Genomic DNA, 51,176 nt, shown 5'->3' with positions numbered 1-51,176 from the left:
CGCACGACCTGCTCAGGCGTGTGCCGCTTCCTCGTGTTCGTCATGATGAGACCAGTCTTCCTGCCCGCAGCAGCGAGCATCAAGACGACTCACACAACGACTGGACCTACATCCCGGGGTCAGCCCAGTTCGGTATTCCTTTTGGGGCGCTGATGGTTGGGAAGTCGTCGGCGAGGTTGTGCTCGGTGTATCTGTGGCGGCGTGCCCACTTATAGAAGACCGAGGCTGAGGACTTCGCGCTCCGTTTGGTCCACGGGGATGGGCCTATAGATTTCGACAACCAGGTAAGGATGTCTTTGAGCTCCAGAGAGAGGATGTGGCTGTTGCGGGCGGATGCCCACTGTGCGAGTCGCCGAACGTAGTAGGTTCGGGTCTCAACCGTGCCTGGGGAGAGGTAGGCTGCGATAGTGATTTCAAACTGTTCGATCAGATCGGCGTGATCGGGAAGCATGTGACCTCACTTTCATTGGAAGTGAAGATGGTTCTACATGCTTTAGGCATCGGCAACACGAATTGTCTCAATAGGTCAGACCCCTACGGCAGTGGAAGCTGGCCGCTACCAGTCAACGGGCACGACTGTTATCCCCCGACGTAGCAATCATCCCTATCGTCACAAGGGGACCAAAGATCGCCATTCCCCAGACGATGGCAGTCGCGTCGCCGCCGGAAAGGATGACGTACCAGCCCCAGACTGCGGCACCAGCGCTGACCAGGATCAGAAGCTCAGCAGCGATGCCGAATGCGACGAGGGCAAGAAACCCGACGATGATGAGGGCCACGATATCTGAGAAGTTCATGGCTTCCCCCTCCTTCGTTGTTCGTTCTAGTGTTCCAAGTCACTGTAGCTTGAGGCTCTGACACGAGTGGCGGATTACTGCGGGAAGTCGCCCCGTGAGAAGAAGTCTCGGTCCGGATATGGAGCGCATTCGAGGCCACGGTCGAATAGTGCTGTCCTGACAGGTCCACGTGCAGATTTCGGACCAGAGACTTCGATGTCTACTTTCTCGACGTACCTGCCCGCGTAGATCCCTGCGTCATGCTGGCCGGATCGGTCGTGTCGTGTGAAGGAGAGTCCGTCCGTGTCGACACCTGCGCGAGTGAGCATCGTTTTGAAGCTTCGAACGCTGAGATGCGTGGTCATCAGTCGACACCCCCGGAAGTCGTTTCCACGAGGCTGAGGACTGTTGCCAGCGCGAGAAGCTGCCCTCCGCCGATGCTCAGTTGATCAAGAACCAGTGAATCGCTTAACCCGGAGGTCGGAGGTTCAAATCCTCCCCCCGCCACCACAGTGGCAGAGGCCCCGTCCAGTTGATTTGGACGGGGCCTCTTCTCATCCCCGGACGCGCCCCGGCAATCGGGACGCGCGCTGTACGGTCGGGCCGGACCCGCGAGGCGCAGCCGGCCCGAACCACCAGGTGAGGTTAGACTCACCTTATGACCAGATTCTCTCAACTCCCCCGCCCTTCCCGTCTCCGCACGATGACCGCGACCGTGCTCGCCGTCGCTCTGCTCGCCTCCGGCTGTGCCGTCGAGTCCGAAGCGACATCCGGAGACAGCGCCGGGAACACCGATGTCGCCACCGGCGGCCGACTTTTCGACACCGCCGACGAAGAGACCGCGAAGCTCGGCAGCGATGCGGCACCCGGTGAGTTCCCCCGCACCGTCGAACACGCCAATGGGACGACGGAGATCGAGGCGAAGCCCGAACGCGTCGTCGTCCTCGACACCGGAGAACTCGACGATGTCATCGCCCTCGGCATCACACCGGTGGGCATGGTGACCACCAAGGGGGCGAACCCCGTTCCCTCCTACCTCGCCGAGAAGACTCAAGGTGTCGAGACCGTCGGGACGATCAGCGAACTCGACCTCGAGAAGATCGCCTCCCTCGAACCCGACCTCATCCTCGGCAGTCAGCTGCGTGCCGACAAGCTCTACGACCAGCTGTCGGCGATCGCTCCCACGGTCTTCTCGATCCGCCCCGGCTTCCCGTGGAAGGAGAACTTCCTCCTCGCCGGTGAGGCGCTCGGCACCGAGGAGGCGGCCACCGAGAAGCTCAACGAGTACGGACGGGCGGTGACCGAGCTCAAGGACAGCGTCGAGGGCGACCCGACGATCTCACTCGTGCGGTTCATGCCCGAGCGTCTGCGCCTCTACGGCAACCTGTCCCTCATCGGAGTCGTCCTCGCCGATGCCGGTCTGGCACGCCCGGAGATGCAGGACGTCGACGATCTCGCCGTGGAGATCTCTCCCGAGAAGCTCGACCAGGCCGACGGCGACTACCTCTTCTACACGAGCTACGGCGATCCCGGTGCCACCGGGGAGACCCGGGCGCTGTCGACGAGCCAGTGGACGGGACTCGAAGCGGTCAAGGACGGCCGGGCGCACCGCGTCGACGACGACGTGTGGTTCCTCGGCCTCGGCCCCGTCGGAGCGATGGAGATCGTCGAGGACCTCGACGGGTATCTGACGCAGTAATCACCGCTCCCCCGCCGAGGCGGCCCCATCCGGTCCGCCCTGCACGACGACGGCCCCCGGAGAAGTCCTCCGGGGGCCGTCGTCTTCGGCTCAGGCTGCGTTCGGCTCAGGCCGTCTTCGGCTCAGTTCCCGCCCTCATTGGGAGCAGGCGACTGGGTGCCGTCCTCGGCGATCGAGGGGTCGGCGGCCACGGCGTCCTCGAGGGCCTTCCGCAGGCGGTCCTGCGCCTTGCCGTACTCCTCGAAGTTGCCCTCCCTGAGCGCGGCGTCGGAGTCCTCCATCGCCTTGCGCGCCTCCTCGAGGGCATCGTTGAGGCTCTTGTTGGCGGGCTGATCGCCCTCACCCTCGCCTCCGGAGGTGCCTGCGGTTCCGCCACCGCCGGACTCCGTGCCCGCGTCGCCGGCCTCGGCGCCCGAATCACCGCCGAACACCTGGTCAAGCGCCTCGTCGAGGGTCGGGGCGAACCCGATGTTCTCACCGAAGGCGACGAGCACGTGCTGGAGCAGCGGGTACGAGGTCTCACCGGCCGAGCGGACGTAGACGGGCTGGACGTAGAGCAGTCCGCCGCCGAGCGGCAGGGTGAGCAGATTGCCGTTCTGGACCTGCGACTCACCCTGACGCAGCAGGTTGAGGCTGCGCTGGACCTCGGGCGCGGTGTTGAAGTTGTTCTGCGCCTGACCGGGGCCTGGAACGGTCGTGTTGCGCGGCAGCTGGAGGAGCCGGAGCTTGCCGTAGTTCTCCGAGATCTCGCCCTTCGTCGCCCCGGCGTCCGCATCGGCGGAGAGGAAGCCGGTGAGGTTGTTCCGCGACTGACCCTCCGAGGATCGGGCCGGGATGTAGGAGCTCGTGAGCGAGAACGAGGGCGCTTCCTGACCCGGCATCTGCAGGGTCATGTAGAACGGCGGCTGCGTGAGACCGCTGTTCGCCTGCTTCGTCGGATCGGTCGGCAGGGCCCAGAAGTCCTGCCCGGTGTAGAACTCGCTCGCCGTGGTCACGTGGTAGCGGGTGAGCAGCTCACGCTGGACCTTGAACATGTCCTCGGGGTAGCGGACGTGGCTCATGAGGTCACCGGACATCTCCGACGCGGGCTGGATGAGACCAGGGAAGATCTTCATCCACGTCTTGAGCACCGGGTCGTTCTCATCCCACTGGTACATGTCGACGGAGCCGTCGTAGGCGTCGACGGTGATCTTCACGGAGTTCCTGATGTAGTTGACCTCCTCATCCGGCAGGGTCGCGACCGTGCCGGGTGCGGTCGCCGTCGTCGAATCCTCCGTGGCCTCCTGGAGGGGCTGCGGTGTCGAGTACGGGTAGTCCTTGGCCGTCGTGTAGCCGTCGAGGATCCACTTGATCTTGCCGTCGACGACCGCCGGGTAGGGGTCGCCGTCGATCTTGAGGAACGGAGCGAGCTTCTCGACGCGCTGACGCGGATGGCGTTCGTAGAGGATCTGCGACTCCGAGTTCACCGCATCGGAGAGGAGGATCTGCTCGTCCTGGTACTTCAGCGCGTATGCGAGGCGGTTGAAGAGACTGCCCACGGATGGGCCGCCGTCGCCCTGGAAGGTGTTGTTGACCTGACCCGAACCGCCCTCTTCGTCCGAGGGGTAGTCGAGCTCGCGCGGTGTGGCCCCTTCGGGTCCGCCGACGATCGAGTACTCGGGAGAGCTCTCGCCGAAGTAGACGCGCGGCTCGTATTCGGGGAACTCGCCCTGCGGCGGGATGTCCGACTCCATGAACGTCGGTTCGCCGTCGGGATTGCGCTGGTTGCCGTTGGCGGCGACGACGCCGAATCCGTGCGTGTAGACGATCGCCCGGTTGTACCAGCTCTGGTTGTTCACCGAGGCGGGGCTGAGCTCGCGCACGGCGATGACCGTGTCGCGCATCTGCCCGTCGATGTTGTAGCGGTCGACGTCGAGCTGGGCGGGGAACGAGTAGTACGGCCGCACCTGCTGGAGTTGGCGGAAGGTGTCGGAGACGAGGTTGGGATCGAGGAGGCGGATCGATGCCGCGGTCTCGGCGTCCTCGCGCAGCGCTCCCTTCTCACCGCTCGTGCTCGGCTCGTACGGGGTGACCTCGATGTCGTCGAAGTCGAAGGCCTCCCTGGTCGCGTCGATGTTGCGCTGGATGTACTCGGATTCGAGGCTCTGCTGGGAGGGATTGACCTGGAACTGCTGGACGAGCGCAGGGTAGGCGATGATCGAGACCCCGCCGAGGACGAGGAGGGTGAGGGTGGCGATGATCGAGATCCGCCAGTTGCCCTTCCACGCGGTGTAGACGAAGAGGAGGGCGACGAGGACGGCGGCGATCGCGACGATCGCCATCGCCGGCAGCGCGGCCCGGTCGTCGACGTAGGTGACACCGGGGACGATGCCGCCGGTCGCGGTGAGCCGGTCATAGCGGCTTAGCCACAGGCGACCGGCCTGGACGAGGACGAGCACGGCGACGGTGATGCCGATCTGCCACTGCGCGGTCTTCGTCAGCACGATCCCCCGCTGCTCTCCTGGGCGGATGCCGCCGAAGAGGTAGTGCGCGACGAGGGCGGCGATGAGCGAGAGCACGAGCGCCATCCCCAGCGTGTCGCCGATGAGCCGCAGACCGGGAAGGACGAAGACGAAGAAGGACTTGTCGATGCCGAACTGCGGATCGGTCTCGCCGAACGGCGTCGCGTTGATCCACTGCAGGACCGTGCTCCACTGCGCGGAGGCGGTGATGCCGGAGAGGATGCCGACGACGGCGGGGATGGCCAGGGTCGCGACCCGGCGCAGGGGCTCGATGGCCTCGCGGTAGCGGTCGAGGTTCTCCTGGCGCGGGGTCGTCGGTGCGTACACCGGTCGGTTCCTATACGCCAGGTGCAGGCTCAGCCACACCGGGACGGCCATGACGACGAAGCCGGCGAGGAAGGTGATGCCGCGGGTGAACCACATCGTGCGGAACACGTCGCCGGCACCGATCTGACCGAACCACAGCACCTCGGTGTAGACCTGGGTGAACGCGATGAAGGCGACGAGGAGGATCGCCACCGTCACGAGGGTGAGCAGCAGGGGGGAACGCTTGGATCCAGATCCGGGCATTCTCGCGGAGGTGGGTGAGGACGAAGTGCTCACTGCTTCCCTTTCTCATTGGTGGAGTCGCCGGCCGGGCACGTCTTCAGTGCGGACGTGTCCCCGGCGGCGAAGCCCTCGACGGCGTTCTGCGCGTCGTCGAGGGTGTCGATGCGTGCAACGGTGATCTTCGACTGGTCGGCTGCGGCGATGACCTCGGCGCAGTTGCCGGCGGGCGAGAGGAAGAGCTTCGCTCCCGCCGCGGTCGCCGCCGCCACCTTCTGCCGGGCTCCGCCGATGGGGCCGACCTGTCCGGCGGGGGTGATCTCACCGGTGCCGGCGACGTGCTTGCCGCCGGTCATCGCCCCCGGAGTGAGCTCGTCGACGATCGCGAGGGCGAACATCGTGCCGGCGGACGGTCCGCCGATGCCGTCGACGTTGAAGGTGACGTCGACGGGGAACTCGAAATCCTGTTTCATCGTGATGCCGATGGCGTTGCGTCCCTGGATCGTCGCAGGCTCGAGGGTGAGCTCGACCTGTTCGCCGTCCCGGTCGACGACGAGATCGACGGAGTCCGAGTTCTGCACGGTCGTGCTCATCTTCACAGCCGCCTCGGGGTCGGATTCGAGGCCGGTGCCGTTGACGGAGAGGATCCGGTCTCCCGACTCCAGCCGACCGTCGGCCGGAGCACCCTGGGTCACCTCGTCGACGAGGAGGGAGACCGTGTACGGCTTGTCGAGCTGCTCCATCGCAGCGGCGACGGCGACGTCCTGGCTCGACGTCATCTCATACGAGTTCGATTCCGCGACCTGCTCGCGGGTCGTCTCGAGCGGATAGTAGGCCTCGGTCGGAACCACCGTCTCCTTGCCGCGGATGAGCGCCCCGAGCGCCTGCGAGGCATAGGTGTCGCGTCCGGGTCCACCGCTCACGGCGACGGTGAGCATGTCGATCTTCCCGTCGGTGGGGTAGGTCTGGGCGCCGGAGACGCTGATCATCGGCTTCCCCTGATAGTCACCGAGGGTGTTGAACACCGGCCCCGGCAGCTGGAGCATGTAGGGCACGGGCAGGAGCACGGCAAGGGCGATGAGGAGATAGGTCATGACGCCGGAGGACGTGGCGAAACGGGGTGAACGTCGGCGGGCTCGGCTCCGCTGGGACGGCGCCGTCACCGGCACGGCCCGGGGGGCATTCTCAGACATGTATTCCTTTCGCTGCACCGCGTGACCAGTCTAGTTGAAAGCAGGTCACGGAATTCTCAGACTCCTTTCGCCCGGTGCGAACATCGGGCGGGATTGGGAAGCTTCTGACAGGTACGGCGGTTACCGTGGTGATGACTACGATTCGTGAAGGCGCGTGAGATCATGAGCAACGACAACACCAACGACAACAGCAACGAGCAGAACCCCTTCGAGCAGATCTTCGGAATGCTCTTCGGCCAGGGTGGTCAGGGCGGCTCGGACGGCGCGCAGGGTGCCGGCGGTGCACAGGGCTTCTCGATCGACCCCGCAATGATGGCGACGATCATGAACCAGATGCAGGGGCTCTTCGGGCAGGGAGCCGACCCGACTGCGCAGGCGACCTCGATCGCCCTGCGCAGCGTCCCCTCCCCCGATCCCGCTGTCGGCGATGACGCGGTCCACGCGACCACGGATGCATTCCGCCTCTCCGAGCTGTGGCTCGCCGAGGCGACGGACCTCTCCGTGGCCAATCGGTCGACGTCGACGCTCACCCGCGCAGACTGGGTCAAACGGACGATGCCGGGCTGGCAGCGCTTCGTCGAGCCGATCAAGGACAACATGTCGACCGCGCTCACCGACACCCTGCAGACCCAGATGCCCGAAGAGATGAAGGGCATCCTCGCCGGTGCCTCGTCGATGTTCTCCTCGATGAGCGATTCGATGTTCTCGATGCAGATCGGTCAGGCCGTCGGGGCGCTGTCGGAGAGCGTGCTCACCGGCACCGAGGTGGGACTGCCTCTGCTCCCCCACGACCAGGCCGTCCTCGTCGAGTCGAACATCGCCGCGTTCGCCGAGGAGATCGGCGTCGACGTCTCCCAGGTCCGCATCTACCTCGCCGCCCAGGAGCTCGCGCACCTCGCACTCTTCGAGCGCGCTCCGTGGCTGAGCGCTCAGGTCGAGACCGCACTCACCCGATACGCTCAGGGCCTCAAGGTCGACACCTCGCAGATCGAGGAGATGGCTTCGTCGATCGATCCCTCGAACATCTCCGACCTCAGCGACAACATCCGCCAGGGCCTGTTCAACCCGCCGACGACGGACGAGCAGAAGCGGGCGCTGACGACCCTGGAGAACCTCCTTGCGGTCATCGCCGGCTGGGTCGACGTCGTCGTCTACGCCGCGTGCGAGAAGCTTCCGGCTCGCGAGCAGATCCGCGAGGCCCTGCGCCGTCGACGGGCGACCGCCGGCCCTGCGGAGAAGACCTTCTCCACCCTCGTCGGACTCCAGCTCAATCCTCGCCGGCTGCGCGACGCCGCCGCGCTCTTCGGGTACCTCGAGACGCAGGGCGGGGCGGAGGCCCGGGACAAGGTCTTCTCCCATCCCGACCTCCTGCCCACGACCGAGGACCTCGACGACCCGCTCGGCTACAGCGAACGCCGTCGCGCGGAATGGGAGGGCGGATCGACCCTCGACGAGGCGCTCAGCCGCATCCTCGCCGAAGGCACGGACGGCAGCGACGCCACGGCCACCGCGACCGACTCGTCTGCCGGTGCCGAGGATCCGGCGCAGGCGCGCGGCGACGCCGAGGACGGTTCGGCATCCGCGTCGCACGATGGCGACTCCTCCGCCGACGACTCCTCCACCGACGGTTCCCAGGCCGACAGCGCGCGGGGTGACAGCGCGCGGGGCGACAGGTCGACGGATGACGAGTCCGCGGCGACCGAGGACGAGTCGACCGCTGAGGGCCCTGACTCCACGGACCGCGACGAGAAGTGAGGTGATCGACCTCGACACCGCTCGCGCGGAGATCACGGGCATCGTCAACGCCGAGGCGTTCGCTGAGCTCTTCGAGCACAGCGGGGCCTCGGCGCTCGTGCGTGAGGGCACGTCCGAGCATGTCACGGCGAGCTGCCTCGTCATCGACCCCGCCGCCGAAGCGGTCCTCCTCAACCACCACCGGAAGGCCGGGGCCTGGATGCAGTTCGGGGGTCACCTCGAACCCGGTGATGCGAGCCTGCGGGAGGCGGCGAGACGCGAGGCGCTCGAGGAGAGCGGGATCGGCTCGCTCTCATGGGTCTCCCCTGCCCCCATCGACCTCGACATCCACGAGCTGGCCGGTGACTTCGGCACGTGCCGACGCCATTTCGACGTCGTCTACGGTGCCGTCGCCGAGACGGCGGATCTGCCGAGGGTCTCCGAGGAATCGATCGACGTGGCCTGGTTCCCCATCCGCAGACTTCCCGAGGACCTCATACCCGACCTCGTCGAGCGCCTTCCGCAGCTCTATCGGGCCACAGCCGAGGTGTTCGCACTAGGCGCCTGAACGGATCGATGAGCGGTCGGTCACGCGGCAGCCGAACGGACCCCGCGCACGGCCGCCTCAGGTGCCGCGGCCGAAGCGCTCCCCCGCGCTGAAGCCGTCGAGATAGAGCTTCGCCTCCGCCTGCCTCGGGTGACGGTCGGCAAGAGCGTGGAACTCCTTGGTGTGCGGGCCGATCTGCAGGTGCGCGAGTTCGTGGACGATGACGGTCTCGAGCACCCAGCGCGGCACGGACTGCAGCCGGTGGGAGATCCTGATGTCGCCGGTCGACGTCGTCGTCGACGCCCACCGGCTGAGGTTCTGGTTCGTCACCCACCGGATCGACGCCGGCCGCAGGCGTCCGGCGAAGTAGCGGTCGTTGAGTTCGTCGGCGAGGGCGACGAGGTCGGCAGCCGAGGAGTGGTCCCTCGCGGCGAGGCGGTTGAACAGATCGGTCAGCGACCGGATGTTCGACTCGACGCTGTAGCGGTCGGGAGCACTGAGCACATAGGTGTCGATCTCCTTCGACACCGCGATCGTCTTCTTCCGCCGTGCCGAACGCCGCACGACGATCTCTCCGCGGGCGATCGCCCGGAGCACACGCTCCTCCGTCCACCGAACCTGCTCTGCCATGCCCCAATGATAGGGAACGACAGTGACACGAGAGCGCGTGAGGGGCCGTGGTGGCTACTTGTGAGTTTCCTGAGTATCGTGATCCAGCGCCCTCACACCTCCGTCCACAGACCGATGGGAGCCGCCGACCGACCGCGCATCGGAAGTGACCTACGCATTCATCTGCCCCCGGCGCGTTTCGACTCGACGGGCGGCGAGTCGCTCCTCCACAGCCCGTCGGCAGGTGTCCACACGTTATCCACAGATCGGCGGACCGCGGCGGCCGGATGCGCCATTGACGGGGCCGCGAATGGGGCATAGGTTCTATGTTTGACCCCGGAAAACCCGGAGATGCGTGCGGAAGGGGAAGCCGCACGAGTCGCCGCGAGCGCCTGGGGCATCATGCGGTTGAGGGCATGTCGGGTTGACTTTCCGACCTGTCCTCTTCCGTTTTTCCACAAGGTTTTCCACAGTCTGGCATTCGCTCTGGTGCGCGGGCTGCGCATTCACTACCGTAGAGGCTCCCGAACCGAGAGCGAGGACTGTGATGCTGAGGATCTGTCCGAGTGTGCCGATCACGTGGCGCGGCCGCGGCTGCCTCCAGTTCGGGGTCGAGGATCCCGTCCTCATCGACGGTCTCCTCCCCGCGGAGGCCTCGCTCATCGAGGACCTGCGGATGGGGCTGGCCTCCGCGCAGTTCCACCACCGCGCTCAGGAGCTCGGTATCGACCTCGCTCGGGCGACCTCGCTCATCTCCCTCCTCGCCGAGGCCGATGTCCTCATCCCCTCGGACTCCGACACCTCGGCGATGGCGAAGGGGTCGAAGGCACTGTCCACGGCTCGGCTCTTCCGGCGGACCCCCGACGAGACCTCCGAGGTCCTCGCGGCACGCACCGTCGCAGTCCTCGGACCGCTTCGCTCTCCGGTGGCCCACCAGCTCTCACTGGCCGGGTTCGCGGTCTCGACGGCATCACGCGTCGACGAGAGCGAGGCCCTCGCCCATCCCATCGTCGTCACGACCTCGCACCTTGTACCCGATCTCCACTCGGCCACCTGGCTCGTCGATCGCGAGATCGACCACTGCCAGGTCGTCGCCGGGGAGTTCACGGTCACCCTCACCGGGCTGGTGCGACCGGGACGCACGCCGTGCACGCTCTGCGGGTGCCTGAGCCTCCGGGACGCCGATGCGGACTGGTTCGACCAGTACCCGCGGATCAGAGCACTGCAGGACCGGGACGAGCTCAGCGATCCTCTTGCGGCCGGAGTCGCCGCCACCCACATCGCCCTCGTCCTCCGGCGCGCGCTCCTCGAGGACGCAGCCGAACCGATGGTCCGCTCCGTCGACCTCCGCACGGGATTCGCCGACGAGGAGGAGCTGGCCTTCCATCCGCGCTGTCACTGCCGGGCGCCCGTCCCCCGCTTCGGTCGTCCCGAGGAGGCGGCGCAGTGACCGCTACCCGGCGATGAGGCGCAGCAGACTGGACCCGTAGAGTTCGAGCTTCGTCGCTCCCACCCCTGGGATGCGGGCCAGGGCTGTGAGGTCGCCCGGGCGCATCTCGGCGATCGCCGAGAGCGACGTGTCGGTGAGGACGAGGTAGGGAGGGAGGCCCTGTTCGAGTCCGACTCGGGCCCGCCACCGGCGCAGCCGATCGAGGAGTTCGAGATCGACCTCGGCGGGGCAGCCCGCGCACCTGCCCAGAGCTCGATCGGCCTGGGAGACGAGGACCCGCCCGCAGGCACGGCACCGGTTGGTCGTCACCGTCGTCCCCGGCCGCCGACCCCCGCCGGTGCTCTCCTCGACCCGTCCGAGTTCGGAGAGGAAGCGCGAGGGGCTGCGCGGCTTCTGCTTCGAGGCGTGACGGGCGAGCGACCAGCTCAGCGACAGGTCCGCACCGGCACGCGTCACGGCGACGTAGAAGAGCCGACGCTCCTCGGCGATCGCCCGGGGCGTCTGCGCGTAGCTGATCGGCAGCAGCCCCTCGCTCAGCCCGACAAGGTGGACGCTGTCCCATTCGAGGCCCTTCGCGGCGTGGAACGAGGCGAGCGTGACGCCCTCGATGTCGGGGGCGAACTGGTGCTCGGCGCGATCGGCGAGGTCGGCGAGGAAGGCGTCGAGGGGAACCGGCAGCTCCGAGGCCGCCTGGTGAGTCTCGGCGAGATCGACGAGGGCTTTGAGCGACTCCCACTTCTGCCTGCTCGCTCCGGCCGGGGGCGGGGTGCGGGTGTAGCCCGCCGAGGCGAGCACCTCGGCGACGAGCTCCGGCAGCGGACGCGCCCCCGCCGCCGCTCGGGCGGCCCTGAGCATGAGGATGCCCTCCTTGACCTCCTTGCGGGCGAAGAACCGCTCCCCGCCGCGGAGGACGTAGGGGATTCCCGCCGCCGTCAGCGCCTGTTCGAAGGCCGGACTCTGCCCGTTCGTGCGGAAGAGGACCGCGATGCCCCGGGGGCGACGCCCTGCCCTCACCTCGGCGGCGATCGCCTGGACGACTCCGACCGCCTCCGCCTCGTCGGTGGGATATTCGACCATCCGCGGGGACCGTCCCTCGGGATTGTCCGTGCGCAGGGTCAGCGCCGTGCGCGAGGTGTGGCGGAGCAGGCTGTTGGCGGTGGAGACGATCGCCTGCGACGAACGGTAGTTGCGGACGAGGCGGATCGTCGTCGAGGACGACAGGGACGAGGGCAGGGACTCGAGCAGGGACGCATCGGCACCGGCGAAGGAGTAGATGGTCTGTGCGGGGTCACCGACGACGCAGAGGTTCTCCCGCGGCCCCAGCCACCGGGTGAGCAGATCGAACTGGAGCGGTGAGACGTCCTGGAACTCGTCGACGACGAAGTGCCGGTACTGTTCACGGACTTCCGCGGCGATCGCCGGGTACTCGGCGAGGGCCCCGTCGAGGACGAGGAGGACGTCCTCGAAGTCGAGGAGTCTCCCCCGGGTCTTCGCCTCCGAATAGGCTTCGGCGATGCGCACCATGTCCTCGACGCCGAGGTCGCCGGGCAGCTCGCGCGACTGGGCCTTCATCGCGTAGTCCTCGATGCCGAGCAGGGAGGCCGCGGCGTATTCGATCTCCGCGGCGACGTCACGCGCGAGCTCACGGCTGACGTCGATGCCGAGGTCCTGCATGACGGAGCCGAGCACCCCGGCCTTGTTCTCGATGATGCGGGGGAAGTCACCGCCGGCGAAGCGGTCCCAGAAGAACCGTAGCTGGCGCAGGGCAGCGGAATGGAAGGTCCGCGCCTGGACTGCGGGGACGCCGAGGGAGCGCAGCCGCGCGCGCATCTCGCCGGCCGCCTTCGCGGTGAAGGTGAGGGCGAGGACGTGGTGGGGAGGGAAGACCTCGGTGGCGATGCCGTAGGCGATGCGGTGGGTCATCGCCCGGGTCTTGCCGGTTCCGGCACCGGCGAGGACGATGACCGGGGATGAGAAGTGGGTGGCGACCTCCCGCTGCTCGTCGTCGAGAGCCGCGAGGAGGTCGGCGGCGCGAGCGTTCACTCGTTCTCCAGCCACGCCCGCAGCAGCTGGCCGGCGATCGACACCGTTCCTGGGGCGCTCACCCGGCCGGCGGCGATCTCGGCGTTGAGCTCGGCCCTGGTGAACCACCGCAGCGAGGCGATCTCCGCTTCGTCGGCGGCGACGTCGAGGCTCTCCGCCTCGGCGGAGAATCCGAGCATGAGGGAGCAGGGGAAGGGCCACGGCTGGGAGCCGAGGTAGCGGGGATTGACGACTCTCAGATGCGCTTCCTCCCAGATCTCGCGGATGACCGCGTTCTCCAGCGTCTCGCCGGGCTCGACGAATCCGGCGAGGAGGGAGTAGCGTCCGGCGGGCCAGGCGGCGTTGTTGCCGAGCAGCACCCGTTCGACGCCCTCAGCATCCGTGTGGACGATGACGACGATGACCGCAGGGTCGGTGCGCGGGAAGTGCTCGCTGCCGGTCACCGGGTCCCGACGCACCCAGCCGCCGAGCACGGGTTCGGTGGGGGTCCCGGTGAGCGGGGAGAACGGGTGGGCCCGGTGCCAGTTGCCGAGGGCGACGATCTCACACGCGAGGGAGACGTCGACGTCGTCGAGCGCCTCGGCGAGCTCCCGCAGAGGCAGCCACACGGGTTCGGCGCTCTCGACACCGCCCCCGGGGGCGGTGAGGAGGTCGGTGGCGTCGCGGGCGCGGGCGGCGGCGAACTCGGTGTCGAGGGCGCTGCGGCCGGCATCGTCGAGGCTGACGCCGATGTAACGCTGACCCGCCTCGTCGCGGCCGAGGTAGATCTCCGTCTGCCCAGGCGGAACCTGAGCCCGATCGGCGCGGAGGAGCCCGCCGCGGGCGACGAGGAGGGAGCCGCGATGTTCGAAGACGGCGAGGGCTCCGGACTCCCACAGCTGCCCGAGATCGCCGTCGCCGCCGCGGGCCAGATGATCGCGGTCGATCCCCTGGCGAGCCAGGCTGACTGGGGCGATGGCGGGCAGTGGTTCCATGGCCTCCACGATAGCTCAGGCCCCTGACGCGCCTGACACGCTCGAGGCCCGAATCCCAGGGCTGGCGGGGAGGCAGACGGTACATTGGGGAAGGTGGATACGAAGGCGCTCAAGTTGGCAGCAGTCGCAGCGACGATGCTCGACGATTTCTCCCCGACGACATGGACATCCCTCCCGCCGCTCGATGCGGGAGTGAGGATTCTCATCTCCGACGGGGAGACCGACTACGTCGCCGCCGCGCACCTGCGCATCGACCGTTCCGCCGATGCGGGATCGACCGCCGAGGCGGCGCGCATCTACGAGACCGCCTACCCGCACGCCGACTTCACCTGGCCGCACCTGCGGGCGATCACCGAGGTCGAGGAGAAGGTGTTCGGCACCGACTCGCCGGTCACGGTGACCCTCTCCGATCCCCTGCCGGGAGCCCCGGTGGGTGATGAGCCGATCGCCGACGTGGCCCGAGCGAGCTCGCTGGCGCAGACGCTCGCGACCATCCACTCCGCCGCCCCCGAGCCGATCTCCGATGCGGGCTTCCCCGTCGAGGAGCCCTCGCGCTTCCAGTTCCAGATCCTCGAGCGCCTCGACCAGGCTGCGGCGACCGGGCGCGTGCCGGCGACGCTCCTCCAGCATTGGGAGGAGGAGTTCGAGAAGGTCGCCCTCTGGCATTTCCTCGCCACCCCGATCCACGGCGCCCTCGACGAGGCCAACGTCTACACCGACGAGGAACGCGTGCTCGCCCTCGCCGACATCGGTCGCATGAGGGTGGCCGATCCCGCGATCGACCTCGCAGCCGCCTCGGCGCTCATCGATCCCGCAGCGGTTCCGACGTTCTTCACCGAGTACCGCAGCTCACGGCCCCGCGCCGATGACCACATCGTCACCCGCGCCGAGCTGCTCGCCGAGTTCGCCGTGCTCGACTGGCTGCTCGAAGCCGTCGAGTCCGGTGACGACGAAGCGATCGCCGATGCCGCGGACCTGCTCACCTCCTTCGACCAGGTGCTGCTGCGTCCCGACGGCTCCCACGTGCCCACCGCGCCGGTGTCCTTCGACGACGTCGCCCAGGGGTCGAACGTCACCTCCGCCACCGAGGAGTCGGCTGACGATCACGGCACCTCCGACGGCGGCGTCCGACGTTCGTCGCCATCCGGTGCCGACCGTGGCTCAGCCGGTGCCGACCGTGGCTCAGCCGGTGCACGCGTGTCGGAGCACGCGTCGCCCGGCGGCTCCGGGCACGCGTCGCCCGGCGGCGGCACCTCCGGGCGCACATCGGCCGGGGACGGCGCGTCCGGAAGCCGATCGGCAGGCGCCGCCGAGAACGGCCCCGAGTCCTCGGGATCCCCGGAGCGCTGAACACCACGGCCGGCCCCGGCCCGACGTGGGTCGCCGCCGCCTTCGCTTCCCCTTGAGCCCGGCTCCTTCCGAAGCCGGCGACTTCTCCCGGCCGGGTGCCGCGGCTTCGACGACTGCAGATCAGTCGTGGGCCTCAAGCCATGCGATGACCTCCTCCTCTTCGGGCAGGTCGGTGAAGCTGACGACCTCGTCGCTGCCGACGAAGTAGAACGTCCCCGTCACCTCCGTGACCTCCGGATGCACCCGCTGGACGGCGAACCGGTAGAGCGCGAGCTGCCATTTCATCACCTCGAGCGCCTCTGCGTTCGGCTTCTTCGCCGTCTTCCAGTCGACGACCTCGGCGTGGTCGCCGGTGATGAACACGGCGTCGATCTTCCCGGGAACCCGGAACCGCCCGAGGACGAGTTCGAAGGACATCTCGATCTCCGCCGCCCGGCGGGACGCGAACGAGGACGCGAGGAACGTCTCCTGCAGCCGCTCGAGCACAGCGGTGTCCCGGGCGCGGCCGGAGTCGGTGTCATCGACCTCGATGCTCGCCTGCCCGAAGCGGCGTTCGATCCAGGCATGGAAGCTCGTCCCGATCTCGGCGGCCCGGCTCGGCGGCTCCGGAACCGGTCGCAGAGTGCTGGTGCGGAACGATTCGGGGTCCCTCCGCCACGAGACGAGGTCGGTCGCCGAGAGCCGATCGGGCAGCCTGCCGTCGGTCGCAGGGGCGCGATGGGCGAGGATCCGCTGGGCTCTGCGAGCGAGGACGGCGACCTGCGAATCACCGCGTGCGAGTGCAGCGAGGTCCGCTCCCGCCGCGCTCTCGACCCACTCCCCTGCCCGCTGCGCGACGGCGACGCGCTCATCACGAGGCACCGGCCAGATGCTCGTCTCGATCCGATCGACCGCCGACTCCTCAGCCGGCTCCGGGATCTCCGTGTCAAGGCCCGCCGCCTCGATGGCCTCGGTGAGGAACGGGGAGAGCTCGTCGGGGGTCGATCGGGAGCCCATGAGCTCGGCACCGAGCCACAGGTGGTGCTTCGCGCGGGTGAACGCGACGTAGGCCAGTCGCCGCTCCTCCTGCTCGTGGGCGTCGGCCACGGCCGGCCTGATGAACTCGTTCACCCATTCGTCGAGGGCCTTCTTCGTCTCGAACTCCGCGCCCCGCAGGTCGTAGTCGACGAGGTGGGCACGATCCCCGCGCAGCGGATAGGGCAGAGAGGTGCGGCCCATCCACCCCTCTCTGTCCCGGGGTTCGGTCGGGAAGTCCTTGACGACCAGTGAGGGAACGGCCACGGCATCGAACTCGAGACCCTTCGACGCATGGACGGTCATGACGTTGATCGCCCCAGGGGCGACCGTCGGTTCGGCCGCGCTCAGCGCGTCCTTGACCTCCATGAGGGAGAGCCACTGCAGGAACCCGGGCACCGATGGCCGCTCGACCGACGCCGAATACTGTGCTGCCGCGGAGAGGAACGCGTCGATCGCCTGCCGATGGACGCGTCGCAACGCGTCGCTCAGCCCCCAGATGTCGGAGTCGATGCCGGTCTCGCGCAGCGCGGTCCGCAGCACCGAGGTCACGGTCCCGGATCCCGAGCGCACCGTTCGCAGGGCGCGGGCGAAGCGGACGAGACGCTCGCGCGCCGGCTGGCTCAGGCCGGTCTCCCGGCCCGCGGGAACGTCGATGAGCTCGTCGAGTCCTTCGACGATCGTCGGCACGTCGATGGACTCGGGCACAGCCTCCGCGGTGCCCTCGCCGACACGTCCCGAGTCACCGGCCGCGGCCAGGGCGCCGTCGGCGTCGGCCGCACCCTCAGCGCCGGCCCGGGCTTCGCGCGCGTCGGCATCGTGGCGCCGCTGCGCCTGGCGGCGGGTGAAGGAGGACAGCGCGGCGATGTCGGAGGCCCCGAGACCGAGGAGGCGGCCGCTGAGGAGGCGCATGAGCTCGTCGCCGGCCATCGGGTCGACCGCAGCGGAGAGCACCGCCCGCAGGTCAGCGACGTACGGGTCGGTGAGCAGCCCCGAGGAGCCGTGGACGTGGACGGCGAACCCAGCCGCCTCGAGGGCGGCGCTCACCGGCGCGAAATGCGCGCGTTTGCGGCAGAGCACCGCCGTCGACGAGCCCGCCGGCAGTCCCGCGACCCATTCGGTGAGCGAGCGCATGCCGACGGTGAGGAACTCCTCGTCGTGGGCCCCGGAGGACACATCGACGACGACCTCGCCGGGACCGGCGCCGGGCCTGGTGGTCAGCGGAGTCTCCCGTGAGCCCGTGAGCCCGTCGGCGACCCGATTGGCCACGGTGAGGATGGTGCCGTCGTTGCGCCAACTCGTGCTCAGGGTCAGCGGCCGGACGTCGGTGAAGTCGGTCTCGAAGCGGATCATGTTGTCCGCGCTGGCCCCGCGCCACCCGTAGATCGCCTGCCGCGGGTCGCCGACCGCGGTCACCGCGCTGCGTTTGAACAGCGTCGAGAGCAGGGTGAGCTGGGCGACCGAGGTGTCCTGGAATTCGTCGAGGAGGATGATCTTCCAGCGTGCACGTTCGGCGGCCAGCGCCTGCGGAACCTCGTCGACGATCCGCTGGGCGAAGCGGACCTGATCGGAGAAGTCCATCGCCAGGTGCCGTCGCTTCGCGGCCATGTACTCTCCGGCGAGGCCGGCGATCCGCTTCTTCTCCTCGAGCTTCCGACGACGGCCGTTCGGGTCGACGGGTTTTCCCTTCGACGACATGAGGGCGGCCAGGCAGGCGTCGAGGTAGTCAGTGACCTCCTCGACATCGCGGCCGTGGTCGTTCATCGCTCCGGCGAAGGCGATGATGTCGGCGATCATCGTGTCCCTCGCGTAGCTGCCGGGAATCTCATCGGGAAGGGCCGCGTCGAGCACTTCTCCGGCGATCGTGTGCGCGGCCGCCTCGTCGAGGAGCACGGTCTCGGGTTCGATGCCGATGCTCGCCCCGTGTTCGGACACGATCGCAGCGGCGTACGAGTTGTACGTCGACACGGTCGGATAGTCGAGTCCCGGCAGGCTCGGTGTCGTCCCTTCGCCGAGGCTGTGCCGCAGGCGGGAGAGCAGCACCCGGATCCGGCTGCCGAGCTCCCCCACCGCCTTCCGGGTGAAGGTGAGTCCGAGGATCTCCTCGGGGGCGACGAAGCCGTTGGCCACGAGCCACACGACGCGCTGGGAGATCACGGTCGTCTTGCCCGATCCGGCACCCGCGGTGACCTTCATCGACAGTGCCGGATCGGCTTCGATGATCTCCCGCTGCTCAGGGCTCGGCCCGAAGGCCCGGGCGGGATCGGCGGCGGTGAGGCGGGCGAGGTCGTCGGCGCTGAATCTCATCAGTCGTCCTCCAGCATGTGCGGCCCGATCGCCGGGCACGAGGAGCGGACAGGGCAGGACTGGCACTTCGGCGGGTCGACTCGAGCCGGGAAGTGGGCGGCACGCATCCCCTCCGAGACCTCCCCGATGAGCGCCCGGGCCCACTGCGGATCCTCGTCGGCGCTCACCGCATCCTGGCGCCGTGCCGTCCCGGCGGTGCGGCGGAGGAAGACGAGTTCGGCACCCGCCGAGCGGGCATCGACACTCGATCCGTCGGGGAGTTCGAGGACTCCGGAGTCGACGGCCTCCTGATAGACGCCGAGCTGCGGGTGTCTGGGCATATCGGCGCCGGCGGGCACGGCCTTGCCGGTCTTGAAGTCGACGATCCGGACGCCGCCGGCGACCTCTTCGACACGGTCGAGTCGGCCTGTGACCTTCCATTCCTGTCCGCGGTCGTCGACACCGGTCGCATAGACGCGGGCTTCGACGCCGAGGACGTCGCCGGGTGAGTTCTCGATGTACTCGCCGAGGCGGTCGACCATGGCCATGGCCGTCGCGTGCTCACGTTCGCGCTCCCAGTCGGTGTCGAACTCGAGGGCCGCGAACTCACGGTCGACGAACTCTCGGATCTGCGACGTCGGCCCCTCGGGGTGGTGTTCGGCCGCGGCATGGAGGATGGTGCCGATGCTCTGTGCGGTCGTCGCCCCGCGGTCGCCTCCGTGGCGGGTGAGGAACCACCGCAGGGAGCAGTCGGAGAACGTCTCGACCTGCGAGGGCGAGATCGCCACGGTGTCCTCGGCGTCGAAGAGCGGGGTGAAGGAGGTGAGGTCCTCGGCCTCCCGCCATGCCTCGGGACCCAGCATCTGCGCATCGGCGCCCGCCAGTGCCGCCGCGAGCCGGGCCCACTCGATGGTCTCTGCATCAGGGTCGCCGTCGCTCTCCCGTGCGGCGGTGAGCAGGTGTGCCCGGGACAGGGCGGCGATCTCCTCGAGCCCGAGCGGGGGCAGTTCGTCCTCATCGGTGATCGCGTACCCGTCGCCGGCGGCCGTGCCCTGCCGGGTGGCTGCGGCGATGACGTCGAAGAACGCCGAGGGCGAGGACTCCGAATCCGACAGTGCGGTGACGATGACGCGGTGGGAGGCTCGGGTGAGCGCGGTGTAGAAGAGCTCGGCCTCCTCCCGGAGGTTCGTGCGCTTCGCGTAGGCGTGGTAGCCGGGGTCGACGGTGACCGGATCCTTGCCCGCGAGGACCGCGACGAGGTCGCTGAGACCGAGCATGCCGCCGCGCAGCTTCGGGTTCGGCCACACTCCTTCGTCGACCTCGGCGATGATGACGAGCGGAACGCGCACGTGCGCGAGGGAGGCAGGCGTCCCGACTCGGACGTGGTCGGCGAACCCCGCGGTCCTGGCCAGAGAGTCCTGGGCGATGTCCTGTTCGGCGACGATGCCGGCGAACGAGCGGGCGGTGAACCCGCCACGGTCGGAGATCTTCTCGGCGAGGGTGAAGAGGCGGAGCACGGAGTCGAGGTGTGCGCCCGCCTGGCCGTCGGGATCGCGCAGCGCCTCGGACTGCCAGCGTTCGGACACGCCCGCGGCCTCCCAGATCGCCCACAGCGCGGTGTGCGGATCCGCATCGGCATTCTCCCCAGCCGCCCTGAGCATCCGCGAGAGCGTGTCGAGGCCGGGGATCTCCGGGGCGAGTTCGTCGCTGCGCAGGGCCAAGGCGAGCGAGGCAGTGCTGTCGGCGGCGGGGAACCGGGTGCGGACGAGGCGCCGGAAGCGGCGGATCGCCACGGAGTCGAGGCGGACGTAGACGCTGCCGGCCAGTGTCAGCGCCGCCGTCGTCAGCGTCTCGTCGTCGCTGAGCCCCGGGGCGACGGTGAGCAGTTCGAGCAGGGGCGCGGTCGCCGGGTCGACGTTGAGCGGTTGGACGATCGTCGCCGTGGGAGTGCCCGCCGCCTGCAGCTCTCCGGCCATCACCCGCGCCGTCGAGGCGTTGCGGCAGATGACGGCGACGTCGGAGTGCGCGCTGCCGTCCGCGACGAACTCGGCGATGCGCCGGGCCAGGTAGCGGTGCTCGGACGCCGCGCTCGCGAACACGTGCGCTTCGACCGGCGGATCGGCCGGCACGCTCAAGCCCACACCGGCGGCGTCCCGAGCATCCGCACCCGCACCGACGCCGGACCCGTCCGCACCCGCCGGCCGCGGAGTCTCCCCCGGCCCGGGTTCCGGACCCGGCTCGGCAGTGGTGCCCGCAGCGTCACCGCTCGAGGCCGTGTCCGTGCCGGCACCCGGCCGGGGCATGTGCCCGAGCCCCCACCGGGTGGTGATGCGGGCGCCGAAATCGTCGCAGATCGCGGTCAGCGCCGCCTCGGCGCCGTACGGGTCCTCGAGCACGACCGTCGTGAAGTCGGCCGCGGCCGCCGCGCGGTCGAGGACCGATGCGTCGGCACCGTGGAAGCGGCCGGTGACGGTCTCGGGCGCGCCGAAGAGCGCGAGCGCGGACCCGCGCAGCCGCAGCTGCTCGAGCAGACCCCAGCTCGCGGCGGGGAAGTCCTGCACCCCGTCGGCGAGGACGATGGAGGGCACCCGGTCGGGAGCGAACGACCACGGCCTGCCCGCGGTCACCTCGGCGGGTTCGCGGAGGACTTCGAACGCCGAGCGGGCGAGCACGGTCGCCGAATCGATCCCCCCGTACCCGGGCATGCTCATGATCCCGAGGTACTCCTCGAGGATGCGGGAGAGCGCCGCCCAGCGGGGGTCGGGACGGACCGCGAGGACCCGGTCCAGGGCGCTCAGCCCGGCATCGAAGACGTACTCCCCGTCCCGGGTCGGTGCGGGGGTGCGCACACCGAAGTCGAACTCCATGACCCGGTTGAGGGCGTCGCGGATCTCGGTGCGGAAGGCGGAGGTGGCCCGCACCTCGGCGGTGATGTCGGTCGGCCATGCGGGCATCCGACCGCGGCCGGCCTCATGACCGGCGAGGAGGTCGGCGAGGAAGACGTCCTGGTCGGCACCGGAGACGAACTCGAGGTCCTCCCCCGTCCGCGTCGCATGGGCGGCGCGGACGATCCCATAGGCGAAGGAGGAGATGCTCCGGGCAGGCGCGGCGCGCAGGACGGCCTCCCGCGGGACGGGCAGGGTGTTGCGCAGGACGTCGGCGTGGTCGCGGTCAGGGCTGAGGACGAGGACCGAAGAGGGATCGATCGACGTGACGAGGCGTCCGTAGACGTCGGCGAGCAGCGACGTCTTGCCCGTCCCCGGCCTGCCGATGACGGCAAGGGACCCCTGTCTGAGCAGGGAGCCGGTGAGCGTCGAGGTGAGATCGTCCATATCCGTATTCCATCATGCGGGGCTGACACGACGATCCGACCCGGTCGGCGACGCGACTTCGCGTAGCATTGGAGAATGCCGAGTCCGCAGCAGAGAATGCCCCGTGAACAGCGACGCGACCAGTTGGTCGGAGTCGCGCGTGCGGTCTTCGCCGGCCGCGGCTACCGCACGACGTCGATGGACACGATCGCCGAGGAGGCCGGCGTGTCCAAACCCGTCCTCTACCAGCACTTCGCCTCGAAGCAGGACCTCTACCTTGCGCTCATCGACGATTCAGCCGGCCACCTCGCCGGTCGGGTCGAGCAGGCGCTCAACTCGACGACCGACCCGCACGAGCGGATCCGCGCGACCTACCGCGCCTACTTCGACTTCGCGATCTCCCACCGCGAGGAGTTCGTCATCCTCTTCAACTCCGACGTCTACGAGCCGGCAGCCCAGGAGCGGGTGCGGGCGATGCGCGAGGGCACCGTGGCCCGCATCGTCTCCGCCCTGCAGAGCTTCACCGACCTCGACGACGCCGAGGCGGACCTCCTCTGCCGCACCCTCATCGGCACCGCAGAGGTCGTCATCAAGCAGATCGAGTCGACCCAGGAGATCGACATCGCCGCCGCTGTCGACCTGCTCACCCAGATGAGCTGGGGCGGGCTGAGCTCATTCGCCACGACCGTCCGGTGAGACGGGCCCGACTCTCCCGCCCGCCGAGGCGGGTGGATCCGGGGGTGCCGTTCGCCGAGGCGGCACGGCCCCCGTTCGCTGAGAGCCGAGCGTGGGCGGGAAGAGCGGGCGCAGCCCGGACGTTAAGCTGAGCACGACCACCATCGCCACAAGGAGAACCATGGAAATCAAGATCGGCGTCCGCCAGTCCCAGCGCGAGATCGTCCTCGACACGGACGAATCCGCCACCGACCTCGCCAAGCGCATCCAGGAGGCCGTCGAGTCAGAGGCGCTCCTCACCTTCACCGACACGAAGGGCCGTCAGGTCTTCGTCCCCTCGACCGCGCTCGGCTACGTCGAGCTCGGCACCGAGGCGACCCGCCGCGTCGGCTTCGGCGCCGCCTGAGCGGACACACGCGCACAGACGCAACGAGGCGGGGCCCGGTCAGGATGACCGGGCCCCGCTTCTGTCTTCAGGGCATCGGATCGAGGGCACCAGACTGAGGGCACCAGCTCTGCGTCCGGGCCCGCTGCGCTGTGTCGCGAGACGCCTTCCCGCAGCCTCGGCGAGGGGACGGAATCGAGGAAGCGGTCACGACCGCTAAGTGGGGTCGACCACCTCGGCGAGGGGTTCCCCGCACCGGCAGACCAACCGCCGCGCCGGAGCCTGTCGAACCCCTACGCAACGAGGCCGAGGGCCGACATCCGGCGCGAATGGTTCGCGGTGACGGCGGGGATCGCCTCGACGATGACGGCCTCGTCGATGCCGAGGACCGGGTCGGTGAGCATCTGGCGGGCACGGCCGAGGGTCTCGGCGACGAGTTTGCGACCCCAGAGGGCGAGCCGCGAGGCGAGCTGGGTGTCCTCGGCGACGTCGGCGGTCAGCCGATTGCGGACGTAGTCAGCGGCACGTGTATCATCGAGAACAGCAATTGCCAGGCTGTGCCCGGGCTCATCGAGCTTGTCGGCCGCCATGCGATAGAAGTCGTTCATGATCCCGTCGAAGACGAAGCCCTTCATGAGGCTCTCGTACCAGTCACGGGGACGAGTCCTCTCAGCGAGCACCGAGAACGTCGGCTCGAAGAGCCGACAGAGCTCGATCACATCCTGGCCCGAGTCACTGATGCGCGCCGAGAGCTCTTCGAAGTGCGAGAATGAATGCGATGCCAACCGGGACAGAGTCACCGTGTCATCGAGTTCGGAGGCCGTGGACGCGTTCGTCGCCATTCTCTCGAAGGCGGTGAGCTCACCGTACGCGACCAGCGCGAGCGTTGCAGCATCAGTACTGGCCAGTGGGGCAGAATCGGGCATAGGTCAAGAGTACCGGTTCGCCACCATGACGAGCGCGAAGGCGCCAAAAGGAGTTTGAGACATGGCGGAGACAGACGCCGATTTCGCTGAGTTGGGGGTCTCCGGACCGATCGTGGCATCACTCGCCGCTGCCGGCATCACCCATCCCTTCCCCATCCAGGCGATGACCCTGCCCGTCGCGCTCTCCGGCGCCGACATCATCGGGCAGGCGAAGACCGGCACGGGCAAGACCCTCGGCTTCGGCATCCCCCTGCTCCAGCGGGTCACGGGCAAGGACGAGCCCGGCGGTGAGACCGCCGAGGGAGACACGCGGCTGCCGCAGGCGCTCGTCGTCGTCCCCACCCGCGAGCTCGCCAAGCAGGTCGCCCAGGACCTCGTCACCGCGTCGAGCCAGCGCAGCATCGACGTCGTCACGATCTACGGCGGCAAGGAGTTCGAGCCCCAGATCAACGCGCTCAAGGCCGGCGTCGACGTCGTCGTCGGCACCCCGGGGCGCCTCCTCGACCTCTACGGCCGCAAGGTGCTCAGGCTCAACAAGGTCCGCACCGTCGTCCTCGATGAGGCCGACGAGATGCTCGACCTCGGCTTCCTCCCCGACGTCGAACGCATCATCGCCGCCGTGCCCGCGAACCGGCAGACGATGCTCTTCTCCGCGACGATGCCCGGGGCCGTCATCACGCTCGCTCGCCGGTATATGAACCGGCCCACCCACATCCGGGCGCATGACAACGAAGACCTCTCGCTCACCGGCAAGAACACGACGCAGTACGTCTACCGCGCGCACGCGATGGACAAGAGCGAACTCGTCGCCCGCCTCCTCCAGGCCGAGGGCCGGGGCCGGACCATCATCTTCACCCGCACGAAGCGCACCGCCGACAAGCTCGCCGCGGAGCTGTCCGACCGCGGGTTCGCCGTCCGCGCGCTGCACGGCGACCTCGGTCAGGCGCAGAGGGAGAAGGCGCTCAAGTCCTTCCGCGACGGCACCGTCGACGTCCTCGTCGCCACCGACGTCGCCGCCCGCGGCATCGACATCGACGACGTCACCCATGTCGTCAACTTCCAGTCGCCGGAGGACGAGAAGACCTACGTCCACCGGATCGGCCGCACCGGTCGGGCCGGCAACTCCGGCGTCGCCGTCACCCTCGTCGACTGGGACGACATGCCCCGCTGGCGCCTGATCAACAAGGCCCTCGGCCTCGACCACGACGAACCCGCGGAGACGTACTCGACCTCGCCGCACTTCTTCACCGACCTCGGCATCCCCAAGGGGACGAAGGGCCGTCTCCCCCACAAGCACGGGGAGAGCACGGACAACACCGGCGAGGAGAAGCGCTCACGGGGTCGTGGATCGTCCGGTGGTCGCCGAGGCGGCGGTTCCGGCTCGTCCGATTCGCGTCGCGGCGGCTCGTCCGAAGGCCGTCGGGGCGGCTCGTCCGACTCACGCCGAGGCGGCGACGGGGATTCGGAGGCTCCGCGCAAGCCGCGCCGCAACCGGGAGCGTCGCCGCACCCGCGGCGGCAAGCCGGTCGGCCGAGCCAGCAGGTCCGAGGCCTCGGACACGAACGCCGAGTAACGGCACCCGCGCTGTAGGACCCCAGCGCCGTGTGGACCGCCGCGCCGTAGGGCACCTGCGCCGTAGGCCACTGCGCCGTAAGGGGCTAGCGCCCCGCCTCGACGAAGGGCGACCGATCACTCGTGCCCGCGGACAACGCCCCGCTGCGATCCGCTCGCGGCGGGGCGTTGCGCCTGTGCATACGACGCTCGCTCGAGCCGCGTCTGCCGCGCTCGCTCAAGCCGGACAGCACATATCGACGCGAGGAACGTCTGCAAAGCGCGCTCCGGCTTGAGTGAGCGGCCGCGGAGGCTGGCCGTGCCGCAAAGCGCGCTCCGGCGTGAACGAGGCCGCGCGCGACCCGCCCCTCTCACCCTTGGATGAACTCGACTCCTCCGGGGCGGGCGGCGGCCCGGTCGAGGAGTTTCGCGAGCATGTGATCGGACGTCGAATGCTCGCCGAGGCGGTTGGGCTTTCCGGTGCCGTGATAGTCCGAGGAGCCGGTGACGATGAGGTCGTTGTCGTGGGCGAGACGCCGCATGACCTCGCGTTCGTTCGGCGGGTTGTCCCGGTGGTCGACTTCGAGGCCGTCGAGACCGGCGGCGATGAACTCGCGCATCGCGGCATCGGAGACGACGAGTCCGCGCATCGCCGCCCTGGGGTGGGCGAAGACGGAGACCCCTCCCGCCTCGGCGATGAGGCGGATCGCGGTGATCGGGTCGATCGTCGGCAGGGTGACGTGGTACTTCCCGTGGCTGGAGAGGATCGAGGCGAACGCCTCCGACCGGGTCTCGACGATGCCGGCGGCGACGAGTGCGTCGGCGATGTGGGGGCGCCCGATCGTCGCATCCTCACCGGCGACGGAGAGCACGGCGTCCATGTCGATCGGATAGTCCTCGGCGAGGCGGTCGATGATGAGGTGGGTGCGGTCGAGGCGCGAACGGCGCGTCTCCTCGACGACGCTGGCCAGGCCCGTGTCGTAGGGGTCGTGGAGGTAGGAGAGCAGGTGGACGCTCACTCCTTCGTGGCGGCAGGAGATCTCCATCCCGCGGACGAGGCCGAGTCCGTACACGCGGGCGGCCTCGTCGGCGGGGGCCCATCCGGCGGTGGTGTCATGATCGGTGATGCCGACGACGTCGATGCCTTCCATCGAGGCTTCGGAAACGAGTTCGGACGGGCTCTGTGTCCCGTCCGAGAACGCCGTGTGCGCATGGAGATCGATGACCATGAGCCCCAGTCTATCGACTTCCCGAGCCGGTGCTGCTCCGCGCCTGAAGGCCGGAGCCGCCCCCGTGCCTAGAATGGAGACATGACTGAGCACAGCGCCACCAGCACTGATACCGACCAGCCTCTGACCGACCGCGTCAACAACCGCTCGCACCGTCCGAACTCCCGCGCCTTCCGGGATTTCGTCGCCTCCGGCTGGGACCGCACCCCGCTCGACGCCGACGCCCTCGCCGCCGCCGGATTCACGCCTGAGCGCCGCGCAAAGGTCTCCGCCGCGTTCCCCGGTGAGCGCCTCGTCATCCCCGCCGGTTCGCTCAAGGTCCGCTCGAACGACACCGACTACCGGTTCCGTGCCCACTCCGCGTTCATCCACCTCACCGGGCTCGAGACCGACTCCGAGCCCGATGCCGTCCTCGTCTTCGAACCCGAGGGCGACGAGCACAGCGTCACCCTCTACTTCCGCCCCCGCGCCGGTGCCGACACCGAGGAGTTCTTCTCCGACGCCCGCTACGGCGAGTACTGGGTGGGACCGCGCGCCGACCTCGAGGCGATGCGGACGATGACCGGGATCGCCACCGAATCCTCGGCGACCGTCAACGATGCGATCACGAAGGACCTCGGTGCCATCTCCGTGCGCCTCCTGCGCTCGGCCGACACTCGCATCGACTCCGTCATCGACACCGCCCGCACCCAGGTCCAGGCCGACCTCGAGACCTCCGAGGCCGGGGATGCGGAGCTCGCGCAGATGCTCTCGGAGCTGCGCCTGATCAAGGATGACCACGAGATCGACCAGATGCGCGAGGCCGTCGCGATCACCCGCGCCGGCTTCGACAACGTCGTCGCCTCCCTGCCGGCCGCCGTCGCCCACCGCCGCGGTGAGCGGGTCATCGAGACCGCGTTCGAGACCGCCGCCCGCAGCGACGGCAACGGCATCGGCTACGACACGATCGCCGCCTCGGGCAACCATGCGTGCACCCTGCACTGGATCCGCAACGACGGAGTCGTCTCCGAGGGCGACCTCGTCCTCGTCGACGCCGGTGCCGAAGCCGACTCCCTCTACACCGCCGACATCACCCGCACCCTGCCGGTGTCCGGCACCTTCACCGAGGTGCAGGCGAAGATCTACGACGCCGTGCTCGAGGCCTCCGACGCCGCCTTCGCCGTCGCCGCCGAGCACGTCGACCGCCCCGTACGCTTCCGCGAGGTCCACGAGGCCGCGATGAAGGTCATCGCCCACCGCCTCGAGGAGTTCGGCCTCCTGCCCGTGTCCGCCGAAGAGTCGCTCTCGCCCGAGGGCCAGCAGCACCGCCGGTGGATGGTCCACGGCACCAGCCACCACCTCGGCCTCGACGTCCACGACTGTGCGCAGGCCCGTGCGGAGATGTACCTCGACGCCGTCATCGAACCGGGCATGGTCTTTACGATCGAACCCGGTCTCTACTTCAAGGCCGACGACCTCCTCGTGCCCGAGGAGTTCCGCGGCATCGGCGTGCGCATCGAGGACGACGTCCTCGTCACCGCCGACGGAGTCGAAAACCTCTCCGCCGACTTCCCGCGCACCCGCGCCGAGGTGGAAGCCTGGGTCCAAGGACGATGACCCCGACCCGCGGGCGCGGCATCCTCGACGTGCCGGGGCTCGCCCTCGGACACGCCGGGACGCTCACCCGCGACCGGCTCACCGGGGTCAGCGTCGTCCTCCCGCCCGCGGGCTCGACCGTCGGCGTCGACGTCCGGGGCGGGGGCCCGGCCACCCATGAGACCGACGTCCTCTCCCCCACCGCGCACGGGTCCGCGGCCGATGCCCTCGTGCTCACGGGAGGGTCGGCGATCGGTCTGCGCTCCGTCGCGGGGGTCTCCGATGCCCTCGCCGAGGCGGGGCGCGGCTTCCCCGCACCACGCCTGCCGGGCACCGTCATTCCGCTCGTCCCCGCCGCAGCGATCTTCGACCTCGGCCGCGGGGCCGGCCCGGTCGCCCCGCCGACGGCTGCCGAGGGCGCTGCCGCGGCCCAGGCTGCGCTCGCTGCCCTCACCGAGGAGGCGCCGACGACCCCGGTCAGGGGCAGCGTCGGTGTCGGCATCGGTGCCCGCGCCGGCGTTCAGACCCTGCGCAGCTCGCTCGGTTCGGTGAGCATCCGGCTGTCTGCCGGGTACACGGTCTCCGCCCTCGTCGTCGCGAATCCCTTCGGGACGATCGGCACCGAAGCGGGGACCCTGTGGGCCGGTCCCCTGCTCGAGGCCGTCGGCTGGGATCTGCCGCCGCTGCCGAGCCTGCCCGTCCCCGATCTCGAGGCGCCCCTCTCGGCGCAGAACACGACGTTGGCGATCATCGCCACGGACGCCCGACTCGACCGCGCCCAGGTCACAGCGCTTGCGGCCGGCGGCCACCCCGGCATCGCTCGTGCGGTGCGTCCCTCCCACACCCTCATCGACGGGGACACCGTCTTCGCCGTCGCCACCGGTGCCCGGGCGCTGCCTGAGGACCCCGCCGAGGCGCTGCCCGCGGTCGTCGAGATCACCGCGGCCGCCGCCGACGCCGTCACCCTCGCCGTCCTCGACGCTCTCACGAGTGCCTCCCCGCTCGCCCCGGCGTGGGAGCAGCCGCCGACTCTCGTCGACATCGCCCCGGACTTCACGGCGGCGTTCGCGGACCTCCCATAGCAGCCCCGCCGGGGCCGCTCGGCCGGCGGGCATCGGCCCAGGGGCGCACTGCCTGTCCGACCGACCGTCGGCCGACCTCCTCGGCGACCGCCCGCTGCCGCTTCCAAACCGCCGGTGCAGTCGTCGGACCTTCACCCGGGCCGCCTCGCCGAGGAGGATCGAGTTCGACATCGGGCCCAGAATCGACCCGGATCCTCCTCAGGGACACGAGCCGCGCCTCCGGAACGGTTGACACCCGACCGCAACGCTGCCGCCTCCAAACCGCCGGTGCAGTCGTCGGTCCTTCACCCGGGCCGCCTCGGCGAGGAGGATCGAGTTCGACATCGGGCCCAGAATCGACTCGGATCCTCCTCAGGGACACGCGCTGTGCGCCCGCAGGGTTGCTGCGCGCCCGCAGAGTTGTGTGACCGTCGGATTGCCGCGAGGCCCCGGGGTGCTGGAGCGCGGACGTGGGACGTGCTTCGTGCAGACCTCGTCCAGGGTCGAGCGAGCGACAAGAGGACTTGGCGCAGAGAACGTGATGCGGACGACGCTGAGCGGTGCCGGGTCACGAAGTAGGCTTGGGTCCATGAGTGGCTCCTCGAAACGCGTCTTCGTCGCCCGCCTCATCTCCGCTCCGGTCTTCGACCCGCTCGGGGATCAGGTGGGTCGTGTCCGCGACGTCGTCGTCGTCTACCGCACGACGATGCGCCAGTTCCCGCGCGTCATCGGCCTCGTCGTCGAGGTCCCCGGACGCCGCCGCGTCTTCGTCCCCATGGGCCGGGTCACCTCGATCGACGCCGGGCAGGTCATCACCACGGGACTGGTGAACATGCGCCGGTTCGAACAGCGCCGCTCGGAGACGCTCGTCGTCAACGACCTCCTCGACCGTCGTCTGCGCCTGCGCGAGGACGACTCCCCCGTCCAGATCGAGGACGTCGGCATCGAGCAGCAGGTCAACCGCGACTGGGAGGTCACCCGTCTCTTCGTCCGTCGCGTCCAGGAGCGCACGGCCTTCTCCGCCTTCCGCCGCCGCGGCGAGACGATGCAGATCTCGTGGTCCGATGCCGACCACCCCGCCGACTCCGCCCAAGACCAGGAGGCCACCCAGCTCATCGCGGCCTACCAGGACACGAAGCCCGCCGACCTCGCCGACGTCCTCTTCGAGATGACCCCCGAACGCCGCCTCCAGGTCGCCCGGGCCCTCGACGACGAACGCCTCGCCGACGTCATCGAGGAGCTGCCGGATGAGACGCAGGTCGAGCTCCTCTCCGCTCTCGACACCGAGCGCGCGGTCACCGTGCTCGAGGAGATGGAGCCCGACGACGCGGCCGACCTCCTCGGCGAGCTCACCGATGAGCAGGCCGAACGGTTCCTCACCCTCATGGAGCCCGACGACGCCGAGGACGTCCGCACGCTGCTCTCCTACGACGAGCACACCGCAGGTGGTCTGATGACGACCGAACCGGTCATCCTCACCCCGGAGACGACCGTCGCCGAGGCGCTCGCCCACGTCCGTCGGGAGGATCTGCCGGCCGCGCTCGCCGCCGCTGTCTTCGTCTGCCGCCAGCCCATCGAGACGCCGACGGGGAAGTTCCTGGGCATCGTCCACATCCAGGAGATGCTGCGCCATCCCCCGCACGAGGCGGTCGGTATCATGCTCGACACCGAAGTCGACGCGATGCCCCCGGACACATCGCTGGCCGAGGTGACGAAGCTGCTCGCGGCGTACAATCTGGTGTCGGTGCCGATCACCGACGACAACGACCGACTCATCGGCGTCGTCACCGTCGACGACGTCCTCGACGAGCTGCTGCCCGAGGACTGGCGCACGACCGGCCGCGATGACCACAGGAGGGGGTAACCATGCCGACCGACGACTTCGACGTCCCCCGCTCGTCCAAACGCAAGCTGCCCCGGTTCGCGATCTCCCCGGAGACGTTCGGACGCGGCGCCGAGGCGTTCGCACGGTTCATGGGCACCCCGGCGTTCCTCGTCGGCATGACGGTCTTCTGCGCCGTCTGGCTGATGTGGAACACGCTGCTGCCCGAGTCCGTCCAGTTCGACCCGCGGTCGCTCAACTTCACCCTGCTCACGCTCATCCTCTCCCTGCAGGCCTCGTACGCGGCCCCGCTCATCCTCCTCGCCGAGAACCGCAGCGCCGACCGCGACCGCGTCGAGTTCGAACACGACCGGCAGCGGGCCGAACGCAACCTCGCCGACACCGAGTACCTCGCCCGTGAGGTCGCCGCCCTGCGCATCGCGATGCGCGAGGTCGCGACCCGCGACTTCATCCGCTCCGAGCTCAAGGATCTGCTCAAGGAGCTCGAGGACGAACGCTCAGAGAGCGGGAAGGACGAGCAGGTAGGGTCGAAGTCTCGCGACAGGAAGGGACAGGGATGAGACGAACGAGCCCGACCGACGAAGCCGTGCGGCAGGCGCTGGCGACGGTCATCGATCCCGAGATCCGGCGCAGCATCGTCGAGCTCGACATGGTCGAGGATGTCACCATCGACGGCGGCAGGGTCACCGTCACCGTGCTGCTCACGATCGCCGGCTGCCCGCTCAAGGACACCATCACCCGAGACACCGAGGCGGCGCTTGCCAAGGTCGACGGCGTCACCGAGGTGGTCGTCAGGCTCGGCACGATGTCGCCCGAGCAGCGCACGGCGATGCGTGAGAAGCTCCAGGGTCCCGGCGGCAGCCGCGAGGTGCCCTTCGCCAAGCCCGATTCGCTGACGAAGGTCTATGCGATCGCCTCGGGCAAGGGCGGGGTCGGGAAGTCCTCGGTGACAGCGAACCTCGCCGCGGCACTTGCGAAGCAGGGCCTGCGCGTCGGTCTCGTCGACGCCGACATCTACGGGTTCTCCATCCCCACGATGTTCGGCCTCTCCGGTCAGCCGACCCGCGTCGACGAGATGATCATCCCGCAGGTCGCCCACGGGGTGAAGGTGATGAGCATCGGCATGTTCGTCCCCGGCAACCAGGCCGTCGTGTGGCGGGGCCCGATGCTCCATCGCGCCCTGCAGCAGTTCCTCACCGACGTCTTCTGGGGTGACCTCGACGTCCTCCTCCTCGACCTGCCGCCCGGCACCGGCGACATCGCAATCTCCGTCGCGCAACTGCTGCCGAACTCCGAGCTCCTCGTCGTCACCACCCCCCAGCAGGCCTCGGCTCAGGTCGCCGAGCGGGCCGGTGCCATCGCCACGCAGACGAAGCAGCCGATCGCCGGTGTCGTGGAGAACATGTCGTGGATGGAGATGCCCGACGGCACCCGGATGGAGGTCTTCGGCAGCGGCGGCGGTGCCACGGTCGCGGGGAACCTTGCGACGACCACCGGCACCGAGGTGGAACTGCTCACCCAGATCCCCCTCGACACCGCGGTGCGGGAGGGCTCGGACGCCGGGACCCCCGTTGTGCTCACCGACCCCGAGTCCCCGGCGGCGCAGGCGTTCACGACGCTCGCCACCCGGCTCGCGCAGCGCACCCGCGGTCTCTCCGGTCGCTCCCTGGGACTCAGCCCCGTCTGAACGAAGGCCTCCCACCGGAGAGCGGCAGCCGAAGCCCCGACTGTCACGGTCGTCTCCCATCTCTGCAACGATCGGGCAACACTCGTGTGATCTGCGACCCGCGACGACGGGCGGACTCTCACTACAAGGCAGACGTCGTTCCAGGTCAGAGCCGTGGCAACGGTCCGAGAACGCAGGATTGTTCGGCGCAGCGCCCGGCCGTGCGCCCCCTAGACTGGATGTGCGGATTCCCGCCGACCATCTGCACTCTCTCCCCGCAAGGACCTCCATTTGACGCGCACTCCCCGACTGCTGTCCAGACTGACGGCGCTCACCGCAGCGTCGACCGCACTCGCCCTCGTCTCCGGATGCGTCGTCACCGGCACGACCCGCGGCGACGATGAGGCCTCGGATTCGGCGACCGTGGAGTCGCACCGGAAGAACGCCCGAGACAATCTCGCCGCCGTCGATGCGAGCCTGCGCAGCTACGCCGTCGTCGACGAGACCTCGACTCCGAAGCTCCACGCGCATCTCTTCGGCATCCCCGGCGCGGACTCACTCAACGAGGCGACCGAGCGAGCCGTCCTCGACAGCTTCGACGCCGCGGGTGCCTTCGCCGGGCGCAAGGCCTTCAGCCCCGTGCTCACCGACCCCTCGCTGCGCTGGGACCCCTCGGCATTCACGACAGCGACGACCGCCTCGGCGGGATCGACACCGAAGGACACCGACACCGGCGCGGACGTCGACATCAGCAATCGCGTCCTCGCCGCGGGCGGGATCTTCCTCCTCAGCGCCGTCACCCGGTCCGACGCTGCGGGACCCACGGCGAGCCCGAACGCGGGATCGACCCGGGTCTATCTCACCGACCTCTCCGCCGACACGACCGTCGACGCCGCCGAGCTCTTCACCGGCGACATCGAGGACTCCGCGATCTCCGTCGATGACTCGGGAGCGCTCCTGCTCGACGGAGAATCGGTGCGCGGCGACGAACTCACCGATCTCGGACTCCAGGTCGCCGACGCCCTCCACACTCCCCTGTCCCTGCCGCAGGGCACCGATGACCGCGACCCCGACTTCTCCTGTGCGCTGCTCCCGTGCGTGGCGCTGACCTATGACGACGGACCGGGCGAACCCGACGTCGAGGATCGCCTGCTCGCGGCCGCGAAGTCTGCGAAGGTCCGCCTCACGTACTTCCTCCTCGGCAAGAACGTCCGGCACAGTCCCGACGTCGTCCGGAGGATGGCCGAGGCCGGACACGAGGTCGGCAACCACTCCTTCGACCACCCGCAGATGTCGAAGAAGTCCCCCGAGACTGTGCGCAGGCAGGTCGAGGACACCGACGCGGACATCGAAGCCGCCGGCGGCGGAAAGCCGAACCTCGTCCGTCCGCCCTACGGGGCGCTGACGAAGGCGACGGCGAAGGCGCTCGGTCATCCGGCGATCATGTGGGACGTCGACACCGAGGACTGGCGCAGCAAGAACGCGGGGAAGGTCGTCGACGCAGTGAGGGCGCAGACGAAGCCGGGGTCGGTCGTCCTCATGCACTCGATCCACCCCTCGACCGTCGATGCCGCCCCGGACGTCTTCAGCACCGTCCTCGACCGCGGCTTCTACCCGGTGACGGTGAGCGAGCTCTTCGGCGACCAGCGGCTCGAGAAGGGTGCGGAGTACTTCTGCCGCGGATATGCGACGAAGCTATGCTCGAACCCCGAACATCCCGAGGTGCGCAGGAACTGACCGGCACCGGTTGCACGCGCGGCGTGAATCAGGTGGAGTTGGTTGGTCCGGTGAGGTCGCGTCGGCGTCGGCGGGTCCGGTGAGGTCGTGGCGCGAGGCTCAGGTGGCGTCGGCTCTGGCGGAGCCGTGCAGAATGTGACGCGAATTTCAGGTGGCGTCGGCGTCGAAGGGGGCCGGGGCCGAGCGGTCGCGCTTGGCGTACTGGGCCTGGAACCGTTCGATCGGCGACGGGGGCGCTGCCGCAGACGCCGACGTGTCCTCTGCCGTCGATGCGGCTGCTGCCGTACCTGCAGCCGCCGCCGGTGCGGCGCCGCTGCCTCCCTGCTCGCGGCGCTTGGCCTCGCGAATCGCCGAGTCCTCCTCGACGAGGGCCTCGCGGACGATGCGGCGGGGATCGTACTGGCGGGGGTCGAGCTTCTGCCAGTCGACGTCCTTGAAGTCGTCGCCGAAGTCCCGCTTGACGTTGTCCTTCGCGCCTTCGGCCATGCGGCGGAGCTGGCGGACGGTGTCCCGCAGCTTCTGCGCGTATTCGGGGAGGCGCTTGGGCCCGATCACCACGAGTGCGACGATCACAAGGATGACCATCTCGGTCCCATTGATGCCCATGAACATGATCTCCATTCTAACCTCCCCGCAGTAGGCTCCTCCCAGGTGGACTCACATGAAGGGAGGGTGAATGGACGACGTCGTCGTCGAGCGGGTGCTGCGCATCGTCGAGTTCGTCCCCTCCGGTCGCGTGGTCAGCTACGGCACCGTCGGCCTCGTCGCGCGCGGCTCGCCGCGGTATGTCGGACGGGTGATGAAGGAGTACGGGTCGAACGTCACATGGTGGCGGGTGATCAACGCTGCTGGGCGGCTGCCCGACCCGCTGCTCGGGCGCGCCCGGGAGAAGTGGGAGGACGAGGGCACCGCTCATCGTCATGACAAGGCGCTCACCTCGGCGTTCATCACTTTCGAGGAGCTCGACGCGCTGTGGTCGGCACACGGGCGCGACCCGGGCGAGCAGTTAGACTGAGATACGGAACAGCAGCGGTTGAGGAGGGTCGATTGTCACGCGAGCATGCCGGTGATGTCACGTTCTCCGAGCAGTACAACGGACCGGATGCGCTCCTCGACGCAGCTCGCACCCTCTCCCACGAGTACGGGCTCACGCCTGTCTCACAGACGACCTCGTCGGCGCTCACGCTCATGGCGCGTCTGCTGCGCCCCGTCGCCGCGGTCGAGGTCGGCACCGGCACGGGAACGGCGACGCTCTCCCTGCTGCGGGGCATGCCCAACGCCGGCATCCTCACCTCGATCGACACGAACTCCACTGCTCAGGGCGCGGCCCGTGACCTCATCGACCTCGCGGGCATCCGCCCCGGCCGCCTGCGCCTGATGAGCGGACGCGCCGAGGACGTCCTCGGCCGCCTCGCCCCGAGCGCCTACGACCTCGTCTTCCTCGACATCGACCCGGTCGGGCTCGAGCGGATGATCGAACCCGCGCTGCGCCTCCTCGACGCCCACGGACTCCTCGTCCTCCACCAGACGCTGCTCTCCGGCGCCGTCGCCGATCCCGTCGATCGCTCCCCACGGACGACCGCGGCGCGCACCCTGCTCAGCCGACTCGGCGACCAGGAACGGCTCGACCGCGTCCTCCTGCCCATCGGAGAGGGTCTGCTCACGCTGCAGAAGACCTGGCAGTGATGACACGGGTCGCGCCGCCGACCCCGCGGATGTCGAAGCGGCCCCGCGGATGACGAAATAGCCTCGCGGATGACGAAACCGCCCCGCAGATGACGAAGCGATTCTGTGAATGACGAAGCGGCAGAGACGAACGTCTCTGCCGCTGCGCGGTCCACTCGTACTCAGATGCCCAGCGTCTCCGCCAACGTGTCGTGGAGAGCCGTCGCCTCATCGGCGCTGAGTTCGATCACCAGTCGCCCGCCGCCCTCGACAGGAAGCCGCATCACCATGCCTCGGCCTTCTTTGGTCACTTCCAGAGGTCCGTCGCCGGTGCGGGGTTTCTGAGCTGCCATGTGGGCGCTTCCTTCCATCGATTGAACAGAGCCGATCCGTGCGGAACGGACCAACCGTATTGATCCGATTATTCCACGATCCTGTCCTCAGCGGGGACATCGCCGCGAAACGACCCGATCACGGCGGCAGATCCGAGGGCGGGGTGAAGTGCCAGAGGTATCCGACCCAGACGATCTGGAGGAGGATGAACGCGACGATCACCGCGACCCGGTAGCCGCGCGAACGGACGGCTGAGAGGGTGAGTGCGAGCGGGAAGAGCGGCAGGAGCAGGCGCAGCGTCGAGGTCTGCGGGGTGAAGAAGATGAGCAGGTAGATCCCGTACGCGAGGCAGAAGAGCTGCAGTGTCCTGCCCATCCGCGCCCCTGCCGGGGAGAGGATGAGGGCGACCATGCCGGCGACGACGCCGATGAGGAGGAGCGGCCCGAAGGGACCGACGAGGCTGTTGGCCTGGGCCAGCCACTGGACGAGGTAGGTCGACGTCCCGGTGTGCCAGGCCGCCTCGGTGTCGGTGTAGGCCGTCATCGACCCGGTGACGATCCACGCGTGGACGGGGTGGATGAGCGCGGCGGCGCACGAGAGCACACCGAGGGTCCACGATCGGATGACCTCGGAGGGCGGATACGGTTCGGTCCGACGGCGGAGGAAGCGGTCGATGAGGTGGAAGAGGAGGAAGAAGGAGAAGGCGACGCCGATCGGGCGCGAGAGGTCCATGAGGACGACGACGGGAAGGGCCATGAGGTAGCGGCGCTCGACGACGAGGAGGAGCGCGAGGGCCTGGAGGAGAAGGGTGAGCGACTCCGCGTACCCGGTGGAGAACACCGCGGCCGGCGGGAAGACCATGACGAAGGTGAGCGCCGTGAGCGCCTGCCCGGGTGGGACGAACTTCCGGAAGAGCGCGAGGACGACGATCGCGGCGAGGCCCGCGGCGACCGTGGACACGAGCGGAGAGATCACCTCGTAGCTCAGGCCGGTGAGGTCGGCGATCGCACTGACGATCGCCGGGTGGAGCGGATAGAACGCCCACGTGTTCTCTGCGACCCGCCCGGCCTCATCGACCGGCAGCACCGCCGGGTAGCCTTCGGTCGCGACGCGCGCATACCACGCGGAATCCCAGAAGTTGAGGAAGTCGCCGAGGGTCGTCTCGACCGGGCTCGAGGACCAGTATGCGGGATCCTGGCGACGGAGGACCGCGGCGAAGATCGCGATGCTCACGATCCGCGAGGCGATGTAGACGCTCAGCGCCTGCACCCAGAGCGGAAGGGTGAGGAAGACGACGCCTGCCCGGTGGAGGCGGGAGGAGTTGAAGAGCTCGGGGAGGATGGTGATGCCGGGGAGGTCTGGGGAGGTGCTCATCGCCTAGTTCTGCGCGGCTTCCAATTCGCTGATCCGCGTCCGCAGCCGACCGATCGCCTCATCGACCTCGTCCATCCGGTAGCCGCGCAGCGCCGGACGGAACCGCAGCTCGTCGACGTCTGCGAGGGTGAAACCCTCGGGCAGTGGGGCGGCGACGGCATCGGACTCCTCGGCGGCCTCGGCGGAGAAGAGATCGAAGGACGCGGCGAGGACGATGACGAGGACGAAGATCGCAGCGGCGACCCCGATGACAATCCACAATGGCATGAGGCCATCTTCGCATATCGGCCTGAGGTCTCAGCGGAGGCCGCGGACCGTATGCCTGGCCGGACCCTCCCCGGTGACGGCGAGCGTGACGGCCAGGGCGTCGGCGGTCGCGGTGACGTCGTGGGCGCGGATGATCGCCGCTCCCCTCTCCACGGCCAGCGCGGTCGCGGCGATCGTTCCGTGGAGCCGGTCGGCGGGTCCGACCTCGCCGATCGCCTCCCCGACGAAGTCCTTCCGGGAGATCGCGAGCAGCACGGGGTAACCGGTCTCGGCGAAACGGCCGAGGTCGCGCAGCAGCCGCAGCGAATGGTAGGAGTTCTTGCCGAAGTCCGGCGTCGGGTCGATGACGATCCGGGTCGGGTCGACTCCGGCGGCCTCGGCAGCCGTGGCCAGGGCCACCACACCGCTCAGGGTCTCGTCGACGACGTCGGCGGCGGTGAGGCCGTAGCGGCTGCGGTGGGCGTCGGTGCGCGGGGACAGACCCCCGGTGTGCGAGCAGACGAGGCCGACGTCGAAGCGGGCCGCGACCTCGGCGACGAGCGGATCCGCACCGGCCCACGTGTCGTTGAGCAGGCCGGCACCGGCGGCGCAGACCGCCTCGGCGACCTCATGGCGCCACGTGTCGACGCTGATGAGGAGGTCAGGACGGCGCCGGATCACAGCCTCGACGACGGGGACGACGCGTTCGATCTCCTCGGCAACGGAGATCTCCCGACCCCGCCCCGCACGGACCCCGCCGATGTCGACGATCCGGGCACCCGCCTCGGCGGCGGCGTCGACGGCCCTCAGCGCCGCCTCGAGGGTCGCGGCGGACTCGTAGAACGAATCGGTCGACCGGTTGACCACAGCCATGATCACCGGGGCCCCGGCGCGGGCGTCGGTGAGCGCGAACCGCGTCGGGCGGGACTCGGCGCCGTCCTTCACTGCTCGGGGCCGGTGCCGTCGACGGGGGCGTCGGGGATCGTCCCGGGCGGACCGATCGTGGCCACGACCTCGTCGATGTCATCGGTGAGCGTGAAGAGGTCGAGGTCCTTCGGGGAGATCGTGCCCTCTCCGATCAGGGTGCTCGCCATCCAGTCGACGAGCCCCCGCCAGTAGCTCGTGCCGAAGAGGACGATGGGAAAGGACGTGACCTTGCCGGTCTGGACCATCGTGAACGCCTCGAAGAGCTCGTCGAGGGTGCCGAAGCCACCTGGCATGACGACGAATCCGCGGGAGTACTTGAGGAACATCGTCTTGCGGACGAAGAAGTACCGGAAGTTCACCCCGAGTTCGACGTGGTCGTTGAGCCCCGATTCGAAGGGCAGCTCGATGCCGAGTCCGATCGACACGCCCCCGGCCTCCGTGGCGCCGAGGTTGCCTGCCTCCATGATCCCCGGTCCCCCGCCGGTGATGATCGCATTCCCGTTCTCCGCGAGCCGCCGGGCGATCTCCCGCGCATCCTCGTACGCCTGGGTTCCGGCGCCGAGGCGGGCCGAGCCGAAGATCGAGACCGCCGGGCCCACCTCGGCGAGCGACCCGAAGCCCTCAACGAACTCCGCCTGGATGCGCATCACCCGCCACGGGTCCTCATGGACCCAGTTCGAGGGTCCCCGGGACTCGAGGAGGCGCTGATCGGTCGTCGTCGTCGGCACCTGGGAGCCGCGCAGGCGCAGCGGACCTTTGCTGTAGAAGGTCGCGTCGTCGGTGGTGTCGGCTGCGGGCTGGTCGGGGCTGGGCTGGTCGGGGCCGCTCTCGTCCGGGCTGGTCTCCACGGGCTCGCGCTCCTCGGTGCGGGTCGTCGGTGCGGGATCGGTGTCGTTCGCCATCGCGCTCATCCCTTCTCGAGGTAGTCGATGAGAGTCCGGGTCGCGTCCTCCACTTCCCGGACCCTGACATGTTCGTCTGACTTGTGGGCGTACAGCGGGTTGCCCGGACCGAAATTCACCGCCGGGACGCCGAGCGCACTGAACCGGGAGACGTCGGTCCATCCGAGCTTCGCCGACGGTTCCGCGCCGAGCGCGGCGAGGAAGTCCTGGGCGATGGGGCGGTCGAGTCCGGGGCGGGCGCCTTCGGCGGCGTCGGTGACGACGACGTCGAAGCCGGTGAAGAGCTCGCGGAGGAAGCCCTCGGCCTCGGCGGCGGACTTCGAGGGCGCGAAGCGGTAGTTGACGGAGATGCGGCACTCGTCGGGCACGACGTTGCCTGCCACTCCCCCGCTGATCGCCACCGCGGAGAGCGACTCCCGGTAGTCGAGGCCGTCGACGGTGACGGTCTCGGAGACGTGGTCGTCGAGGCGGGTGAGCACCTCGGCGGCGGCGTGGATCGCATTCACTCCCATGAACGCGCGGGCCGAGTGGGCGCGCACACCGGTGGTCGTGACGTCGACGCGGATCGTGCCGTTGCAGCCGCCCTCGACGCTCGCATTCGACGGTTCGCCGAGGATCGCGAAGTCCCCGGCCAGCCACTCGGGGTGGGTGCGGGCGACCCGGCCGAGGCCGTTGAGGGCGGCATCGACCTCCTCGTGGTCGTAGAAGACCCAGCTGACGTCGCGCGACGGGTTCCGCAGCGCCGAGGCGGCGGCGAGCTGCATCGCCACCCCCGCCTTCATATCGCAGGCGCCCCGGCCCCAGATGATCTCCTCACCGGCGGCCTGGTCACGTTCCGAGGCGCCGGACTCACGTGCGTCCTCCGTCGGTGCACCGCCCGCCGGGGCCTCGTCTTCCGGGGCACTGCTGTCGGTTCCGTTCTCAACTCCGGACTCACGGGACTCACCCACCTCACCGGTGAGCCGCCTCGGCGGGAGGTTGCCTTCGACGGGGACGGTGTCGAGGTGACCGGCGATGACGATGCGCTCCGGCCGGCCCAAGCCGGTGCGGGCGACGATCGTGTCGCCGTCGCGGAGGATCTCGAGATCGGGGCCGTCACCGGCGCTGATCGCCTCGAGGACGGTGACGACCGCCTCGGCGATCGCACCTTCGTTGCCGGAGACGGATTCGATCGCGCACAGCCGGCCAGTCAGCTCCGCGGGATCGTCGAGCGCGGAGAGCAGATACTGCCCGAGGTCGCCGTCGGGGACGAATGCGGCGGCGGTCTCAGCAGGTGGATGAGCAGTCATACGACTTAGCCTAGTACCGCGGTCACCGACTAGGCTGGCAGGCATGACACAACGCATCGTTTCCGCGCGTGGACTCGCCACGCTGCATGAGAAGACCGTCCTCTCCGTCTGGTACCCGGCCCTGAGCACGGGAGACGACCCTGCCGACGCCGAGGCGGCAGCGACCGCCCGCGCCGCCGACGACGGACTCGATGCGCTCACCGGAGAGGATCCCGCCCGCGGGACGACGACGTCCGTGGTGACGACGACGATCGACCTCGACGAGGCGCCCGCCTCGGCGGCCGATGTCTACCTCCGTCTCCACGCGCTCTCCCACCGCCTCGTCGTGCCCAACGATGTCAACCTCGACGGCATCTTCGGCCACATCGCCAACGTCGTGTGGACCTCGGCGGGCGCATGCTCGCCGGAGGACTTCGAGGCCACCCGAACGAGGCTGCTCGCCCGCGGCCCCGTCGCGGTCTTCGGCCTCGACAAGTTCCCGCGGATGACCGACTTCGTCATCCCCTCGGGTGTGCGCATCGGCGATGCCGACCGGGTCCGCCTCGGCGCGCACCTGGCCTCCGGGACGACGGTCATGCACGAGGGCTTCGTCAACTTCAACGCCGGCACCCTCGGCTCGGCGATGGTCGAGGGGCGCATCTCGCAGGGCGTCGTCGTCGGCGACGGCTCCGATGTCGGCGGCGGTGCCTCAATCATGGGCACGCTCTCCGGCGGCGGCACCCACCGCATCTCGATCGGCTCGGGCAGTCTGCTCGGTGCGAACTCGGGCGTGGGCATCTCGATCGGCGATGACTGCATCGTCGAGGCCGGCCTCTACCTCACCGCGGGTACCCGGGTCACGGTGCTGGGCGACGACGAGCGGGTCGTCAAGGCCTCCGAGCTCAGCGGCGCGAACAACATCCTCTTCCGCCGCAACTCGGTGACCGGTGCCGTCGAGGCACTGGCCCGCTCGGCCAAGGGCATCGAGCTCAACCCCGACCTCCACTGAGAGCTCGGCGAGGCGCGGGGTTCCGCATCCCACCCCCGCAGCAATAGAACTTCCCGCTGCACCGGGATGATTCGCGGCCAACGGTGCGATAAGGCGATTTCCGCCGAGGATACGCGGGTTCGCAGACCCCGCACCACAGCTGCCTTGAGGGCGCTCAGCAACCTGTCGTCAGGTTGCTGAGCGCCCTTTGGCTATCCAGCCCGGAGTCGTCATGCCCGAGAGGTTGCCGAGCGTTTTTCGGGTTGTTCGTTCGACCATCGCCTCAGCGAGCATTTGAGGACAGTTCTTCTACTGACGCAAGTGCGAAGCGTCTCAGCTACGGGCGGGATACATGCCGGGCGATCAAAGCTGCCATACGCACTCGGTCCAGGTCGTACGGCACAGGTAGATTGCTCGTCCTCTTGGTGAGTTTTCCTGCCGCTTCGTGGAGGATTCTCGCAGTGTCCTTTCGGAACCCGATGAGACCAGGAGACGAGAGCCCCCACGCTGTGTGCGGATGCTCCTCGCGGATCTCCATGAGCGAGTGGAGGTCTGCGAGGTCACGGTCAGACCGCAGTCCCCGTGCTTTCCAGCTATGGGCCTTCAACACGACTGCAGTCTCAAGCCCTGGTATCCGCGTTCGGTACTCGATCGTCGAACCGTCGAACAGGGTCGCGAATACTTCCAGGTCGAGGGGCGGCTGGTCAAGGGCGAATCCGAGTTCCGGAAGGGTATCGACCTGCCCGACCCCGGGCGCACACTCCGACCGGATGCCTTTCGAGCTTCCGCGGCGGGAGACCAGCAGGTTGACTTCGATATTCTGCTCGGAGTTCACAGCCTTCTTCAGGACGTTTCCGCCTGTTTGACTGAAATCCTGGGCGCAGAGACCATCCACTATGTCGCCGACGATTTCGATGTCGTCGACGGCTGCGTCGGCATCAATCGTGGATCGCAGGGTTGCGTTCGAGGTGGGATACACATGGAGAAGAAGTCTGACCATATGGCCGCCGATGATCCGGTACGGCGTGTCACGGTCGACAGCTTGGGCGACCGCCTGTTGCCCCATGTAGCCGAGCGAGTCCGCGTTGCTCGCGGCATGCGCCTCTATTCTGATGATTTCACTCATCATTGTCGCTCTACGACCACTTCTGCGATCTTGTCCGCAGCCGGTCCGCTGTCGACACTGCCGCTATGGAGAAGATCCCACATCACGATCAGCGGATCCGCCACCGGCAGTCCGCCGGTTTCACTGCTTGATGGTCGGACCGACCCCAATCTGAGTATCGTCGGGTCGCGAGGCACATTGATGATGAGGGTCGCTTCGTCCAATGGTGCCGGAACAAATCCTCCCTCGGAGAGGTCGATGGGAGCGTCGGTGTAGATTCGACCAGTGGTCGGCAGTTTCCACGGAGCAATGACGTCTGCCGCGACATCGCCGCCGACCAAGATCGTCTGGTCCAAGAAATGGAAGATCTCTCTGGCCTGCGCGACCTGCTGAACAATCGGATCCAGACTGAACCACCCGAATTCCTGACCGCCGGGTCCGAGGTACTCATCAATCCACAGTCGCAGCAGTCCCTGGCGATCCATGGCATAGACGCCATCACCCGCATCGTCGACGAATGGTCCGAGCATCTTGAGCGCACTCGACACGGCCTGCTGGCTGACGCCGAGAACGTCCGCGATCGAAGATTGTCGCGCAGGAGCATCGTTGAGCAGCAGGTAGCGTATGAGAGCCCAGCGGGTCCACGCTGGACGCGCGCGCTTCGGTGTTTCGCTCCGGTGGTCCGTCGTAGCGGCTGTGTGCACCGAATAGGTGATCCCCGAATGGATGAGTCGTATCGGGGCAGTCGTGAGAATGTCGAGTTCTCCGGACTCCGCGCGTTCGATGATTCCCTCCGTCGCGGATTCGGCAACAAAGAGCACACCGCCGCTCCATTCGTGATGAGCCGTATAGCTGCGAACAGTATGAGCGTCCAGATGCGGCACCGCCGGTGCTGGCGATACTTCGAACCAGATTCCCTCAGGGCCGCGCACACGCCACGAGCCACGGTTGGCCCCGGCGGCGATTTCGAAGTCCAGTTCACGCAGAGCGCTGACTGCATCGACGACCATTGCACCCCTCACAACTTTCTACCCACGAAGTCGGTGAATACTTGTTGGACATACTCGCTATTCATATGCTAACAGGCGACCCGAGCTTCGGCCTCCGACCATCGACCCTGCGCCCCTAATCGGATGTTCACACGACACCTACCTCACCGTGGACCCACTGGAGACGATGATCGGCATACAGACGCACCACCGCCTCGGCGAGCGCATTCTGCATCCCACCCCCGCAGCGACAAAACCTCCAGTTGCACGGGGATGATTTGCGGCCAACGGTCCGATTCAGCGAGTTACGCCGCGGGTATAACGCTGCGGGCGCGAATTGCTGCCCGAGGTGCGGCGTGTGGCTCCGGGTGCGAATTGCTGCCCGAGGTGCGGCGTGTGGCTCCGGGTGCGAATTGCTGCCCGAGGTGCGGCGTGCGGCTGCGGGCGCGAATTGCAGCCCGAGGTGCGGCGTGTGGCTGCTGAATACGCGAGCAGCCCTCCGGGTGCTCAGCCACCGTTCGCAGGGTGGCCGAGCGCCCGGAGGGCCGCTCGGGACGGAGACGCTCAGTGGTCGACGGTGCTCGCCAAGCTCAGCGGTCGCCGCCGCCGTTCCAGCTCAGCGATCGCCGGAGCTTCGCTCAGCGATCGGTGATATCCGTGTAGTCGCGGGACACATCGCCGGTGTAGACCTGGCGCGGACGGCCGATGCGCGTCTCCGGGTCCTTGATCATCTCGCGCCACTGGGCGATCCAGCCCGGGAGGCGCCCGACGGCGAAGAGCACGGTGAACATGTTCGTCGGGAAGCCGAGCGCCTTGTAGATGAGGCCGGTGTAGAAGTCGACGTTGGGGTAGAGCTTGCGCTCGACGAAGTAGTCGTCGGCTAGCGCGATCTCCTCGAGCTGGACGGCGAGCTCGAGCAGCGGGTCGCCGCCGGAGCGGGCGAGGACCTCGTCGGCGGTCTTCTTGATGATCTTCGCGCGCGGGTCGTAGTTCTTGTACACCCGGTGGCCGAAGCCCATGAGGCGCACGCCCTCTTCCTTGTTCTTCACGCGCTCCATGAACTTCTTCGGACCGTCGTCGGAGGCCGCGATCGTCTGGAGCATCTCGAGCACCGCCGAGTTCGCGCCGCCGTGCAGCGGTCCGGCCAGGGCATTCACGCCGGCCGAGATCGACTGGAAGAGGTTCGCCTGCGAGGACCCGACGAGACGCACGGTCGCCGTCGAGCAGTTCTGCTCGTGATCGGCGTGGAGGATGAAGAGCTGGTCCATCGCCTTGACCGCGAGCGGGTCCGGCTCGTACGGCTCGGCGGGGACGCCGAAGTTCACGCGGAGGAAGTTCTCCACGAGGCTGCGCGAGTTGTCCGGGTGGATGACGGGCAGGCCCATGTTCTTCCGGTGCGCGAGAGCGGCGATCGTCGGCATCTTCGCGAGCAGCCGGAACGACGAGGTGTCGATCTGATCCTCGTCAAAGACATCGAGGTCATCTTGGTAGAAAGTCGACAAAGCGGCGACCGCAGCTGCAACCATGGGCATCGGATGCGCATCGTAGGGGAATGCCCGGAAGAACCGGCGCAGATCCTCGTGGACGATGGTGTGCTTGCGCAGACGCGCATCGAAGGCGTCGTACTGCTCCTGAGTGGGCAGCTCACCGTGGATGAGGAGGTAGCAGACTTCGACGAAGTTCGACTTGTCTGCCAGCTGTTCGATCGGGTAGCCCCGATACTGCAGCACCCCGGCATCACCGTCGATGTAGGTGATGGACGACGAGGTGGACGCGGTGTTGGCGAATCCCGGATCGTAGGTCACGGCTCCGGTGTCTTTGAGCAGGGAGCCGATGCGATATCCGTCGTTGCCTGCTGTCGCGGGCACTTCTGGCAGTGCCAGATCCGTCTCGGCAATCCTGAGATTCGCTTCGGTCGGCATATGTTCTCCTCACCGTCGACCCACCTCAAGAACTTCCTGAGGCGTCTTGCACAGTTCCCTCAAAGACTACCCACTTGCGGGGGAATCGAAAAATCACTGTGCCCTGTCTGTACTGCTCAGTAACAAGCGTCGGGCTCAGGGATCCGATGCGGGTGTGACGAATTCCGCACTGCTCCTATGCACCTCGGCGCATCCCTCTCAGACCAGTCCCGATCCTGATCGGGATCATTCCCCGCCGAGGTGGGGCGACAGGTGTCCTTGCCTGTGACGATGGCAGCTTCTCCACCCGGGGCACGTGCCTCAGCCGAGCCGCAGGCACCAGACACTGCTGAGCAATCGCCTGCCCGAGACGGCGCGCCTCAGGCGAGGAGCCGGTCCGCAGCCGCGGCGATCCGCTCGTCGGTGGCGGTGAGGGCGATGCGCACATGCTGCGCTGCCGCGTCGCCGTAGAAGGCCCCGGGTCCGGCGATGATGCCGAGATCGGCGAGTGCCCCGATCGACTCCCAGCAGTCGACACCGGCGGTCGCCCAGAGGTAGAGTCCGGCCTCCGAGTGGTCGATGCGGAATCCGTAGGACTCGAGTGCCGGGCGCAGCCGATCCCGGCGGGCGCGGTAGCGCTCCTTCTGCTCGAGGACGTGTGCGGTGTCGGTGAGCCCGGCGATCATCGCCGCCTGGATCGGTGCCGGGACGATCATCCCCGCGTGCTTGCGCGTCCGAGTGAGATCGTCGATGAGCGCTGCGTCGCCGGCGACGAAGGCGGCACGGTAGCCTGCGAGGTTCGACTGCTTCGACATCGAGTAGACGCTGAGCACCCCGGAGTGGTCGCCGTCGGTGACCGAGAGGATGCTCGGAGCAGGCTCGTCGGAGGTCCAGTTGAGCAGGCCATAGCACTCGTCGGAGGCGACGACGACTCCGGCCTCACGGGCACGGCGGACCACCTCGGCCAGCGTCTCGGCATCCTGGACCGCGCCGGTCGGGTTGCCGGGAGTGTTGAGCCAGAGCAGGCCGATGCCCGTCAGCGGAGCGCCGGCGACGATCTCGGAGGCGTCGAGGCGCACACAGTCGACCCCGGCGATCCTCGCCCCCATCTCGTACGTGGGGTACGCGGCGTGCGGGCAGGCCACGGACAGTCCGGCCTGCCGCAGGCCGAGGAGGGTGGGCAGCCACGCGACGAACTCCTTCGACCCGATGGTCGGCAGCACCTCGGCGGCCGGGTCGACGCTCACCCCGTGCCACGTCGCATACCACCCGGCGATCGCGGCACGCAGCTCATCGGTCCCGGCGGTCGTCGGATATCCGTGGGCGTCGCTCGCCGCGGCCAGCGCGTCCTCGATGACTGCGGGCGTCGGATCGACGGGGGTGCCGATCGAGAGGTCGCAGACCCCGCCGGGATGCTCGGCGGCGCGGGCCCGATACTCGGTGAGCTTGTCCCAGGGGTAGTCGGGCAGGTCGAGCCCGAGGCGAGGCGCCACCGCCTCAGCCGTTCTGCGGCGGGAGGACGGAGATGATCGCGTGGTCCTTGCCGGTGTTGCCGAGCTTCGCAGCGCCGCCCGGGGAGCCGATGTCGTCGAAGAACTCGACGTTGGCCTTGTAGTACTCCGACCACTCCTCGGGGACGTCGTCCTCGTAGTAGATGGCCTCGACGGGGCACACCGGCTCACAGGCACCGCAGTCGACGCACTCGTCGGGGTGGATGTAGAGGCTCCGCTCCCCCTCGTAGATGCAGTCGACCGGACACTCGTCGATGCAGGCCTTGTCCTTCACGTCGACGCAGGGCTGGGCGATGATGTACGTCACGGGTTGTGCTCCTCGGGAGACTCAGCTGATCTATGATCTCCACCATACGCCTTGAACGCGTCCCCAGTCTCCCACCGTGACACGTGATCCTCGTTGCATTGGTCACGCCTCCCCCGCGGCCGAGCCCACCTGCTCTAATGTGGTCTGGGACAGCGGAATCGGAAGGAGCGGTGTGGACGAGCTCTCGCCAGGCAGACGAGTGGTGGTGCGCTATGCGCTCACCCCGGGTGACACGCATGCGACCTCCGATGCCCTCGGTGTCGTCAGCTCCGTCGACGAGTCCGGCGTCGTCATCGACACGAAGCGCGGTCCCGTGCGGATCGAGCGCGGCCTCATCCTCCTCGTCCACGAGGTCCCGCCGGCCCCGACCCGGTCGGGTCGCACCCATGAGATCGTCTCCGCAGTCGACCTCCGTCGCATCTCCGCGGCGGCGTGGCTGCCGTCCGACGTCTCGTGGCTCCACGCGGACAATCTCCGCAACGAGTCGAGCGATTCCCCCGCCGAGGTGGGGCTGCTCCAGAAGGGCTGGCTCCTGCGCAGCTCCGAATCGACCACCCGCCGCGCCAACAGCGCCCTGCCCGTGACCGAGTCCGGGCTGGGCTGGTCCGAGACGCTCGACGCGGTCGAGGCGTGGTACGCCGCCCGCGAGCGGCCCGCGGTCGTCCAGATCTACTCGGCCGACGATTCGACGACCCTGGCCCCGGAGTGCGAGGGTCTCGGGCCGCTCCTGTCCGAGCGGGGATACTCCCCGTCAGAGACCGTGTACCTCCTCACCGGTGCCACCGCCGAGGCGGCCGCCGGTGCCGGTGCCCCCGCCGAGGCGGCCGCCCCCGGTTTGTCCATCGACGTCACCGAGACGCCGAGTGACCTCCACTTCGCTGCCTGGACGAGTGAGCGCGACCCCGGTTCGATCGACGCCTTCCGGGCGCTCATCGAGACCGATGACCCATGCCAGTTCGTCACCGCGTGGGCTCAGCATCCCGACGGCTCGCGGACGATGGTCGCGACGTGCCGAGTCGTCGAACGGAGCAAGTGGGGCGTCATCACCAACCTCGTCACCCGCCCCGACCTGCGTCGGCGCGGAGCCGGACGCTCGGTCGCACGGGCTGCCGCAGCCCTGCTCGCCCAGCGCGGAGTCCGCTCCTACCTCGTCGACGTCGAAGCGGCCAACGAGGCGTCGCTCGGGCTCTTCACGTCGCTGGGCGCGAGCGTGCGCCACCGGTGCTGGTACGCGAAGCAGGCCTGAGCCTGTCCGTGCAGCAGAGCTACTTGCACTCGACCTTGTTGACCGGTCGGTAGGTCGTGACGAAGGAGTCCTTCGTCTCCCGTCCGGTCGCGATCTCCTTCATCGTCCGCGTGATCTTGATCGACCAGCCCTCGCGCGGTGACTGCGGGGTGCACGACGGACCGGACTCGGTCACCGTCGCCGGCGAGGTGAAGGCGTACCGGCCCGAAGAGTCGGCTTCGACGTCGTAGTACTTGACTCCGTAGACCTTCGCGTAGACCTTTCCGCCCGAGAGGTACATGTCGAGGACGACGGGGGTCTTCTGGTTGTTCGTGAACTTGAGGTCGATCGAGGTGTAGTCGAGCGTCGTCTCCCGGCCCTCCGGGTAGCGGGAGATGTAGCGCGAATGCGCCTGATGCTCGTTGAGTTCGAAGCCGGCGAAGAACGCGGCGTTGAACAGGGTCGTCGACACCTGCGAGACTCCTCCGCCGAAGTCCTCCTTCATCTGCCCTTCGGAGATGACGCCTGCGGGCTTGTAGCCGTTGGCCGCGGTCCGCGGGCCGAGCGTCTCATTGAGGGAGAACTGCTCGCCGGGCTGAAGGACCGTGCCCGAGACCTCTTTCGAGGCGACGCGGAGGTTGTTGTCGCGGTTGGGATCGGACTTGTACGGGGTGGAGAACTCCGAGACGGTCTGCGAGACGTCGACCTTCTTCGCGTCCTCGGTCGTGAACTCCGGTTCGACGGAGGCCAGGGTCACCTCGGCGGCTGCGGTGTCGCCGTTGATCGCATCGGTCACGGCCTTCGAGAGGTCGTCGGGCTTGATGCCGATGCCGGGTTCGGAGTCGACGACCTGCGGCTTGCCGTCGACGACCTTGAAGGTCGCGTCCTTGGCGGGACGTCCGATCTCCTCGTTCTCGTCGAGTGCCCGCTTCTGCAGCTTCTCGGCGTCGAACTTCGGCACGAGCTTCGAGTCCTTCGCCTCGAAGCTCAGGGTCTTCGCGATCGTCGTCGGCGAGATCGTCAGGTCCCCGCCCTTGACGTCGGAGTCGGCGTCCTTGCCGGGTACGGCCTTGACGGTGACGTCGGCCTTGACCGCATCGGCGGCGAAGCCGTCGGCGACGTCCTTGGCTTCAGCGGTCGTGATGTCGGGTTCGACCTCGTCGACGACGACGGGCAGCGGATTGTCCTTGACCAGCCACTGTGCGGCGACGGCGGAGCGGATGTTCTCCACGCTCACGCTCTGCCCGGTCACGGCGTCCTTGACCGCAGGCGTCGTCTTGTCGTAGCTCAGCTCCGCATCGACGGGTTCGACCTCGAGTCCCTTCGCGGCCGCCTCGGCGCTCTTGTCGAAGGTCGCGTCGTCGACAGCGAGGACGGGTGAGACCTCATTGTCGCCGAAGAGCCGGTCGGCGAGGATGGCAGGGTTGAGTGTGAACCCGGTGACCTGGGCGACGGTGCCGTCGACGTCGAGTGCCAGTCCCGACTTCACCGGATCGATCGTCGCCGTGGCCTCCTTGGCGCTGAGCTCGATCTCCTGCTTCGCCTTCTCCCCGAGGGCGTCCTCAAGGGTCGACTTCGCATCGGCTGCGCTCTGCGAGCCGATGTCGACGCCGGCCACGGTCGTGCCGGGGGCGACGACCCGGCCGCTGAAGAAGCCGATCGCGAGGTAGACGACGGCGAGCCCGACGAGGATGAGGAGCGCGATGATCCAGGGTCGCTTGCGCCTGCCCGCCGAGGTGCCGGCCGAGGGATCA

At 68.5% G+C, this 51,176-nt stretch carries 42 protein-coding genes (1 of these 42 running past the window's edge); 18 read left to right on the top strand and 24 right to left on the bottom strand.

Annotation, left to right across the window (positions count from 1 at the left end; genetic code table 11):
• Positions 1 to 106: 106 nt before the first annotated feature.
• Positions 107 to 451, bottom strand: coding sequence for a hypothetical protein (locus BC102111_RS16430; RefSeq protein WP_101624868.1), 345 nt, complete (start codon positions 449 to 451; stop codon positions 107 to 109).
• A 112-nt stretch (positions 452 to 563) separates the two neighbouring features.
• Positions 564 to 797, bottom strand: a complete 234-nt coding sequence (locus BC102111_RS16425) for a hypothetical protein (RefSeq protein ID WP_101624867.1) — start codon at positions 795 to 797, stop codon at positions 564 to 566.
• A gap of 637 nt (positions 798 to 1,434) precedes the next feature.
• On the opposite strand from BC102111_RS16425, the gene BC102111_RS16420 reads away from it, so the two are divergent.
• On the top strand, positions 1,435 to 2,475 hold the full coding sequence (locus tag BC102111_RS16420; RefSeq protein WP_101624866.1) for an ABC transporter substrate-binding protein: 1,041 nt from the start codon (positions 1,435 to 1,437) through the stop codon (positions 2,473 to 2,475).
• Between the two features lie 122 nt (positions 2,476 to 2,597).
• Here BC102111_RS16420 and BC102111_RS16415 read toward each other — a convergent pair whose 3' ends face one another.
• Both BC102111_RS16415 and BC102111_RS16410 read right to left on the bottom strand, forming a co-directional pair.
• Entirely contained in the window at positions 2,598 to 5,579 is a 2,982-nt protein-coding gene (locus BC102111_RS16415; protein WP_009375249.1) for a UPF0182 family membrane protein, read from the bottom strand.
• Entirely contained in the window at positions 5,576 to 6,616 is a 1,041-nt protein-coding gene (locus tag BC102111_RS16410; RefSeq protein WP_101624865.1) for a YlbL family protein, read from the bottom strand. The genes BC102111_RS16415 and BC102111_RS16410 overlap by 4 nt, the downstream gene beginning before the upstream one ends.
• Positions 6,617 to 6,877: 261 nt before the next feature.
• On the opposite strand from BC102111_RS16410, the gene BC102111_RS16405 reads away from it, so the two are divergent.
• Positions 6,878 to 8,470 carry a zinc-dependent metalloprotease gene (locus BC102111_RS16405; RefSeq protein ID WP_227007347.1) on the top strand — a complete coding sequence of 531 codons (1,593 nt, stop codon included), beginning with the start codon at positions 6,878 to 6,880 and terminating at the stop codon, positions 8,468 to 8,470.
• 1 nt (position 8,471) lies between these two features.
• The gene (locus BC102111_RS16400; RefSeq protein ID WP_101624863.1) at positions 8,472 to 9,017 is read left to right on the top strand and encodes an NUDIX hydrolase; all 546 of its coding nucleotides are present in this window, start codon (positions 8,472 to 8,474) and stop codon (positions 9,015 to 9,017) included.
• 57 nt (positions 9,018 to 9,074) lie between these two features.
• Here the strand turns inward: BC102111_RS16400 and BC102111_RS16395 are convergent, their stop codons facing one another.
• The gene (locus BC102111_RS16395; RefSeq protein WP_101624862.1) at positions 9,075 to 9,626 is read right to left on the bottom strand and encodes a M48 metallopeptidase family protein; all 552 of its coding nucleotides are present in this window, start codon (positions 9,624 to 9,626) and stop codon (positions 9,075 to 9,077) included.
• Between the two features lie 547 nt (positions 9,627 to 10,173).
• On the opposite strand from BC102111_RS16395, the gene BC102111_RS16390 reads away from it, so the two are divergent.
• Positions 10,174 to 11,055, top strand: a complete 882-nt coding sequence (locus BC102111_RS16390) for a hypothetical protein (protein WP_101624861.1) — start codon at positions 10,174 to 10,176, stop codon at positions 11,053 to 11,055.
• A gap of 3 nt (positions 11,056 to 11,058) precedes the next feature.
• Here BC102111_RS16390 and BC102111_RS16385 read toward each other — a convergent pair whose 3' ends face one another.
• The gene (locus BC102111_RS16385; protein ID WP_101624860.1) at positions 11,059 to 13,098 is read right to left on the bottom strand and encodes an ATP-dependent DNA helicase UvrD2; all 2,040 of its coding nucleotides are present in this window, start codon (positions 13,096 to 13,098) and stop codon (positions 11,059 to 11,061) included.
• The gene (nudC, locus tag BC102111_RS16380; protein WP_101624859.1) at positions 13,095 to 14,072 is read right to left on the bottom strand and encodes an NAD(+) diphosphatase; all 978 of its coding nucleotides are present in this window, start codon (positions 14,070 to 14,072) and stop codon (positions 13,095 to 13,097) included. Before nudC ends, BC102111_RS16385 begins: the two co-directional genes overlap by 4 nt.
• A 114-nt stretch (positions 14,073 to 14,186) precedes the next feature.
• On the opposite strand from nudC, the gene BC102111_RS16375 reads away from it, so the two are divergent.
• Positions 14,187 to 15,422 (top strand): phosphotransferase, encoded by a 1,236-nt coding sequence (locus tag BC102111_RS16375; protein ID WP_232252576.1) that lies wholly within the window; start codon positions 14,187 to 14,189, stop codon positions 15,420 to 15,422.
• Between the two features lie 120 nt (positions 15,423 to 15,542).
• Here BC102111_RS16375 and BC102111_RS16370 read toward each other — a convergent pair whose 3' ends face one another.
• Positions 15,543 to 18,743, bottom strand: a complete 3,201-nt coding sequence (locus tag BC102111_RS16370) for an ATP-dependent helicase (protein ID WP_009375230.1) — start codon at positions 18,741 to 18,743, stop codon at positions 15,543 to 15,545.
• The gene (locus BC102111_RS16365) at positions 18,743 to 22,054 is read right to left on the bottom strand and encodes a PD-(D/E)XK nuclease family protein (protein ID WP_101624857.1); all 3,312 of its coding nucleotides are present in this window, start codon (positions 22,052 to 22,054) and stop codon (positions 18,743 to 18,745) included. The genes BC102111_RS16370 and BC102111_RS16365 overlap by 1 nt, the downstream gene beginning before the upstream one ends.
• A gap of 75 nt (positions 22,055 to 22,129) precedes the next feature.
• On the opposite strand from BC102111_RS16365, the gene BC102111_RS16360 reads away from it, so the two are divergent.
• Entirely contained in the window at positions 22,130 to 22,729 is a 600-nt protein-coding gene (locus tag BC102111_RS16360) for a TetR/AcrR family transcriptional regulator (protein WP_040340952.1), read from the top strand.
• Positions 22,730 to 22,889: 160 nt separating this feature from the next.
• The gene (locus tag BC102111_RS16355) at positions 22,890 to 23,114 is read left to right on the top strand and encodes a DUF3107 domain-containing protein (RefSeq protein WP_009375226.1); all 225 of its coding nucleotides are present in this window, start codon (positions 22,890 to 22,892) and stop codon (positions 23,112 to 23,114) included.
• Between the two features lie 272 nt (positions 23,115 to 23,386).
• On the opposite strand, the gene BC102111_RS16350 is transcribed toward BC102111_RS16355, so the two are convergent.
• A complete protein-coding gene (locus BC102111_RS16350; protein ID WP_095375818.1) occupies positions 23,387 to 24,019 on the bottom strand; it encodes a ferritin-like fold-containing protein in 633 nt (210 codons plus the stop codon).
• Between the two features lie 61 nt (positions 24,020 to 24,080).
• Here BC102111_RS16350 and BC102111_RS16345 point away from each other — a divergent pair, with 61 nt between their 5' ends.
• Positions 24,081 to 25,592, top strand: coding sequence for a DEAD/DEAH box helicase (locus tag BC102111_RS16345; protein ID WP_095375817.1), 1,512 nt, complete (start codon positions 24,081 to 24,083; stop codon positions 25,590 to 25,592).
• A 349-nt stretch (positions 25,593 to 25,941) separates the two neighbouring features.
• On the opposite strand, the gene BC102111_RS16340 is transcribed toward BC102111_RS16345, so the two are convergent.
• Entirely contained in the window at positions 25,942 to 26,799 is an 858-nt protein-coding gene (locus tag BC102111_RS16340; protein WP_101624856.1) for a PHP domain-containing protein, read from the bottom strand.
• Positions 26,800 to 26,880: 81 nt separating this feature from the next.
• Here BC102111_RS16340 and BC102111_RS16335 point away from each other — a divergent pair, with 81 nt between their 5' ends.
• The 6 genes from BC102111_RS16335 (at position 26,881) to BC102111_RS16310 (ending at position 34,681) form a co-directional block, all read left to right on the top strand.
• A complete protein-coding gene (locus tag BC102111_RS16335) occupies positions 26,881 to 28,395 on the top strand; it encodes an aminopeptidase P family protein (RefSeq protein ID WP_095375816.1) in 1,515 nt (504 codons plus the stop codon).
• Complete coding sequence (locus BC102111_RS16330) at positions 28,392 to 29,456, top strand: P1 family peptidase (RefSeq protein ID WP_095375815.1); 1,065 nt, start codon at positions 28,392 to 28,394, stop codon at positions 29,454 to 29,456. Before BC102111_RS16335 ends, BC102111_RS16330 begins: the two co-directional genes overlap by 4 nt.
• A gap of 568 nt (positions 29,457 to 30,024) precedes the next feature.
• Positions 30,025 to 31,299, top strand: a complete 1,275-nt coding sequence (locus BC102111_RS16325) for a magnesium transporter MgtE N-terminal domain-containing protein (protein ID WP_009375210.1) — start codon at positions 30,025 to 30,027, stop codon at positions 31,297 to 31,299.
• A 2-nt stretch (positions 31,300 to 31,301) separates the two neighbouring features.
• Positions 31,302 to 31,838, top strand: coding sequence for a DUF1003 domain-containing protein (locus BC102111_RS16320; protein WP_009375208.1), 537 nt, complete (start codon positions 31,302 to 31,304; stop codon positions 31,836 to 31,838).
• Positions 31,835 to 32,965, top strand: a complete 1,131-nt coding sequence (locus tag BC102111_RS16315; protein WP_009375206.1) for an Mrp/NBP35 family ATP-binding protein — start codon at positions 31,835 to 31,837, stop codon at positions 32,963 to 32,965. The genes BC102111_RS16320 and BC102111_RS16315 overlap by 4 nt, the downstream gene beginning before the upstream one ends.
• A 270-nt stretch (positions 32,966 to 33,235) precedes the next feature.
• A complete protein-coding gene (locus BC102111_RS16310) occupies positions 33,236 to 34,681 on the top strand; it encodes a polysaccharide deacetylase family protein (RefSeq protein WP_063250941.1) in 1,446 nt (481 codons plus the stop codon).
• A gap of 147 nt (positions 34,682 to 34,828) precedes the next feature.
• On the opposite strand, the gene BC102111_RS16305 is transcribed toward BC102111_RS16310, so the two are convergent.
• On the bottom strand, positions 34,829 to 35,302 hold the full coding sequence (locus BC102111_RS16305; RefSeq protein ID WP_063250942.1) for a twin-arginine translocase TatA/TatE family subunit: 474 nt from the start codon (positions 35,300 to 35,302) through the stop codon (positions 34,829 to 34,831).
• 55 nt (positions 35,303 to 35,357) lie between these two features.
• Between BC102111_RS16305 and BC102111_RS16300 the strand changes: the two genes are divergently transcribed.
• Positions 35,358 to 35,696: an MGMT family protein gene (locus BC102111_RS16300; RefSeq protein ID WP_101624855.1), complete on the top strand. Its 339-nt coding sequence runs from the start codon at positions 35,358 to 35,360 to the stop codon at positions 35,694 to 35,696.
• Between the two features lie 32 nt (positions 35,697 to 35,728).
• Positions 35,729 to 36,367: an O-methyltransferase gene (locus BC102111_RS16295; protein ID WP_009375199.1), complete on the top strand. Its 639-nt coding sequence runs from the start codon at positions 35,729 to 35,731 to the stop codon at positions 36,365 to 36,367.
• A gap of 161 nt (positions 36,368 to 36,528) precedes the next feature.
• Here BC102111_RS16295 and BC102111_RS16290 read toward each other — a convergent pair whose 3' ends face one another.
• From BC102111_RS16290 to dapE, 6 genes are all read right to left on the bottom strand, one after another.
• On the bottom strand, positions 36,529 to 36,699 hold the full coding sequence (locus tag BC102111_RS16290) for a DUF3117 domain-containing protein (protein WP_009375197.1): 171 nt from the start codon (positions 36,697 to 36,699) through the stop codon (positions 36,529 to 36,531).
• 118 nt (positions 36,700 to 36,817) lie between these two features.
• Entirely contained in the window at positions 36,818 to 38,053 is a 1,236-nt protein-coding gene (locus tag BC102111_RS16285) for a putative hexosyltransferase (protein WP_009375195.1), read from the bottom strand.
• A 3-nt stretch (positions 38,054 to 38,056) separates the two neighbouring features.
• The gene (locus BC102111_RS16280) at positions 38,057 to 38,320 is read right to left on the bottom strand and encodes a DivIVA domain-containing protein (protein WP_051995470.1); all 264 of its coding nucleotides are present in this window, start codon (positions 38,318 to 38,320) and stop codon (positions 38,057 to 38,059) included.
• A 30-nt stretch (positions 38,321 to 38,350) separates the two neighbouring features.
• Positions 38,351 to 39,244 carry a dihydropteroate synthase gene (gene folP / locus BC102111_RS16275; RefSeq protein ID WP_009375191.1) on the bottom strand — a complete coding sequence of 298 codons (894 nt, stop codon included), beginning with the start codon at positions 39,242 to 39,244 and terminating at the stop codon, positions 38,351 to 38,353.
• Positions 39,241 to 40,128, bottom strand: coding sequence for an LOG family protein (locus BC102111_RS16270; RefSeq protein WP_063250943.1), 888 nt, complete (start codon positions 40,126 to 40,128; stop codon positions 39,241 to 39,243). Before BC102111_RS16270 ends, folP begins: the two co-directional genes overlap by 4 nt.
• Before the next feature lie 5 nt (positions 40,129 to 40,133).
• Positions 40,134 to 41,417: a succinyl-diaminopimelate desuccinylase gene (dapE, locus tag BC102111_RS16265; RefSeq protein ID WP_101624854.1), complete on the bottom strand. Its 1,284-nt coding sequence runs from the start codon at positions 41,415 to 41,417 to the stop codon at positions 40,134 to 40,136.
• A gap of 43 nt (positions 41,418 to 41,460) precedes the next feature.
• On the opposite strand from dapE, the gene dapD reads away from it, so the two are divergent.
• The gene (gene dapD, locus BC102111_RS16260; RefSeq protein WP_063250945.1) at positions 41,461 to 42,405 is read left to right on the top strand and encodes a 2,3,4,5-tetrahydropyridine-2,6-dicarboxylate N-succinyltransferase; all 945 of its coding nucleotides are present in this window, start codon (positions 41,461 to 41,463) and stop codon (positions 42,403 to 42,405) included.
• 316 nt (positions 42,406 to 42,721) lie between these two features.
• On the opposite strand, the gene BC102111_RS16255 is transcribed toward dapD, so the two are convergent.
• The 5 genes from BC102111_RS16255 to fdxA all read right to left on the bottom strand — a co-directional run bounded on the left by BC102111_RS16255 (position 42,722) and on the right by fdxA (position 48,197).
• Positions 42,722 to 43,510, bottom strand: coding sequence for a hypothetical protein (locus tag BC102111_RS16255; RefSeq protein ID WP_146001446.1), 789 nt, complete (start codon positions 43,508 to 43,510; stop codon positions 42,722 to 42,724).
• A complete protein-coding gene (locus BC102111_RS16250) occupies positions 43,510 to 44,499 on the bottom strand; it encodes a hypothetical protein (RefSeq protein ID WP_146001445.1) in 990 nt (329 codons plus the stop codon). The genes BC102111_RS16255 and BC102111_RS16250 overlap by 1 nt, the downstream gene beginning before the upstream one ends.
• Positions 44,500 to 45,116: 617 nt before the next feature.
• Positions 45,117 to 46,400, bottom strand: a complete 1,284-nt coding sequence (locus tag BC102111_RS16245; RefSeq protein WP_101624852.1) for a citrate synthase — start codon at positions 46,398 to 46,400, stop codon at positions 45,117 to 45,119.
• A gap of 359 nt (positions 46,401 to 46,759) precedes the next feature.
• Complete coding sequence (gene dapC, locus BC102111_RS16240; RefSeq protein ID WP_009375177.1) at positions 46,760 to 47,872, bottom strand: succinyldiaminopimelate transaminase; 1,113 nt, start codon at positions 47,870 to 47,872, stop codon at positions 46,760 to 46,762.
• A 4-nt stretch (positions 47,873 to 47,876) separates the two neighbouring features.
• A complete protein-coding gene (gene fdxA / locus BC102111_RS16235) occupies positions 47,877 to 48,197 on the bottom strand; it encodes a ferredoxin (RefSeq protein WP_009375174.1) in 321 nt (106 codons plus the stop codon).
• A gap of 172 nt (positions 48,198 to 48,369) precedes the next feature.
• Here fdxA and BC102111_RS16230 point away from each other — a divergent pair, with 172 nt between their 5' ends.
• Complete coding sequence (locus tag BC102111_RS16230) at positions 48,370 to 49,443, top strand: GNAT family N-acetyltransferase (RefSeq protein ID WP_009375172.1); 1,074 nt, start codon at positions 48,370 to 48,372, stop codon at positions 49,441 to 49,443.
• A 19-nt stretch (positions 49,444 to 49,462) separates the two neighbouring features.
• On the opposite strand, the gene BC102111_RS16225 is transcribed toward BC102111_RS16230, so the two are convergent.
• Positions 49,463 to 51,176 carry the 3' portion of a VanW family protein gene (locus BC102111_RS16225; RefSeq protein WP_101624851.1) on the bottom strand. The gene runs 32 nt beyond the window's last position, so only the last 1,714 of its 1,746 coding nucleotides appear in the window; its start codon lies off the right edge, out of view; it ends in the stop codon at positions 49,463 to 49,465.

It is taken from the genome of Brevibacterium casei CIP 102111 (assembly GCF_900169275.1).
Taxonomy (GTDB): Bacteria; Actinomycetota; Actinomycetes; order Actinomycetales; family Brevibacteriaceae; genus Brevibacterium; species Brevibacterium casei.
This window is presented reverse-complemented; position numbering and strand designations above follow the sequence as displayed.

Coding starts and splice junctions, on each gene's coding strand:
- nudC (WP_101624859.1), bottom strand. CDS start 14,072: ATGGAACCACTGCCCGCCATCGCCCCAGTCAGCCTGGCTCGCCAGGGG.
- BC102111_RS16325 (WP_009375210.1), top strand. CDS start 30,025: ATGAGTGGCTCCTCGAAACGCGTCTTCGTCGCCCGCCTCATCTCCGCT.
- BC102111_RS16405 (WP_227007347.1), top strand. CDS start 6,878: ATGAGCAACGACAACACCAACGACAACAGCAACGAGCAGAACCCCTTC.
- BC102111_RS16395 (WP_101624862.1), bottom strand. CDS start 9,626: ATGGCAGAGCAGGTTCGGTGGACGGAGGAGCGTGTGCTCCGGGCGATC.
- BC102111_RS16365 (WP_101624857.1), bottom strand. CDS start 22,054: ATGGACGATCTCACCTCGACGCTCACCGGCTCCCTGCTCAGACAGGGG.
- BC102111_RS16300 (WP_101624855.1), top strand. CDS start 35,358: ATGGACGACGTCGTCGTCGAGCGGGTGCTGCGCATCGTCGAGTTCGTC.
- BC102111_RS16280 (WP_051995470.1), bottom strand. CDS start 38,320: ATGCCATTGTGGATTGTCATCGGGGTCGCCGCTGCGATCTTCGTCCTC.
- BC102111_RS16335 (WP_095375816.1), top strand. CDS start 26,881: ATGACTGAGCACAGCGCCACCAGCACTGATACCGACCAGCCTCTGACC.
- BC102111_RS16425 (WP_101624867.1), bottom strand. CDS start 797: ATGAACTTCTCAGATATCGTGGCCCTCATCATCGTCGGGTTTCTTGCC.
- BC102111_RS16360 (WP_040340952.1), top strand. CDS start 22,130: ATGCCGAGTCCGCAGCAGAGAATGCCCCGTGAACAGCGACGCGACCAG.
- BC102111_RS16345 (WP_095375817.1), top strand. CDS start 24,081: ATGGCGGAGACAGACGCCGATTTCGCTGAGTTGGGGGTCTCCGGACCG.
- BC102111_RS16255 (WP_146001446.1), bottom strand. CDS start 43,510: ATGAGTGAAATCATCAGAATAGAGGCGCATGCCGCGAGCAACGCGGAC.
- BC102111_RS16340 (WP_101624856.1), bottom strand. CDS start 26,799: ATGGTCATCGATCTCCATGCGCACACGGCGTTCTCGGACGGGACACAG.
- BC102111_RS16320 (WP_009375208.1), top strand. CDS start 31,302: ATGCCGACCGACGACTTCGACGTCCCCCGCTCGTCCAAACGCAAGCTG.
- BC102111_RS16285 (WP_009375195.1), bottom strand. CDS start 38,053: ATGAGCACCTCCCCAGACCTCCCCGGCATCACCATCCTCCCCGAGCTC.
- BC102111_RS16350 (WP_095375818.1), bottom strand. CDS start 24,019: ATGCCCGATTCTGCCCCACTGGCCAGTACTGATGCTGCAACGCTCGCG.
- BC102111_RS16370 (WP_009375230.1), bottom strand. CDS start 18,743: ATGAGATTCAGCGCCGACGACCTCGCCCGCCTCACCGCCGCCGATCCC.
- dapD (WP_063250945.1), top strand. CDS start 41,461: ATGACACAACGCATCGTTTCCGCGCGTGGACTCGCCACGCTGCATGAG.
- BC102111_RS16305 (WP_063250942.1), bottom strand. CDS start 35,302: ATGGAGATCATGTTCATGGGCATCAATGGGACCGAGATGGTCATCCTT.
- BC102111_RS16245 (WP_101624852.1), bottom strand. CDS start 46,400: ATGCCGACCGAAGCGAATCTCAGGATTGCCGAGACGGATCTGGCACTG.
- BC102111_RS16250 (WP_146001445.1), bottom strand. CDS start 44,499: ATGGTCGTCGATGCAGTCAGCGCTCTGCGTGAACTGGACTTCGAAATC.
- BC102111_RS16430 (WP_101624868.1), bottom strand. CDS start 451: ATGCTTCCCGATCACGCCGATCTGATCGAACAGTTTGAAATCACTATC.
- BC102111_RS16270 (WP_063250943.1), bottom strand. CDS start 40,128: ATGGCGAACGACACCGATCCCGCACCGACGACCCGCACCGAGGAGCGC.
- BC102111_RS16420 (WP_101624866.1), top strand. CDS start 1,435: ATGACCAGATTCTCTCAACTCCCCCGCCCTTCCCGTCTCCGCACGATG.
- BC102111_RS16330 (WP_095375815.1), top strand. CDS start 28,392: ATGACCCCGACCCGCGGGCGCGGCATCCTCGACGTGCCGGGGCTCGCC.
- BC102111_RS16410 (WP_101624865.1), bottom strand. CDS start 6,616: ATGACCTATCTCCTCATCGCCCTTGCCGTGCTCCTGCCCGTGCCCTAC.
- dapE (WP_101624854.1), bottom strand. CDS start 41,417: ATGACTGCTCATCCACCTGCTGAGACCGCCGCCGCATTCGTCCCCGAC.
- BC102111_RS16290 (WP_009375197.1), bottom strand. CDS start 36,699: ATGGCAGCTCAGAAACCCCGCACCGGCGACGGACCTCTGGAAGTGACC.
- BC102111_RS16315 (WP_009375206.1), top strand. CDS start 31,835: ATGAGACGAACGAGCCCGACCGACGAAGCCGTGCGGCAGGCGCTGGCG.
- BC102111_RS16355 (WP_009375226.1), top strand. CDS start 22,890: ATGGAAATCAAGATCGGCGTCCGCCAGTCCCAGCGCGAGATCGTCCTC.